This window comes from Pseudomonas sp. LS.1a, from assembly GCF_022533585.1.
Taxonomy (GTDB): domain Bacteria; phylum Pseudomonadota; class Gammaproteobacteria; order Pseudomonadales; family Pseudomonadaceae; genus Aquipseudomonas.
In genome coordinates this window covers 1-56,150 of the sequence record NZ_CP092827.1, presented here as the reverse complement: position 1 = coordinate 56,150, position 56,150 = coordinate 1, and the positions used below count along the sequence as shown (strand labels likewise).

Here is a 56,150-nt window from a genome sequence, read left to right as displayed (position 1 = left end):
CCTTGAAATCCACCAGCTTGACCCCGGTAAACACCAGCACACCCGCCAGGCTCGCCACCGGGATCTGCTGCAAAACGCTGCTCAGCGCAACCACGAATGCCAGCAACCAAAGGCCATGGAAGATTGCCGAAGCCCGGGTCTGTGCACCCGCCTGCACGTTGGCCGAGCTACGCACGATCACCCCGGTCATCGGCAACGCGCCCAACACCCCGCACAGCATGTTGCCGATGCCCTGGGCCGACAGCTCACGGTCGAAGTCCGAACGCTGGCCGCTGTGCATGCGGTCAACCGCTGCAGCCGACAACAAGGTTTCGGCACTGGCGATGAAGGCCAGGGCAAACGCGGCAACCAGCAGGGTAGGGTCGGCCAGTTGCATCAGGTCACCAGGGCGGATCCAGTCGATGGCCTCGGACAGGTCGGCCGGCACCTGTACGCGGTTCACCGGCAAGGCCAGCCACATACTGATTGCCGTCATGGCCGACACGCCCAGCAGGGCACCCGGGACGAAGCGCAGCCGCTGCGGCCGCAGGCGCTCCCAGCCCCACATGATGGCGATGGTGCCCAGGCCCAGCGCACCGGCCACCCAGCCGGAGCCGGCGTTTTCATGTGGCAGGGCTGCGGCCACCGTCGCCGGGAACTCCAGCAGGTTCTGCATGCCGGAAGGCTGCGGCGCGGTGTCGAACATCACATGCACCTGCGACAGCACGATCAGCACGCCAATCCCGGCCAGCATGCCGTACACAACCGCCGGCGCGGTAACCCGGAACCAGCAGCCCAGGCGCAAGCGCCCAGCCAGCAATTGCAGCAAGCCGGCCAGCAGCAGGATCGGCCCGAGCATGGCCATGCCATGCTGGCGCACCAGCTCGAACACCAGTACCGCCAGGCCCGCTGCAGGGCCACTGACCTGCAGCGGCGAACCGGCGAGGAAACCCACGACAATGCCGCCGATAATGCCGGTAATCAGGCCTTTGGCTGGCGGCATGCCCGAGGCGATCGCAATGCCCATGCACAACGGCAGGGCAACCAGGAAGACCACCACCGACGCCAGCAACTCACGCGGCAGGGCCGTTTTCAACTGTGTAATGTTCACCGTGTTTCTCCTTTCTCTGTCACACAGCCATTCCCCTGGCCGTGGGCACGTTTGCCCCTGACGAGCGCGCAGGCGCGGGCCGCCAGCGGGCGTGCCGGCAGGCAGTCAGGGAATTCAAGGCAGCCGAAGGCCGCGCCACACCCTACGGGGTGCAGCCGGCTATCAAGGTTTCAGCGGGCGGATGGGTCGCTTAGTAGCGGCCTCTCGGAGTAGCGCAGGGGACCGGCTCGCCGGCGGCCAGGGGCAGGAAGCTATCGCTGGCGGCGTCGTAGGCTTCGATCTTGCTGGTCTCGATGTCGTAGACCCAGCCATGGATGAACAGCTCACCGGCGGCCAGGCGCGAAGCCACCGAAGGGTGGGTGCGCAGGTGATGCAGCTGGGCGATGACGTTTTCCTTGGTCAGCACTTGCATCGTTTCGTGTTCGCTGCCGCACGAGCAGTTGTTCTCGACCACGGTACGGGCCACTTCGGCGTGGCGCAACCAGGCGGATACGGTCGGCATCTTGGTCAGCGATTGCGGGTTGAGTACCGCGCGCATGGCGCCGCAGTCGGAGTGGCCGCAGACGATGATGTGATGCACTTTCAACGCCAGTACGGCGTACTCGATGGCGCTGGAAACGCCGCCGTTCATCTGGCCATAAGGCGGTACCACGTTACCGACGTTACGGGTCACGAACAGGTCGCCAGGCGAACTCTGGGTGATCAGCTCGGGAACGATGCGCGAGTCGGCGCAGGTGATGAACATGGCACGCGGTGTTTGCGCGGTGGCGAGCTTCTTGAACAGCTCTTGCTGCTCGGGGAAAACGTCATGGTGAAAACGCAGGAAGCCGTCGACGATGTGCTTAAGGGCGGCATCGGCGCTCTCCGCGGGGACCTGCGGTACGACCTTGGATGGGTCCTTGATGGGCATGATTCATCCTCTTGACGGTGTATAGGTAAATCCATTTTACCGGTGAAAGATTCTGGCTATGCAGGGATTTAGATGACACGCACGGGCCATAGATCACAGTCGGTGTGGACTGATTTCCTACGCTAGCGAGGAAAACTTAACTGAAGCTTAATTCGAAGGCTCTAGAACGGGGGTTCCAGATGAAAGAGGCGGGAACTGGATAATAGCAAAAAAACATCAACTGCCAAGAGCCATTAGTCCAATTATCAACTTGGATTAGTTGTATTGATGGCTGGCAATGCGCCCCATGCAGGAACCCGGAACCTGGCCGTGCTCTGCTCAAGCATCAGAACAGCGCCATCTGCCCACCCGGCGGGCAAAACGCCGAACAATCCAGCGCCTGCGCTTCTCGCCCTTCGAAATCCAACCGCTTCATGGCTTTGGCAAAGCGCTGCGCCAGCAACTCGGCAAACACGCCTTCACCGCGCATGCGCACACCAAACCGGCTGTCATACAGCTCGCCACCGCGGCTCTGGCGGATCAGGCTCAACACATGCGCCGCCCGCTGCGGGTAATGGTCCTGCAGCCATTGCTCGAACAACGGCGCCACCTCCAGCGGCAGGCGCAACATCATGTAGGCCGCGCTCTGCGCGCCAGCCTCCCTGGCCGCCTCCAGCAGGCGCTCCAGTTCACTGTCGTTGATCATTGGAATCATCGGCGAACACAACACGCCCACTGGCACCCCCGCCTCGCGCAACACGCGGATCGCTCGCAAGCGCGCCTTGGGTGACGCCGCACGCGGTTCCAGCACCCGTTTCAGGTCATCGTCCAGCGTGGTCAGGCTGATCATCACCCGCGCCAGGCGCTGGCGGGCCATCTCGGCCAGCAGGTCAAGGTCGCGCAATACCAGCGAACCCTTGGTGACGATGGTCACCGGGTGGCGAAAACGCAGCAGCACTTCGAGCAGGCGCCGGGTCAGCAGTTGCTCCCGCTCGATCGGCTGGTACGGGTCGGTATTGGAGCCCAGGTTGATCGGTGCGCACACGTAACCCGGTTTGCTCAGTTGTTGCGCGAGCACCTCGGCGGCATTGGTCTTGGCTATCAGCTTGGTCTCGAAATCCAGGCCGGGGGAAAGGTCCCAGTAGGCGTGGGAAGGGCGGGCATAGCAGTAAATGCAACCATGCTCGCAGCCACGGTAAGGGTTGATGGAGCGGTCGAAGGGCAGGTCGGGCGAAGTGTTGCGGCTGATCACCGACTTGGCCGTCTCGACTCGCACCTCGGTGCCCTGGGTTTGCGGCACCTCCTGGCACCAGCCATCATCCTCCGCCACCGAATGGCTGGGGGCAAAGCGATTGTGCGGATTATGTGCCGTGCCACGGCCCTTTTGCGGTGCTGGAGGAATCATGGGCCCACCCCGTATACTGTATTCATATACAGTATCGTGCGCGCCATAATCTTTCCAGCACCTCCGGTCAGCGTCCCCTCACTTCAGGCCATGCCAACGCAGGTAGGGCAGCTGGCTCGGCTGCCGGCCAAGGAACAGCTCGATGCCTTCCCGCAACGGGCGCGATGCCCCCGGGGCAAGCAATGTCTCCTGCAGCGCCCGGCCTGTGGCCCGATCCAGCAGGCCTTGGGCCTCGAAGCGGGTGAACAGGTCAAAGGCGTGCACATCCGACCACAGATAGGCGTAATAGCCGGCATCATAGCCGTTCACCAGATGGTCGAAGGCGTGCGCCGGGTGCTCGAAATCGGCAAGGGGCCAGTAGCCAGAATGCTCACGGGCATCGCTCAGGCGCTGTTCGAGGGAACGGCCATCGTTCGGCGTACCATGCAGGTCCAGGTCGAACAGCGCCAGGCTCAGATCGCGCGCGGTTTCCTCCACGCCTTGCTGCCGCATGCGGCGCAGGCACTCATCGACCCGCGCCCGGTCAAGCTGGCTGCCATCGTGCTGGTGCGACGAGATCGCCACCAGGTAATCAGCGTCCCAGACCCAGCGCTCGAACAGCTTGCCGAACAGCTCCACGCCATCGGTCCCGAGTTCGGTGACGTTGGACATCACGTGGTTGGTCGTGCGCACCAGCAAGTGGTGCAAGGCATGGCCAAACTCGTGGAACAGCTTGCGCAGTGACAGATGGCCCAGCAACGGCTGGCTACCCGGCAGCGCTGCTGGCACGTCGCTGTAGACCACCACCGAGGCCGCCTGGTAGATCCCCTCGGCATCGACCCGGCGGTTGCGAATGTAGGTGGTGAACACCGAGTCAGGCTGCTTGCCGGCATGCTGTACGGCGTCCAGGTAGAAGAAGCCGATCAAGGCGTTGTCCTGCCACACCTCGAACGGTTGCACGCTGTCATCCCAGGTTGCCAGCGGCCTGGCCTGCAGCGTCACGTCAAACAGCTTTTCCGCCAGTTGCTGCAATGCGCTGACCACAGCATTCAGCGGGAAGTATTCGCGCAAGGCTTCGGTGGACAGCACCGTGCGCGACGAAGCCTGCAGGTAGGCAATGTCCCAGGGTTGAATATTCCCCAACCCCTTGGCTGCGGCCTGGCGCTGCATGTCTGCGCGCCACTGCAGCATGGCCGGCCGCACATGCTCGGCCAGGTCATGAAGAAAGCCGCGCACATGGGTAACCGAACCCGCGCTCTTCACATGCAGGCTCTGCTCCAGATGGCTGGCAAAGCCGAGCAGGTGAGCCTTTTCTTCCAGCAGCCTCGCCAGTTGCTCCAGGAGCGAGCGATTGTCCTGCTGCAGGCCAAGGCCGACGCCTCGGGTGTTGTAAGCCCGGTACACGCGCTCACGCAGCTGCCGGTTGTCAGCATGTTTGAGCACGGCATCGGTGGTCACGCTTTCGCACGCAATCAACCAGCCTGGCTCTCCCGCCTCCTGTGCCCTTGTAGCCAGCTCATCACGGATGCGTTGAGGTATACCGCTCAGTTCGGATTCATCCGTGACGCTCAGCCCTGGCCGGTTGATGTTGCTGCGAAACGCCTCCCGCGCAGCGCTAATCTGTTTCAGGAGTTCGGCCAGGCGTACCTTGCCTGCAGGGGCGAGCGATGCACCACTGGCGCTGAACTTGTCCAGATGCCAGCGCAACGTGGCGCGTTTCTGGGCATCCAGCTGCTTGCCGATGTCGCTGTTGGCCAAGCGCTCATACAGAGCCTGCAGTGCGGCGTTGGTGAATTTCTGGTCGAACCGCTCCGTGGTCTTGGCAAAGAAGTCGATAATGGCCGCGGCCCAGGCTTCATCCCGGTCAACCAATGGCGAGGCAGCATACAACACCGCCAGCAGCTGGCTATCCAGCCCGTCAACCGCCAGCACCATGTCATCCCAGGTTGGCATGGCCTGCTGATCGAGGAGGATGCGTTCGATGCCTTGCTCGTGCGCCAACAGCACGTGTTCAAAGGCGACTTGCATGTTTTCGATGGTGATCGCCGGATAATCGACGGGGATATGGCTATTTTGCAGAAGTGGGTTGTCCATGGCGCAACACCTTGCTCGTAGAAAAGAGCAGGCGAGCTTGCATGGCCAGCGTACAGCAGGTGGCCTGACTATCTACCACCTGGGCATACCGGCCCGGGCATGGCGCCCGGGCGGCACGAAGGCTTTATTCAGCCGGTTTCTTCAGCTTCGGGTTGGGGAAGAACTGCACCGTCTGTACCTTGGCCGGCGCGGCTTTCGGTTGCAGATGGTTGACCCGGGTGCCGAGTTCCTTCGGCACCGACAAGCCCTGCTCGTTGAGGGTGTCGGTAAAGCCGCAGGCCACGCACTCGCGGTGTGGTACGCCGTCTTCGTTCCACATCATCAACTTGTCGGTCTCGCTGCACGCCGGGCATACCGCCCCGGCAATGAAGCGTTTCTTGGTCTTGTTCACGGCTACCTCGCTCATGCTGCAGCGTCCTCGCTCAGGCCACTGTGGCGCAGCAAGGCATCGATGGAAGGCTCACGGCCACGGAAGTCGACGAACAGCTCCATCGGCTCGCGAGAGCCACCGCGTGCCAGTATCGCCTCGCGGAAGGCGCGACCGGTCTCGGCGTTCAGCACGCCTTCTTCCTCGAAGCGCGAGAAGGCGTCAGCCGACAGCACCTCGGCCCATTTGTAGCTGTAGTAGCCCGCCGCGTAACCACCCGCGAAGATGTGCGCAAAGCTGTTGGGGAAGCGGTTGTACGCCGGTGGGCGCATGACCGACACCTCGTCGCGTACGCCTTCGAGCACCTGCAGCACGCTGCGGCCGTCACCATGGGTGGCATGCAGCTCGAAGTCGAACAGCGAGAACTCCAGCTGACGCACCATCATCATGCCCGACTGGAAGTTCTTCGCCGCCAGCATCTTGTCCAGCAGGTCCTGGGGCAGGGGTGCACCGGTTTCGTAGTGGGCGGAGATCAGTGCCAGGCCTTCCGGCTCCCAGCACCAGTTTTCCATGAACTGGCTCGGCAGTTCGACCGCGTCCCAGGCCACGCCGTTGATGCCGGATACGCCGGCATGCTCGATGCGGGTCAGCATGTGGTGCAGGCCATGGCCGAACTCATGGAACAAGGTGGTGACTTCATCGTGGGTCAACAGCGCCGGCTTGCCGGGGGCGGCCGGGGTGAAGTTGCACACCAGGTTGGCCACCGGGCTCTGCAGCTGGCCAGCGGCGGTGCGGCGACGGTCACGCGCACCATCCATCCAGGCGCCGCCACGCTTGTTGGCGCGGGCATAGAGATCGAAGAAGAAGCGGCCGACGTGCTGGCCGTTTTCCTTGATCTCGAACAGGCGAACGTCCGGGTGCCAACTGTCGAAGCCCTTGAGTTCGGCGATTTCGATGCCGTACAGGCGCTGCACGATGCTGAACAGGCCGCCCAATACCTTGTCGATCGGGAAGTAGGCGCGCAGGGCTTCCTGCGAAACACTGTAACGCTGCTCGCGCAGCTTCTCGCCGAAGTAGCCGGCGTCCCAGCTGGCCAGCTCAGGGCAGCCCTGCTCAGCGGCGTAGGCCTTGAGCTGCTCCAGATCCTGGGCGGCGAACGGCTTGGAACGCTTGGCCAGGTCACGCAGGAAGCTCAGCACCTGGTCGCTGGACTCGGCCATCTTGGTGGCCAGGCTCAGCTCGGCGTAGTTCTTGTAGCCCAGCAGTTCGGCCAGCTCCTGGCGCAGGCCGAGGATTTCCTGCATCACCGGGCCGTTGTCGAACTGGCCAGCATTCGGGCCCTGGTCCGAAGCACGGGTGCAGTAGGCGGCGTACAACTCTTCGCGCAGGGCACGGTCGCTGGCGTAGGTCATTACCGCGTAGTAGCTGGGGAATTCCAGGGTGATCAGCCAGCCGTCGAGGCCCTTGGCCTGGGCGGCGGCGGCCATCTGCGCCTTGGCCGAATCGGTCAGGCCGGCCAGCGCGGCTTCGTCGGTAACGTGCTTGGTCCAGGCCTGGGTGGCGTCGAGCAGCTGGTTGGAGAAACGGCTGCCCAGCTCGCTGAGCTTGCTCTGCACTTCGGCGTAGCGCTGCTGTTTATCAGCAGGCAGGTCGATACCCGACAGGCGGAAGTCACGCAGGGCATGCTCGAGGATAGTCTTTTGCGCCACGTCGAAGCCGGCGGCCTCCGGGCTATCGATCAGCGCCTGGTAGGCTTCGAACAGCGCACGGTTCTGGCCCAGTTCGGTAGAGTAGGCGCTCAGCGCCGGCAGGCACGACTCGTAGGCTTCGCGCAGTTCCGCGCTGTTGCACACCGCATTGAGGTGGCTGACCGGGCTCCAGGCGGCGCCCAGGCGGTCGTTCAGTTCGTCCATGGCCAGCACCAGACCGGCCCAGGTCGGGTTCTTGCCCTGCTTTTCGAGGATCTCGGCAATGGCTTTACGGTTGTCGGCCAGGATCGCTTCGATCGCCGGCAACACGTGTTCGGCACGGATTTGCGAGAAGGGCGGCAGATCGTAGGACTGCAGAAGCGGGTTGTTCGCACTCACGGTTTGGATACCTTGGCAGAAGAAACACTGCCCCATCTTAATTACAATCGACGCCGACCGCAGCAGGCAGCCTGCCTATCGGCACAGATGAGAGACGCTATCATGGCCATCCGAAGCTTCCAGCAACACACTCCGAAAGTTGGGCCCAGGGCCTTCGTCGACCGGTCGGCGGTAGTGCTGGGCGACGTGGAAATCGGTGAAGACAGCTCGGTCTGGCCGTTGACCGTGGTACGCGGCGACATGCACCGCATCCGCATCGGCGCTCGCACCAGCGTGCAGGACGGCAGCGTGCTGCACATCACCCACGCAGGTCCCTTCAACCCGGACGGTTTCCCGCTGATCATCGGCGACGAAGTGACCATCGGCCACAAGGTCATGCTGCATGGCTGCACCCTGGGCAACCGCATCCTGGTCGGCATGGGCAGCACCATCATGGACGGCGCCATCGTCGAGGACGAAGTGATCATTGGCGCCGGTAGCCTGGTGCCGCCAGGCAAACGTCTGGTCAGTGGCTACCTGTACATGGGCAGCCCGGTGAAACAGGCCCGGCTGCTGAACGACCAGGAACACGCATTCTTCGCCTACAGCGCCAGCAACTACGTGAAGCTCAAGGACCAGCACCTGGCCGAAGGCTACGACCAACCTGAATGACCGCATTCGCGGGTAAACCCGCTCCCACAGGTACGGCGCCGGCCTCAGGCCCTGTGATATCCCTGTGGGAGCAGGTTTACCCGCGAAGAAGACCACGCAGCACTCAAGTGGAACTCAGTAAATGCACCAGCAAAACATCCTGTTCGACCTCGACGGCACCCTGACCGACCCTCGCCTGGGCATCACCCGCTCGATCCAGTACGCACTGGCCAAACTGGGCATCGACGAGCCGGACCTCACCCGCCTCGAGCACTTCATCGGCCCACCCCTGCTGCAGGCCTTCATGCAGTTCTACAGCTTCGACGAAGCCAAGGCCTGGGATGCGGTGAACTTCTATAGGGAACGCTTCAGCGTCACCGGCCTGTACGAAAACCTGGTGTTCGACGGTGTACCGGAGCTGCTCGAGGCCCTAAACGGCCAGGGCCGCACGCTGTACATCGCCACCTCCAAGCCGTGGGAGTTCGCCCGTGAAATCGCCCGGCACTTCGCCTTTGACCACCACTTCAAGGTGATCTACGGCAGTGAGCTGGACGGCACGCGCACCAACAAGGTCGAGCTGATTCGCCATCTGCTTGATGAAGAAGGGCTGGACCCGGCGCAGACCCTGATGATCGGCGACCGCAAGCATGACCTGATCGGTGCGCGCAGCAATGGGTTGCAGGCAGTGGCGGTGGGGTATGGGTTTGGTAGCCAGGAGGAGTTGATGGCGGAAGAACCGGCATTCCACTTTGCTACCTTGGCCGAGATGCATCAAGCATTTCTCAAGGCTTGATGGCCATTGGGGCTGCCTTGCCGGCGATGGGCCGCAACGCGGCCCCAGAATCTCACCGGCTAACCATCAACCGCCGCAACGCCGCCTTCCGCTCTTCAATCGGCAACCGCCCCAACTGCTCCACCCTCTGATAAAACCGCGCCCAATCCCCACCCACTTCGCGGAACACCGCCGCAAACGCCGGCACCCACTGGTCATACAGCCCGAACGGCAACAACTTGGCATTGCTCATCGGCCCATACATCCAGGCGTCATAACGCTTGTCGCCACCCCACTGGCCATCCCGCAGCTGCCGGTATTCACGCCGCAAGCGCTCAAACTCCGCCTGCTTGGCCGCCCGCTTCTGCACATCATCCAGAGGCCCGGCATATATCGCCTGCAGCCGCTCGCGGCTGGCCAGCACCAAGCGGATGAACTGCTCACGCTGCTGCCCCTGCTTCCCCCCAACCGCAGCAAGCCCACGCGCCACGCGCCATTGCCGCGTGCCTTCCTGCTCGACGAAGGAGGCAAACGACTCGTTGAACTCGGTATCGTCCTGCACATAGAAGCGCTGGTGGGCGAGCTCATGGAAGATCAGCGTGGCCAGGCGCTCTTCGCTCCAGCCCACCATCGACGACAGGATCGGGTCGTCGAACCAGCCCAGGGTCGAATAGGCCTCCACGCCGCCCACGTATGCATCCATGCCTTCCTGGCGCATCAACGCCGCCGCCCCACGCGCCGCGCCTTGCTGGTAATAGCCGCGATAGGCCACACACCCCGCGATCGGGAAACAGTGAGTCACCGGCTGCAACGACAGCTCGGGGGTGGCGAACACATTCCACACCACGTAGGGCCGGCCAATGTCGGCATATACCCGGTAGCTGCGGTTGTCCGGCAGCTTCAGCTGCTGGCTGGCAAATACCCGTGCCTGACTGGCATGTTCCAGGCGCGCGCGCAGTTGCGCGGAGGTGGCCGGGTCGGCCACTACCTGCTCCACCGGCTGTCGTGCGCGCAGCAACTGCCACTGGCCCTCGGCCAACTGCCCATAGTAGGCGGCGCTGCTGCAACCGTTCAGCAGGAGCACCGCCAGCAGCGGAACCAAACGGGTGAAAAGAAGGTCGAGTGGCCCAGGACCTGAGCGCTGCATAAGAATAAGTCGAAGCATCCGGGACTGTCTGACTCGCTCAAGGCCGATTCACTCCAAGACTATCTCGCCAAGGGGGCGTTTCGCCATGCGTGCACTATTGGTCATCGGCTCACTGCTGCTGATATCCGCCTGTTCGACCTTGCCAGACCCAGACCCGAACCAGGCCTGGATCGACCTCACGCCCTACGACAACACCTCGCTGCACGCCGTGCAGGTAGATGAACGCGACTGGGCCGACAGCCGCTATTTCGAAGTACAGCCCGGCAGCCACGAGCTGACGGTGCGCTACCAGTTTCCGGTTACCCCCAGCAATATCGGCCCGGTCAAGGAGCCGTTGTGGCGTGATTGCCAGGTCAAGCTGACCTTCAAGGATTTCAGTGCCGGCCAGCGCTACCAGATGCAGGCTGGCAGCATCGGTTTCCGCCCCTGGATCAAACTCTACGACCATCAGCAGAAACTGGTTGGCCAGGGCTTGCCTGCAGGCTGCCAGCGCACCTGAACCGTACAAACGGCGCTATGCTTGTAGCGTGTAAACCGCAAGTGGAGACTTGCCATGCGCCAGCCCATGATGCTGATCGCCCTCAGTGCACTGGGGGCCTGCGCTAGCCCCTTGCCCCCCGTCGACCCCAAACAGGCCTGGGTCGACCTGTACACCATGACTCCCGGCAGGACGATCATGGCCGACCGCCTCGATGGCCAGCGCCTGGAGGATGGCCGTTACTTCCAGGTGACACCGGGCAAGCACGAACTGGTAGTGCGCTTCGATTATGAGATCTACGGGGGCGGCCCCATGACCCAACCCAGGGACCGTACCTGCTACCTGACCGTACGCTTTGACAACTTCCGGGCCGGTGAACGCTACCGCCTGGAGGCTCGGGCGCCGGTGATGGAGCCGCAGGTGCTGCTGTATGACGGCAGCCGCAAGGTAGTGGTGAACGAGCCTAGCGAGGTGTTCTGCATTCCGTGACCTGGGGCTGCCTTGCAGCCCCGGGCTCTAGAACTTACTGATCATTCTTCTGATAAATGATCTTCTTGGTTCCACCATCGCAGGTCCCGACGACCATGTTCTGGTCCTTGACCTCGCTGTTGGGCACGATTTCCAGGGTATAGGACGAAACCCCTTGGGCCTGGATCTTGGCCTCGATCTCGGCTTTGAGCTCCTCGCACGGCTTGACCGCCGCCAGCGCAGATGTGGCGACCAGGGAAGCCAACACGGCGAATGCTACGCGAATCATGAAACGGCTCCTGAAAGGGCAGCGTGCTGCCGACGCTGTTTAGACTACAGCAAACCGCTCTCATTGCACCGTTTCCCCAATAAGAGCCCAGCCGCCAACGGCAAGCTCATAATCGCAAGGCAAGCATTGAATCCATCGAATGTGCCCATACAGAGTTGAAAAGGCCTGTGGCCAAACACCTTTGCGGAGGCTCCATGACGCAGCTGCGTGACCTGAAGATTTCCACCCTCGACCTGGTACCGGTACGCGCCGACGCCGGCCCGGCGCAGTCGCTGCGCAACTCGCTGGACCTGGCGCAGCACGTCGAGCGCTTTGGCTACAACCGCTTCTGGGTGGCCGAGCACCACAACATGGACGGCATCGCCAGTTCGGCGACTGCGGTGCTGATCGGCTACCTGGCCGGTGGTACCTCGAGCATTCGCGTGGGCTCTGGCGGGGTCATGCTGCCCAACCATGCGCCGCTGGTGATCGCCGAGCAGTTCGGCACCCTGGCCAGCCTGTACCCGGGGCGCATCGACCTGGGCCTGGGCCGCGCGCCGGGTTCCGACCAGATGACCGCCTACGCCCTGCGCCGCGACCGCGCCGGCGGCCCGGATGACTTCCCGGACGATGTCGAGGAACTGTCACGCTACCTCGGCCCGCGTACTGATGACCAAAAAGTGATCGCAGTGCCAGGGCACGACACCGAGGTGCCGATGTGGCTGCTCGGCTCCAGCCTGTTCAGCGCCCAGCTGGCCGGCATGCGCGGCATGCCTTACGCGTTCGCCTCGCACTTTGCGCCGCGCTACATGCACGAGGCGATCCGCGTATACCGCAACCACTTCAAGCCCTCGACCACGCTGGACAAGCCGTATGTAATGCTGGGCATCCCCATGGTGGTGGCGCAAACCGATGAAAAGGCCGAGTACCTGGCCACTTCGGTGTACCAGCGCATCCTCGCGCTGATTCGCGGGCAGAGCCTGATGCAGAAGCCGCCGGTGGAAAGCATGGATGGGCTGTGGCTACCCCATGAGCGGGATGCGGTGGGCAGCTTCCTCGGCCTGGCGATGATCGGCAGCCCGCAGAAGGTGCGGGCCAAGGTGGAAGTGCTGCTGGAGCAGACCGGCGCCGATGAGCTGATCTTTACCTGTGATCTGTATGAGCATGCGGACCGGATCCGGTCCTATGAACTGATGGCGCAGGCTCTCAAGACTGAGTGACCTTCTTCGCGGGTAAACCCGCTCCCACAGGGGTATCACAGGGCCTGAGACCGGCACCGTACCTGTGGGAGCGGGTTTACCCGCGAAGAATCCAACCCGTTAACCGCGACGGTACACAATTTCCTTGGTACCAGCCTCGCAACTACCAATCACCTTGCCAGCCGGGTCGCCCTTGTCGACGATCTCCAGCTTGTAGCCGGTGACCCCCTTGGCATCCAGCTTCGCCGCAATCTCCGCCTTGAGCTCCTCGCACGGCTTGCCCGCTGCCAGTGCACCACCCGCCAGGGTCATAAGGCCCAGCGCCAGAATCAGTTTGTTCATCACTCGCTTTCCTTGTGCAGATGAAATCAGAAAGGGCGCCCGCCAAGGCGCCCCCTTCCTGAATACCCCATCATGCCGGGCTCATCCAGCCCGACGGTGTTTCAGCTGTTGGCAATACGGAAGCCGACCTTCAGCGTGACCTGGAAGTGCGCCGCCTTGTTGTCACGGATATGACCGCGGGTATCTATCACCTCGAACCACTCCAGGTGCTTGATGCTCTTGCCGGCTTCGGCCAGGGCATTGTTGATCGCCTCTTCGATGCTGGTGGTCGACGACCCCACCAGTTCGATCTTCTTGTAAGTGTGATGATCGGTCATGAGCGCTCTCCTTGGATAACGGTGAGATTCAGCCTAGCAGCGCAGGCCGGGTTTACCTGCGAGCTGTCACCGCTGGTGAAAGTTCGATCGCACTTTCGCTTCGCCAGGCAGTCGCAACTTCTACAGCCCACAACGCGAAGGAGAGTCAACATGCACCGCAATTCGCTGCGTAAAACGTCCCTGGAAAGCATGGAAGCCGAAATCGAGAGCCTTCTGAAGACCCTGGAGAACCTCAAGCATGATGCTTCCGAGGAATCCCAGAAGTCGGTGAAGGCCATCCGCAGCAACGCCGAAAGCGCCCTCCGCCATTCCCGTAGCCTGCTGAGCGATGCCTACGAAGAAGTGAAACACCGTACCCGCCAGACTGGCATCGCCACACGCGATTACGCTCAGGAACACCCCTACACCACGGCGGGCGTTGCTATTGGTGCACTGGGCCTGCTGGCAGCCTACCTGCTGTGCAAGCGCAACTAGACTAGGCGCCCTGCCGCGCCAGCTCCGCCCGTAACCACTGCGCCAGCTGCTCGGCGCGCCCGTCCGCGGCGCGCCGGGGCACCCACAATGCCAGCGCTGCAGGGGTTGGTGAAAAGCCCCACGGCGCACTCAAACGGCCCGCCCGCAGGTCATCGGCGACCAGCGGCTGCGGTGCAATCGCCACACCCAGCCCGGCCACGGCCGCTTCCAGCAGGTAATACAGGTGCTCGAAAGCCTGACCATAGTGGAGGGCCGCCGGCTCCAGCCCCTGCTCCAGCGCCCAGGTCGGCCAGGCCTGCGGGCGCGAGGTGGTGTGTAGCAAGGCCTCGCCCAGCAAGGCCTTGGCCGGCGCACCCTGCAAGCGCTCGAAACCGGCGAAATGCGGGCTGAGCACCGGCCCGATGCGTTCCTCGGCCAGCACATGCACCTGCATGTCCGCCGGCCACGGTGGCTCGGCATATACCAGCAGCGCATCCAGCCCCGGCCGCCGCGGGTCGAGGTCGCCTTCGCCCGCCGACAGGTGCAGGCGCAGCTCTGGCAAGTCCGCCTGCAGCCGCCCCAACCGCGGGATGAACCAGCGCGCCAGCAGGCTGCCCGAGCAGCCCAGCACGAACGGCGCCTCGCTGACATCGTGGCTGAGCTCGGCACACACGCTGCGCAGCCGGTCGAAGGCTTCGCCACTGGCATCGCGCAGACGCACACCGGCATCTGTGAGTTTGATGCCGCGCCCGTCCTTGACGAACAGCGCTACGCCCAAGTGTTCCTCGAGCACCTTGATCTGCCGGCTGACGGCGCCATGGGTGACGTGCAGCGCTTCGGCCGCCTGGCTGACGCTATTGAGCCGTGCGGTGGCCTCAAAAGCCCGCAGGGCGTTGAGGGGAGGGAGGTCGTGGGCCATTTTACCTGTGAGTTTTTCTGACAAGTTTGCGCAATCTTATCGGTTTTCAGCCGGGCTTGCCGTGGTTAGAGTAAAGCCCATCACTCATTCATTACGCCCTGGAGCGCCCCATGACCCAGTCCCAATACCGCCCCGGCCCCGACGCCAACGGCCTGTTCGGCTCGTTCGGCGGCCGCTACGTGGCCGAAACCCTGATGCCACTGGTGCTGGACCTGGCCCGCGAATACGAAGCGGCCAAGGCGGACCCCAAGTTCCTCGAAGAGCTGGCCTACTTCCAGCGCGACTACATCGGCCGCCCCAACCCACTGTACTTCGCCGAGCGCCTGACCGAGCACTGCGGTGGCGCGAAGATCTTCTTCAAGCGTGAAGAGCTCAACCACACCGGCGCGCACAAGGTGAACAACTGCATCGGCCAGGTGCTGCTGGCCAAGCGCATGGGCAAGAAGCGCCTGATCGCCGAAACCGGCGCCGGCATGCACGGTGTGGCCACTGCCACCGTTGCCGCGCGCTTCGGCCTGCCTTGCGTGATCTACATGGGCGCCACCGACATCGAGCGCCAGCAGGCCAACGTGTTCCGCATGAAGCTCCTGGGCGCCGAGATCGTCCCGGTCACCGCCGGCACCGGCACCCTGAAGGACGCCATGAACGAAGCCCTGCGCGACTGGGTCACCAACGTCGAAGACACCTTCTACCTGATCGGCACCGTGGCCGGCCCGCACCCGTACCCGGCCATGGTCCGCGACTTCCAGTCGATCATCGGCAAGGAAACCCGCGCCCAGCTGCAGGAGAAGGAAGGCCGCCTGCCAGACAGCCTGGTTGCCTGCGTCGGTGGTGGCTCCAACGCCATGGGCCTGTTCCATGAGTTCCTCGAAGAGCCAAGCGTGCAGATCATCGGCGTCGAAGCCGGTGGCCACGGCGTGCACACCGACAAGCACGCCGCCAGCCTGAACGGCGGCGTGCCGGGCGTGCTGCACGGCAACCGCACCTACCTGCTGCAGGACGAAGACGGCCAGATCACCGACGCCCACTCGATTTCCGCCGGCCTGGACTACCCGGGCATCGGCCCGGAGCACGCCTACCTGCACGAAGTGAAGCGTGTCGAGTACGTCAGCATCACCGACGACGAAGCGCTGGATGCGTTCCACGCCACCTGCCGCCTGGAAGGCATCATCCCGGCCCTGGAAAGCTCCCACGCCCTGGCCGAGGCAATCAAGCGCGCACCGAAGCTGCCCAAGGACCACCTGATGGTCGTGTGCCTGTCGGGCCGCGGCGACAAAGACATGCAAACCGTCATGAACCACATGGCCGCCCAGGAGAAACAGGCATGAGCCGTCTTGAACAACGCTTCGCCGAGCTGAAGGCCGAAGGCCGCTCGGCACTGGTCACCTTCGTCACCGCGGGCGACCCGGGCTATGACGCCTCGCTGCAGATCCTCAAGGGCCTGCCGGCAGCCGGTGCCGACGTGATCGAACTGGGCATGCCGTTCACCGACCCGATGGCCGACGGCGTGGCCATCCAGCTGGCCACCCTGCGCGCCCTGGAGGCTGGCCAGACGCTGGCCAAGACCCTGCAGATGGTTCGCGAATTCCGTGTGGATAACCAGACCACACCGATCGTACTGATGGGCTACTACAACCCGATCCACCGCTTTGGCGTGGAAAAGTTCGTGGCCGAAGCCAAGCAAGCCGGCGTCGATGGCCTGATCATCGTCGACCTGCCGCCCGAGCATGATGCCGAGCTGGCGACCCCGGCCCAGGCCGCGGGTATCGACTTCATCCGCCTGACCACCCCGACCACCGACGACGCGCGCCTGCCGCGCGTGCTGGAGCGCAGCTCCGGGTTCGTCTACTACGTGTCGGTGGCCGGTGTGACCGGTGCTGGCTCGGCGACCACCGAGCACGTGACCGAAGCCATTGCCCGCCTGCGTCGGCACACCGACCTGCCTATCAGTGTTGGCTTTGGCATCCGTACGCCGGAACAGGCTGCGGCCATTGCCCGCCTGTCGGACGGCGTGGTGGTGGGCTCGGCGCTGGTGGACAAGATTGCCCAGGCCAAAGATGCCGATCAGGCCGTGAACGATGTATTGAGCCTGTGCTCGGCACTGGCTGAAGGGGTGCGCGGCGCCCGCCGTTGAACCGCGTCGCCATCTTCGCGGGCACGCCCGCTCCCACAGGTCCTCCACAGTTTTCAGCATCTGTGTGGTCCCTGTGGGAGCGGGCGTGCCCGCGAAGAGGCCGGCACAGGCTATAGCGGCCTATCCCCCAAAAATCGACAGGTCCAAAGGCCGCACAGCCCCCATCCAGATCGCATGGTCCCGGTGGTCTGCCAGTTCATCCCCGGTCAGCGGGTGCATGAACACCACCAACCCCTTCCGATACAACGCCAACCAAGGCAACACCACCCCCACCACCTCCGGCCCGAACGCCAGTTGGCAGCTCCAGTCCGGGTGCGGCCCGACCGGTTGCTGGTGCATGCGCCCCATGGTCACGGGGAATAACCGCGAGGCCTCCTCGCACAGTTCGCGGGCCTGCTCCATGGTCGCTGCGTCATAGTAGACGTGGGCGTGGTAACCCTTGATTCTCTGCACGATAACTCCTGATTGTGGTCCAATCATCACCACCAGCAAGGGGAATGATGCCGTGAAAAACGCCGAAACCCCAGTGTTCAAACTGGTCCTGTTCGGGCCTGAAAGCAGCCTGGGTAATGCCCTGATGGTAGAGCTGCTGTCACGCCAGCACGAAGTCACCGCCGTGGTAGACGACCTGAACCGCCATGCGCCGCGCCCCGGCCTGCACTTCAAGATAGGCGGGCTGGGCGATGCCGACCAGGCGGAGCAGGGCGCGGCAGGCGGTTCGGCGGTCATTGCCCTGTTATCGACGCTGGCGCCGGGCGATCTGCCCGGGCAAGCCCGCATGAGCGAAGCGCTGGTGGCAGGGCTGAAGCGTACGACTATACGCCGGCTGTTGCTGGTGGGCGATTTCGATGTGCTGGATGAGCCAGGCAAATACAGCGAGGTAGAGCGGGAATGTGTGGATCAGGTGGTCGACGGGTTACAGCGCAGTGCGTTGCGCTGGACCCTGATCAATGCACCACACGAGGTCCCTGGGTTGGGGATGGAGCATTTTCGCAGCACCGAAGGTACGCTGGAGCCGGGGTTGGCTGAGCCGTTGCGGCGCCTGGCCAGGGTCGTGGCGGGGATGGTGGATATGCTGGAGCTGGATTTGCACCGGGGCGAGCATCTGAACTTCGTGGTCTAGATTGCCGGCGATGGGCCGCAAAGCGGCCCCGGGGATGTCACAGGCTGCGCTCGCGCTCCAGCCAATCCACAAACCGCTGGATCAACGCCCCACGCCGCTTGCGTGGCGGCAACACCGCGTAATACCCGCGCGCCGAACGCAAACTTCCCTCCAACGGCCGGCACAACAACCCTTGCTCCACCAACCCATCCACCAGGTGCCCCCAGCCAATCGCCACCCCTTGCCCGGCAATCGCCGCCTGGATCAGCAACGTATAATTATCGAACCGCAACTGCCCCGCCGGCGGCGGGCTGGCCACGCCAAACCCGCGGAACACCCCCGCCCAGTCAAACCAGCGGCTAGCCTGCTCGCCCTTCAAATGCAGCAAGGGCAATCGTTGCAAAGCCACGGCTGACAAGGGTTTGCCATGAATCAGCCGGGGGCTGCATACCGGGAAAACTTCCTCATCGAACAGCCAGCGACTCTCGCCCTGGTGAAAGCGCCCGTCGCCAAACAGCACCGCCACGTCGATGTCCGGGCGCAACATGCCCTGGCTGCGCTCACCGGTCACCAGGCTCACGTCCACTTGTGGATAAGCCTCGTGAAAACGCTGTAGCCGTGGCATCAGCCAGAACGCCGCAAAGGCGAAGTCGGTAGCCACCTGCAGCACTTCGCGCTGGCCACGCCCACTGACCTGGGCAATGCCGTCCTCCATGGCCTGCAAGCCCTGATGCACCTGTTCGAACAGCACCTGGCCAGCCTCGGTCAGTTCGATACCCCGGTAGATGCGGTCGAACAGGCGCGTGCCCAGCTGTGACTCCAGCCGTTTGACCTGCTGGCTCACCGCCGGCTGCGTGGTACCCAGCTCCAACGCCGCAGCGGTAAAACCACGCAGGCGTGCGGCGGCCTCGAACACGCGCAAGGTATCCAGCGACAGCTCGGCAAGGTGCTCAAACATAAGCTTGGCTAATCCCAGTCATTGCCCGCCATGGGCTTTACCCATGTTATCCACAGTCGCATCTTGATAGGCAAGCGGTTCGCATAACCCTCAACGATGGAAGCTACCATGACGCGCCCGAATATCCTGTTCATCATGGCCGACCAGATGGCAGCACCCTTGCTGCCGATCTACGCCCCTTCGCCGATCCAGATGCCGTACCTGAGCCGCCTTGCCGAACAGGCGGTGGTGTTCGACTCGGCCTACTGCAACAGCCCGTTGTGCGCGCCGTCGCGCTTCACCCTGGTCAGCGGCCAGCTGCCCAGCCGCATCGGCGCCTACGACAACGCCGCCGACTTCCCCGCCGACGTACCGACCTACGCCCATTACCTGCGCCGCCTGGGCTACCGCACCGCGCTGTCGGGCAAGATGCACTTCTGCGGCCCGGACCAGCTGCATGGCTACGAAGAACGCCTGACCAGCGACATCTACCCGGCCGACTACGGCTGGGCGGTGAACTGGGATGAGCCAGACGTGCGCCCTAGCTGGTACCACAACATGTCCTCGGTGCTGCAGGCCGGCCCGTGCGTACGCACCAACCAGCTGGATTTCGACGAGGAAGTGGTGTTCAAGGCGCGCCAGTACCTGTACGACCATGTGCGCGAAAACGATGGCCGGCCGTTCTGCCTGACCGTGTCGATGACCCACCCGCACGACCCGTACACCATCCCCAGGCGCTATTGGGATCGCTACGAGGGTGTGGATATCCCCATGCCCCGCGCCGAACCCGGCCAGGCAGAACTCGACCCGCACTCGCTGCGTCTGCTGAAGGTTTACGACCTGTGGGACAAGCCGCTGCCTGTGGACAAGGTCCGTGACGCCCGCCGTGCCTACTTCGGCGCCTGCAGCTACATCGACGACAACATCGGCCTGCTGCTGCAGACCCTGGAGGAATGCAACCTGGCCGAAGACACCCTGATCGTGTTCTCCGGTGACCACGGTGACATGCTTGGCGAGCGCGGCCTCTGGTACAAGATGCACTGGTTCGAGATGTCGGCACGGGTGCCGCTGCTGGTGCACGCGCCGAAGCGCTTCGTGCCAGCCCGGGTCAGCGCCTCGGTGTCGACCTGCGACCTGCTGCCGACCCTGGTCGAGCTGGCTGGCGGCGCTGTGGATAACCACCTGCACCTGGATGGCCGCTCACTGGTCGGCCACCTGCAAGGGCAGGGCGGCCATGACGAAGTGATCGGCGAGTACATGGCCGAAGGCACCGTCGGCCCGCTGATGATGATCCGCCGCGGGCCTTACAAGTTCGTGTACAGCGAAGACGACCCGTGCCTACTCTACGACCTGAGCCGCGACCCGCACGAGCGGGAGAACCTCACCGACAGCCCGGAGCACCAGGCGCTGCTGCAGGCATTTGTCGATGAAGCACAGCAGCGCTGGGATATCCCCAGCTTGCGCCAGCAGGTACTGACCAGCCAGCGGCGGCGCCGCCTGGTGGCCGAGGCGCTGGCCATCGGCAAGCTGAAAAGCTGGGACCACCAACCGCTGGTGGACGCCAGCCAACAGTACATGCGCAACCATATCGATCTCGACGACCTCGAGCGCAAGGCACGTTATCCACAGCCCGCCCCCCTGGATTGAGAAGAGAGGCCGCCATGCACAAGTTCTCCGCCGCCGTGTTCGCCCTGGCCCTGAGCCTGGGTACCGCCACGGCCCACGCCGCCGACAGCGACGCGCAATGCAGTACCGTGAAGATGGCCGACCCCGGCTGGAGCGATATCGCTTCCACCAACGCCGTGGCCCGCCTGCTTCTGGAAAGCCTGGGTTACCAGGTAAAAATCGATAGCCTGGCCGTGCCGATCATCTACGGCGGCCTCAAGGATGGCCGGGTCGATGCCTTCCTCGGCAACTGGATGCCGGCGCAGCAGGGCTTTCATGACAAGTTCATCGCCAATGGCGATGTGCAGCAACTGGCGCGCAACCTGGAAGGAACCGAATTCACCCTGGCAGTGCCCGACTATGTGTGGAATGCCGGGGTGAAGGACTTCGCCGACCTGCAGAAACACGCCGATCAGTTCGACAAGAAGCTGTACGGGATTGGCTCCGGGGCACCCGCCAACCTGTCGTTGAAGGAAATCATCGACAAGAATGAGTTCAACCTTGGCCAGTGGAAGCTGGTGGAGTCCAGCGAGCAGGCGATGCTGGCGCAGGTCGACCGTGCGGTGAAGAAACAGCAGTTCATCACCTTCCTCGGCTGGACCCCGCACCCGATGAACGTAAAGCTGAAGATGCACTACCTGAGCGGCGGGGAGCAGTGGTTTGGCAGCAAGGGCGAGGTGTATACCCTGACCCGCAAGGGTTATCCACAAGCCTGCCCGAATGCGGCCAGGCTGCTAGGTAACCTGAAGTTCACGCTGGACATGGAAAACAGCATCATGGCCGAGGTTGTGGACAAGAAGATCAGCTTCGATGATGCGGCCAAGGCCTGGGTGAAGGCACATCCCGAGTTGCTGGAAGGGTGGCTGGCCGGGGTGACTACCAAGGCAGATGGCAATGCCCTGGAGGCTGTCAAAGCCAAACTGTAACCTGACAAGCAAACCTCTATCCCTGTGGGAGCGGGTTCACCCGCGAATGCGTCGGTAGATTCACTGCAGCATTCGCGGGTAAACCCGCTCCCACAGGGGACAGTGCAATTTCAGGATTGTGGATAACCCATGCATCGCCTCACTCACCTGCTGCCCTTCCTCACCTGGCTGCCCCGCCAATCGGGCCGTAGCCTGCGCCAGGACCTGCTGGTGGGCCTGAGCGGCGCAATCCTCGCCCTGCCGCAATCCATTGCCTACGCCCTGATCGCCGGCCTGCCCGCCGAATACGGCCTGTACGCCGCCATCGTGCCAGTGCTGATCGCCTGCCTGTGGGGCTCGTCCTGGCACCTGATCTGCGGCCCGACCGCTGCCATCTCCATCGTCCTCTATGCCAGCATCAGCCCGCTGGCCGTGGCCGGTAGCGCCGACTACGTCACCCTGGTGCTGCTGCTGACCTTCCTCGGCGGCATCTTCCAGTTGCTGCTGGGGCTTTTGCGCTTCGGTGCACTGGTCAATTTCGTCTCCCATTCCGTGGTGCTCGGCTTCACCTTGGGCGCCGCTGTCGTCATTGCCCTGGGCCAGCTGCCCAACCTGCTGGGCATGGACCTGCCCAGCCAGGCCACGGCGCTGAAGACCGTGCAGGACCTGGCCAGCCATGCCGGCGAGGTCGACCTGCCTTCCTTGATTCTGGGCCTGGCCACAGTAGCGATCGGCGTGGCCTTCAAAGTCTGGCGCCCACGCTGGCCCAGCCTGTTGATAAGTCTGATTTTGGTAAGCCTGCTGGCCTGGTTGCTGCCCGGGTTCTTTGGCCATGTGCCGCGTGTGCCGGCATTCACCGGGCAGCTGCCACCCTTCAACCCGCTGCCCTTGCTGGATGTGGAACTGATCCTGCGCCTGCTGCCCAGCGCCGTGGCGGTGGGCATGCTCGGGCTGGTCACCAGCCTGTCGATCGCCCGCTCGTTGTCGGCACGTTCGGAGCAGTTGATCGACGCAGACCAGGAAATACGCGCACAGGGCCTGTCGAACATCGTCGGTGCGTTTTTCTCCGGTTACCTGTCTTCCGGCTCCTTCACCCGCTCCGGGCTGAGCTACGACGCCGGCGCCCGCTCGCCCATGGCCGGGGTATTCTCGGCGCTGTGGGTGGCGGTGTTCGCCGTTGCCGGGGCCGGGCTGATCGCGCACCTGCCAATTCCGGCCATGGCCGGCAGCATCCTGTTGATCTGCTGGGGATTGGTGGACCACCGGGGGATTCGCGCGCTGTTCCGGGTGAGCCGCTCGGAGTTTCTGGTAATGGCACTGACGGCGGCGGCGACCTTGTTGCTGGAATTGCAGACGGCGATCTATGCCGGGGTGCTGGCGTCGCTGTTCTTCTATCTGAAGCGAACGTCACGGCCACGGGTACAGCAGAGCCGTGAAGGTGATGCGGATGTATTGCGGGTGGGCGGTTCGATCTTCTTTGGTGCGGCGCATTACCTGCAGGTGCGCTTGCAGCGCTGCCAGGGGCCGCATGTGGTGATCGATGCGCGGCAGGTGAACTTCATCGATTACTCGGGTGTGGATATGTTGCACCGCGAGGCGCGGCGGTTGCGGCGGGCGGGGGGAGTCTGACCCTGCATCGGGCCAGGCCGCAGGTGATCGAGGAATTGCAGAAGCTGGAAGGGGTGGAGATGTGTCCGATCCGGTTTGAGGAGTGATAGCTGAGATCCTGGGGCTGCTTTGCAGCCCATCGCGACACAAGGCCGCTCCCACAGATCCAATGTGGGAGCGGCCTTGTGTCGCGATGGGCTGCAAAGCAGCCCCAAAATCTCAGCCCCGAGCCAGCTGCCGGCGCAACTCTGCCAAAACCGGCGCCGTATCCGGCCGCACCCCACGCCAGATAAAGAAAGCCTCAGCCGCCTGCTCAGCCAGCATCCCCAGCCCATCCAGCACCTTGGCCGCCCCCAGCTTCTCTGCCCACTGGCAAAACGGCGTAGGCTCCTTGCCATACATCATGTCGTAGCAAACCGTGCGCCCGGCCTCGACCAGGCTGTCGGCAATCGGCGGCAACTCACCGGCCAGGCTCGCCGAAGTGGCATTGATGATCACATCCACCGGCTCTTGCAACCAGGCAAACCCGCTGGCCACCACCGGCCCCAGTTCATCGAACTCACGCGCCAGCTGCTCGGCCTTTTCCACGGTACGGTTGGCAATCACCAGCGACTGCGGCTTGTGCGACAGGATCGGCTCCAGCACGCCACGCACCGCACCACCAGCACCCAGGATCAGAATGCGTTTGCCCGCCAGCTCGACCCCGGCATTCACCGTCAGGTCGCGCACCAGGCCAGCGCCATCGGTATTGTCGCCCTGCAGGGTGCCGTCGGCCAGCTTGCTGAGTGTGTTCACCGCGCCAGCGCGCCGGGCACGCGGAGTCAGGCTGTCGCACAGGCGATAGGCCTCTTCCTTGAACGGCACGGTGACGTTGCCGCCGCGGCCTTGCTTGAAGAAGCCGCGTGCGCAGTCGCTGAACTCGTCCAGTGGCGCCAGCAGCGTGGCGTACTCCAGGTCCTGCCCGGTCTGTTCGGCGAACAGGCGATGGATCAGCGGCGACTTGCTGTGGCCGATGGGGTTACCAAAAACGACGTACTGGTCCATGACGGCTCCTAGGTTATCCACAGGCTTACTGACCGAGCCAGTCGCGGTCCTGCAGGAAGTATTCGGTCAGGCGCGCTTCTTCGCTGCCGGGCGCGGCCTTCCAGTCGTAGCCCCAGCGCACCTGCGGCGGCAGCGACATGAGGATGGACTCGGTGCGGCCACCGGACTGCAGGCCGAACAGGGTGCCACGGTCATAGACCAGATTGAACTCCACATAGCGGCCACGGCGGTATTCCTGGAACTCGCGCTGCTGCGGCGTGTAGGGCGTGTCCTTGCGGCGCTGGACAATTGGCAGGTAGGCGTTGATGTAGGCATCGCCGATGGCGCGGATGAAGGCGAAGCAGGTGTCGAAGTCCCACTCGTTCAGGTCATCGAAGAACAGGCCACCAATGCCGCGTGGCTCGCCACGGTGCTTGAGGTGGAAGTAGCGGTCGCACCAGGCCTTGTAGCGCGGGTACACGTCGGCGCCGAACGGCGCGCAGGCCTGCTCGGCCACGCGGTGCCAGTGGATGCAGTCTTCTTCATTGCCGTAGTACGGGGTCAGGTCGAAGCCGCCGCCGAACCACCAGACAGCCTCTTCACCTTCCTTTTCGGCGATGAAGAAACGCACGTTGGCGTGGGAGGTGGGCACATGCGGGTTGTGCGGATGGATCACCAGCGACACGCCCAGGGCCTCGAAGCCACGGCCCGCCAGCTCGGGGCGGTGGGCACTGGCCGACGGCGGCAGGCCGGCGCCGAACACATGGGAGAAGTTGACCCCGCCTTTCTCGATCACCTTGCCGTCGCCGATCACCCGCGTGCGGCCCCCGCCACCGGCTTCGCGCACCCAGGCGTCCTCGACGAAGCGGGCGCCGCCGTCTTCTGTTTCGAGGGCAGAGCAGATGCGATCTTGCAGGTCGAGCAGGTAGGCTTTCACGGCCTCGGTGCGGCTAGTCATCGGGTCACCAGGAACGGGCAGGGAAGAATTCGCCGCGTAGCATACCACCGCCAGCCCACGCGCCGCAGTTGACGGCGATCATGCAAAGGCGTCCGATAGAAGGCCTTTCCCGATCCCGACGACAGGAGTGCGAGATGGCCAAGCGTATCCAGTTCAGCCAGCATGGCGGCCCGGAAGTGCTGCAGTTTGTGGAATTCGAACCAGCCCCACCCGGGCCACAGCAGGTACGTGTGCGTAACCATGCGATCGGCCTGAACTTCATCGATACCTACTTCCGCAGCGGGCTATATGCGCCGCCGTCCCTGCCTTCGGGGCTGGGCACTGAAGCGGCTGGCGTGGTCGAGGCCGTGGGCGAGGGCGTGACCCGGTTGAAAGTGGGTGACCGCGTGGCCCATGCCGGCGGCCCGCTGGGCGCGTACAGCGAAGTGCATACGCTGCCGGAAGCCAACCTGGTCAAGTTGCCCGACAACATCAGCTTCGAGCAGGCGGCGGCGGTGATGCTCAAGGGTTTGACCGTGCAGTACCTGCTGAAGCAGACCTATGAGGTGAAGGCGGGTGACGTGATCCTGTTCCACGCAGCAGCTGGCGGCGTGGGTTCGTTGGCGTGCCAGTGGGCCAAGGCCTTGGGCGCCAAGCTGATCGGGACCGTGAGTTCTGCCGAGAAGGCCGAGCGGGCCATGGCGCTAGGGGCGTGGGCGACCATCGACTACAGCCATGAGGACGTGGTCAAGCGGGTGCTGGAGCTGACCGACGGCAAGAAATGCCCGGTGGTGTATGACGGTGTGGGTGCCGATACCTGGCTGACCTCGCTGGACTGCCTGCAGCCTCGTGGGTTGATGGTGAGCTTTGGCAATGCCTCAGGCGCGGTGAGCGGGGTGAACCTGGGAATTCTGGCGCAGAAGGGTTCGCTGTATGTGACCCGGCCGACCCTGGCGAGCTATGCCAACAATGCCGAGAATACCCAGGCCATGGCCGATGACCTGTTTGCGATGATTGGTAGTGGGAAACTGGTAGTGGATATCCAGCAGCGGTATCCGCTGAGTGAGGCGGCCAAGGCACAGGCTGAGCTGTCGGCACGCAGGACTGTGGGGTCGACTGTTTTGTTGCCTTGATTGGTAGAGGGCCGAATTGAGGCGACCAGGTGCTTGCCTTGGTTTTTGTGGTGTTGCGGATATCGAGCGCCGCCCGCGCGGCGCATCGCGAGCAAGCTCGCTCCTACATTTGTTTCGGGCCAGGTATTCCTGAGGTAGGCGCGCGCGGCCCCTTGGCGTTCACCTCAATATCGTGTGGAACAAACAAGGCGGTCGCGCGCGCTGGCGCAGGCGTTACTGGCCTGAAACAGATGTAGGAGCGAGCTTGCTCGCGATGCGCCGCGCGGGCGGCGCTCGATCTCACAGGCGCTAAAAAACCTAAAGGCGGACACTTGTCAGCCCTCACACCTTCTTCTGCGACGGCGAATTCGACTCGATGCCATCGAGTATCGCCTCCACCACACCCTCTGCCATTTCAATCGCATGCAGGTTCGACCAGAACATGCCACGGCCTTCTTCGCGCATGTAATCCAGGGCTTTGTAGCCGGTCTCGTAGGCGCTGCGCAGGTACAGGGCCACGTGGACCAGAGCGTCCTCGGCGGAAATGTTCGGGTTTACGGTGAACAGCGGTTCATGGCCGGCATCGCATCGACCAAACGGGCGGGTAGAAGTACAGGGTAGGGATGGATCGGGGACTATCTTCTTCATCTTGAGATCTCGCTTCATGGCCGCGCCCATTCGTTACCACGCGAATAGGTGGCAGCTGTACGCGGGGTGGTAAACCGGGTGGGAGATCTCAAAACCCAGCAGGCACGAAGCCTCCCGCGCACAGCCGCCATGGACTGCCAAGATCACCCTAATCCCGGGTTACCACACCCGATCGCCAAGGTATTCAGCGATGGATGAAGCCTAGAGACACTGGTTCCCACTGAGAAGGTGATGGCAGGGGACGCGGCTCGTAGGATATTTCTCAATCCTCAAACCGGACAGCCATTCGGGACAAAATCAGAAAAATCTGCGGGGACCTGGCCCTGACCTGTGGGAGCGGGCATGCCCGCGAACACGGGCGCAGCCCGTGCCAGGCACCGCGTTGGATTCTTCGCGGGCTCGCCCGCTCCCACAGGAGGTCGCGACCAGGCCAGTGGATATGTATCAGCCTGGCCGAACGACTTCGCCAGTGGCCAGGTTGCGAATCACACTCGGGTTCTTCCTTCCACCCAACGCCCCGCCCAGCACCAGATCCAGCTGCCCATGGAAGTACTGCTCCACCCGCAACCGGGTCTTCGCCGCCGGGCGCCCGCCCGGGTTGCACGAAGTGGAAATCAACGGCCCCACCAGCGCGCACAGCTCACGCACCACCGGATGGTCGCTGACCCGCAACGCCACGGTGTCATGCTCCCCGGTCACCCACTCGGGCAACAGGTCCTGGTGCGGCACCAGCCAGGTATTCGGCCCCGGCCAGGTGCTGCCCATGCGATCAATCCAGTCCTCGGGGAAATCCTCGAACAAAAAGTCGAACTGGCGGATGTTGTCGGCGACCAGGATCAGGCCTTTATCCACAGGCCGGGACTTCAGCGCCAGCAGGCGATACACCGCGTCCTCGTTCCACGGGTCGCAGCCCAGGCCCCAGACCGCTTCCGTCGGGTAGGCAATCACTGCACCCGCCCGGATCTCACGTGCGGCTTGTTGCACACGAAAACTGCTCACCATTTCTGTTACTCCGCCTAAATACCTTGCTGGTGAGCAGTGTACTTAGCCCGCGCGGGCAAACCAACGCCCGGCTTCATTGCTGACCCGGCCTTCCAGTTCAAGCTCGGTCAGCTGTGCCAGCACATCGGCCAACGGCTGCTCGCTGCAGTGGGCCAGGCTTTCGCTGGTCTGCGGCGCGGCATGCAGCAGGGCAAGCAGGGGATGGTCGAATTTGTCCACAACCGCAGGCGGCAGGTTCTGCCAGCCCTGCAGGCTTTCCAGGATCTGTTCCACGCTCTCCACCAGCAGCGCACCGTCACGAATCAACTGGTGGCAGCCCTTGGCCCCGGGGTGGTGAATGGAGCCCGGTATGGCATACACCTCACGGCCTTGCTCGGCGGCCAGGCGTGCGGTGATCAGCGAACCACTGGCCAGGCTGGCCTCGACCACCAGCACGCCCAGCGACAGGCCACTGATGATGCGATTGCGCCGCGGGAAGTTGCCGGGCAGTGGCCCGGCATCCAGCGGGTACTCGGAAACCAGCGCGCCGCCATTGTCGATCATCGCTTGCGCAAGCGACTTGTGGCGCTGTGGATAAAGTTTTTGCAACCCCGTGCCGAGCACGCCAATCGTGCCGCCACCCGCCTGCAGTGCGGCCCGATGAGCGGCACCGTCGATGCCCACGGCCAAGCCGCTGGTAATGGTGAAACCGGCCTGCGCCAGGTAACGGGAAAATGCCGCAGCGGTGTCGAGCGCCGGGGGTGAAGCACGTCTGCTGCCCACAATTGCCAGCTGTGGGCGCTCGAGCAAGGCCGGGTCGCCAGCGATGAAAAGCAGCGGTGGGGCATCGTCGATTTCCGCCAATAGTGGCGGGTAGCCAGGGTCGTCCCACATCAGTAAATGCTGGCCCGGGCGCTCTAGCCAGGCCATTGCGGCCAGTGCACCTTCACGTACTTCGGCACTGCGGCGGGCATCGATGGTGGCCTGTGGTATGCCCAATGCGCGCCAGGCGCCGGCCGGTGCGCACAGTGCCGACGAAGCACTGCCAAAGGCTTCCAGCAAGGTGTTAAAGCGACGCAATCCTGTTTCCGGCAGCCGGTGCAGGCGTAATCGCGCCTCCAGTTCGGCAGGCGGAAGAGGCGACAAATGGTAGCTCTGCATATGGATCATCCTTGATCGAAATAGGGCCATCGACGTGGCACAAGCTGTGGATAACTTTGTTGATAACGCTTTGACAACCTGTCCATCGAATGGGCTATAAGCAGCCCTTGGAAACCCTAGCCGAGCTTTGCCAGGTGCTGAAATCCCCGTTTCCCTTTATTATGTGTGCTCAGTTTTCAACCGAACGCACAGTGACTGCCTGACCTTATGGCCATCTTGAACATTCTCGAATTCCCGGACCCGCGCCTGCGCACCATCGCCAAACCGGTGACGGAGTTCGACGACGCCCTGCGTCAGCTGATCGACGACATGTTTGAAACCATGTACGAAGCCCCTGGCATCGGCCTGGCTGCCACCCAGGTCAACGTGCACAAGCAGGTCGTGGTCATGGACCTCAGTGAAGACCGCAGCGAGCCGCGCGTCTTCATCAACCCCACGGTCGAAGAGCTGACCCACGACATGGGCCAGTACCAGGAAGGCTGCCTGTCGGTACCTGGCTTCTACGAGAACGTCGACCGCCCGCTGCGTGTGCGGGTCAAGGCCCAGGACCGCGACGGCAAGCCGTACGAGCTGGAATGCGAAGGCCTGCTGGCGGTGTGCGTGCAGCACGAATTCGATCACCTCAACGGCAAGCTGTTCGTCGACTACCTGTCGCAGCTCAAGCGCGACCGGATCAAGAAGAAGCTGGAAAAGCAGCACCGCCAGCAAGCCTGATCCCCACCTTCCAGAAGGCTTGCTCCGGCAAGCCTTTTTCTTTTTTGAAGCGAGAACTCCATGCGCATCGTCTTTGCAGGCACTCCAGAGTTTGCCGCCGAACACCTCAAGGCCTTGCTCGACAGCCCCTACGAGATCGTGGCCGTCTACACCCAGCCCGACCGCCCAGCCGGCCGCGGCCAAAAGCTGATGCCGAGCCCGGTCAAGCAACTGGCTGTGGCCCATGACATCCCGGTGTTCCAGCCGCCGACCCTGCGCAACGCCGAAGCCCAGGCCGAACTGGCCGCGCTGCAGCCGGACCTGATGGTGGTGGTCGCCTATGGCCTGATCCTGCCGCAAGTGGTGCTGGATATCCCGCGCCTGGGCTGCATCAACAGCCACGCCTCGCTGCTGCCACGCTGGCGCGGTGCCGCACCGATCCAGCGCGCCGTGGAAGCCGGCGACGCCGAGAGCGGTGTGACCGTGATGCGCATGGAAGCAGGCCTGGACACCGGCCCGATGCTGCTCAAGGTAGCCACCCCGATCAGCGCCGAAGACACCGGCGGCAGCCTGCACGACCGCCTCGCACAAATGGGCCCGCCGGCTGTAGTCCAGGCCATCGCCGGCCTGGCCGACGGTTCGCTGCACGGTGAAGTGCAGGACGATACCCTGGCCACCTATGCGCACAAGCTGAACAAGGACGAGGCGCGTATCGACTGGAGCCGCCCGGCCGTCGAACTGGAGCGCTTGATCCGTGCCTTCAACCCGTGGCCGGTGTGCCACAGCACCCTCGATGGCGAAAGCGTGAAAGTGCTGGCCGCCAACTTGTCCACAGCGGCAGGGGCCCCTGGCGAGATCCTCTCCGCCAGCAAGGACGGCCTGGTGGTCGCCTGCGGTGACCAGGCGCTGAGCCTGACCCGCCTGCAACTGCCTGGCGGCAAGGCGCTGAACTTCAGTGACCTGTTCAACAGCCGCCGCGAGAAATTCGCCAGCGGCAAGGTGCTGGGCCAATGAACCCTCGCCTCGCCGCCGCCCGTGCCCTTGCCGCTGTGCTCAGCGGCAAGGCCTCGCTGAACAGCTCGCTGCCGGCGCAACTGGACAAGGTCGATGAACGCGACCGCGGCCTGACCCAGGACCTGGCGTTCGGCACCGCGCGCTGGCAACCACGCCTCGACCTGCTGGCCGCGCAACTGCTGCAGAAGCCGTTCAAGGCCGCCGATGCCGATGTGCAGGCGCTGCTGCTGGTCGGCCTGTACCAGCTGTTCTACAGCCGTATCCCGGCCCACGCCGCCATCGGCGAGACCGTTGGCTGCGCCGACAAGCTGAAGAAACCATGGGCCAAGGGCCTGCTCAATGCCGTGCTGCGTCGCGCCCAACGCGAGGGCGAAGAGTTGCTGGCCGGCATGGAGCGCGACCCGGTGGTACGCACTGCCCACCCGCGCTGGCTACAGAAGTCGCTCAAAGCCTTCTGGCCGGAGCAATGGGAGGCCATCTGCGCCGCCAACAATGCCCACCCGCCGATGATCCTGCGGGTCAACCGCCGCCACCACAGTCGCGACGCCTACCTGGCACTGCTGGCCGAAGCGGGCGTTGGCGCCAGCGCCTGCCAGTACAGCCGTGACGGCATCGTGCTGGCCGAAGCCTGCGACGTGCGCGGCCTGCCAGGCTTTGCCGAAGGCTGGGTGAGCGTGCAGGACGAAGCCGCGCAGCTGTCCGCCGACCTGCTGGAACTGGCCCCCGGCCAGCGCGTGCTCGACGCCTGCTGTGCACCGGGCGGCAAGACCTGCCACCTGCTGGAAGCCGAAGCCGGCCTGGCCCACGTGGTGGCCATCGACCTCGAAGCCAAGCGCCTGACCCGTGTGCGCGAGAACCTCGACCGCCTGCGGCTGGACGCCGAGCTGATTGCCTGCGATGCCCGCGATACCGCCAGCTGGTGGGACGGCAAGCCGTTCCAGCGCATCCTCCTCGACGCACCATGCTCGGCCACCGGCGTGATCCGCCGCCACCCGGACATCAAGCTGACCCGTCAGGCCGACGACATCCCGGCCCTGGCCACGCTGCAAGGCGAGCTGCTCGATGCCCTGTGGCCGACCCTGGAAGTGGGCGGCATGCTGCTGTATGCCACCTGCTCCAGCCTGCCGACCGAGAACACCGAAGTGATCGACGCTTTCCTCGCCCGCACCCCGGGCGCCCGTGAGCTGGACCTGGCCACCGAAGCCGGCCTGCGCCAGCCCCACGGCCGCCAGTTGCTGGCCCAGGAGGGCGGCCACGACGGTTTCTACTATGCCAAGCTGATCAAGATCGCCGCCTCGCGCGGATAAGAACAAAAGGTAGGGAGTAGCGGATGAAGATCATCATCCTCGGCGCAGGCCAGGTAGGCGGTACGCTGGCTGAGCACCTGGCCAGCGAAGCCAACGACATCACCGTGGTCGACACTGATGGCGACCGCCTGCGCGACCTGGGCGACCGCCTGGACATTCGCACCGTGCAAGGCCGCGGCTCGCTGCCTACGGTGCTGCGCCAGGCCGGTGCCGACGACGCCGACATGCTGGTGGCAGTAACCAACAGTGACGAGACCAACATGGTCGCCTGCCAGGTGGCCTATTCGCTGTTCCACACCCCGACCAAGATCGCCCGGGTGCGCGAGTCGGCCTACCTGACCCGCGAAGAGCTGTTCGACAACGACCATATCCCGGTCGATGTGCTGATCAGCCCCGAGCAGGTAGTGACCAACTACATCAAGCGCCTGATCGAGCACCCGGGCTCGCTGCAGGTGATCGACTTCGCCGAAGGCAAGGCCCAGCTGGTGGCAGTGAAGGCGTACTACGGTGGCCCGCTGGTGGGCCAGCAACTTCGCCAGATCCGCGCGCACATGCCCAACGTCGACACCCGCGTGGCGGCCATCTTCCGCCGCGACCGTCCCATCACCCCGCGGGGCGACACGGTGATCGAAGCCGACGACGAAGTGTTCTTCATCGCCGCGAAGAAGGACATCCGCGCGGTGATGGGCGAGCTGCGCCGTATCGACGAAACCAACAAGCGCGTGGTCATCGCCGGTGGCGGGCAGATCGGCGAACGCCTGGCCGAGGCCATCGAAAGCCGTTACCAGGTGAAGATCATCGAGATGAGCCCGGCCCGTTGCCGACACCTCTCCGACACCCTGGAAAGCACCGTGGTGCTGCAGGGCAGCGCCTCGGACAAGGACCTGATGCTCGAGGAGAACATCGCCGACGCCGACATCTTCCTGGCCCTGACCAACGACGACGAAGCCAACATCATGTCGTCGCTGCTGGCCAAGCGCCTGGGTGCGCGCAAGGTGATGACCATCATCAACAACCCGGCCTATGTCGACCTGGTGCAGGGTGGTGACATCGACATCGCCATCAGCCCGCAGCTGGCGACCATCGGCACCCTGCTGGCGCACGTACGCCGTGGCGACATCGTCAGCGTGCACTCGCTGCGCCGCGGCGCGGCCGAGGCTATCGAAGCGGTGGCGCACGGCGATTCGAAATCGAGCAAGGTGGTCGGCAAGGCGATCGAAGACATCGCCTTGCCGCCGGGTACTACCATCGGTGCGATCATTCGTGACGAAGAGGTGATGATTGCCCACGACGACACCATGATCGAATCGGGCGACCATGTGATCCTGTTCGTTGTGGATAAAAAGCATATTCGGGATGTGGAGAAGCTGTTCCACGTCGGCTTGAGTTTCTTCTAGGGGCACAGGGCATGCGCGAATCGCTGGAGAAAATGCTGGCCAAGGGTGTGGATAACCCGTTGCTGAGGTTCGGGCTGGGCAAGGCCTGGCTGGATGAAGGCAATGGCGCTGAAGCGGCGGTACACCTGGCGCGCTGCGTGGAACAGGACCCGAAGTACTCGGCGGCGTGGAAGCTGCTGGGCAAGGCGCATCAGCTGCAGGGTGACCTGGCGGCGGCGCGCAAGGCCTGGGAGGAGGGGATCGTCGCGGCGCAGGCCCATGGCGACAAGCAGGCCGAGAAAGAGATGACCGTGTTCCTGAAGAAACTCAACAAGACATCAGGTTGACGCGATCCCTGTGGGAGCGGGTTCACCCGCGAATGCGATGCTGGATTCACCGACGCATTCGCGGGTAAACCCGCTCCCACAGGGGGACAGTGAAACAATCAATACCAGCGCGGCTCGCCAGCCGGGCGCTTCTTGAAGCGCTTCATGCTCCACATGTACTGGCTGGGGTACTCGCGCACATAGCGCTCGACCACCTTGCTCATTGCCGCCGCCGACACCGTCACGTCGGTGCTGTACATCTCTTCCGGCGCCGCCTCCAGAAACACCTTGAAGCCCGAACCATCCGGCAGCCGCAGGGCATGCAGGAACACCCCCACCGCCTTGCCCCCGGCCAGCATGTTCGGCACGAACTTGCTGGTCAGCGCCTGGGTGCCCAGGAACGGTACGAACACCCCCGCCGACTCCGCCGGCTCCGGGTCGGCAGGAATACCCACCTGGCCACCACGGCGCACTTCCTTGATCACGCTGAGGATGCCTTCCTTGGTCGAAGGCGCCACGCGGTTGCCCATCTGCACGCGCTGCTCGCGCAGCAGGTCATCCACCGCCTTCAGCTTCGGCGGGCGGTAGAAAATGATCGGTTTGCACTGGTTGCAGTAGAAGTGGTTCAGCACCTCCCAGTTGCCCAGGTGGCTGGTGATACCGACCACACCCTTGCCCGAAGCCAGGGCCTGCTCCAGCACTTCCAGGCCGTGCACTTCCTTGACCAGCTCCAGCGAGCGCTGCGGCGGCCAGATCCAGGCACAGGCACTTTCGACGAAGGATTTACCGATATCCTTCAACGCGCGACCCACCAGTTGCTCGCGTTCGACCGGGTCCATCTCCGGGAAGCATTTGGCCAGGTTGATACGCACGACATTGCGCGAGCCGTTGGGGATCTTCCACATCAGCCAGCCGATACCGGCGCCGACGCGCTGCACAGCGCCCCAGGGCAGCTTGGCAAACAGACGCAGCACCCCGACCATCAGGGCGCCCTTGAACTTTTCCACAGGCGAATTCCTTATTTCAGCAAGGCGCGCATTGTAACCCCTCAACGCAACAAGGCGGCGTAGCGATCGCAATCGGTGGTGTGGTCCATGACCATGCCGGTGGCCTGCATGAAGGCATAGCAGATGGTCGGGCCAACGAAGGTGAAGCCGGCTTTCTGCAGGGCTTTGCTCATTGCCTTGGCTTCATCGGTAACTGCTGGCACCTCGCTGCGCCCCGTGAAGTGGTTGATCTTCGGCGCCCCACCAACAAACGACCACAGCCATTCGGCGGGGTTATCCACAGCCAGCCAGGCCTGCGCGTTACGCCTGGCAGCCTTGAGCTTGAGGCGGTTGCGGATGATACCGGCATCCTGCATCAGCTCCTCGATGCGTTCGTCGCTCATGACGGCGAGTTTCACCGGATCGAAGCCGTGCATCACCTCGCGATAACGCTCGCGTTTGCGCAATACGGTGATCCACGACAGCCCCGCCTGGAACCCTTCGAGCAAAAGCATCTCGAACAGCAACGCCGGGTCACGCTGTGGCGTTCCCCATTCCTGGTCATGGTAGGCCTGGTACAACGGATCGTCGGTACACCAAAAGCAGCGTGGCATAAGGCTCCAATGAGTAGAGGGCGAGGCGAATCAGGTTATACTCCCGCTCTTTACATCCGCATCCCCAGATACAGGTGAATTTCGTGAGCCAGCCTACGCCAGCCGTGCGTACCTTCCAAGACCTGATCCTCGCCCTGCAGAACTACTGGGCCGAGCAAGGTTGTGTGGTGCTTCAGCCCTACGATATGGAAGTAGGCGCCGGCACTTTCCACACCGCTACATTCCTGCGCGCCGTGGGTCCAGAAACCTGGAACGCCGCCTATGTGCAGCCTAGCCGTCGCCCTGCCGACGGGCGGTATGGCGAAAACCCCAACCGCCTGCAGCACTACTACCAGTTCCAGGTGGTACTCAAGCCCAACCCGGCCAACTTCCAGGAGCTGTACCTCGGCTCGCTGAAAGCCATCGGCCTGGACCCGCTGGTCCACGACATTCGCTTCGTCGAAGACAACTGGGAATCGCCGACCCTCGGCGCCTGGGGCCTGGGTTGGGAAATCTGGCTCAACGGCATGGAAGTCACCCAGTTCACCTACTTCCAGCAGGTAGGCGGCATCGAGTGCTACCCGGTCACCGGTGAAATCACCTACGGCCTCGAGCGCCTGGCCATGTACATCCAGGGCGTCGACTCGGTGTACGACCTGGTGTGGGCCGACGGCCCGTTCGGCAAGGTCACCTACGGTGACGTGTTCCACCAGAACGAAGTGGAGCAGTCGACCTACAACTTCGAACACGCCAACGTCGAGAAGCTGTTCGAACTGTTCGACTTCTACGAAAGCGAAGCCAACCGCCTGATCAAGCTTGAGCTGCCGCTGCCGACTTATGAAATGGTCCTGAAGGCCTCGCACACCTTCAACCTGCTGGACGCCCGCCGCGCCATCTCGGTAACCGAGCGCCAGCGCTACATCCTGCGTGTACGTACCCTGGCCCGGGACGTGGCGCAAAGCTATCTGCAAGCCCGTGCACGCCTGGGCTTCCCGATGGCTACCCCTGAACTGCGTGACGAAGTGTTGGCTAAGCTGGAGGCTGCACAATGAGTGCTCAAGATTTCCTGGTAGAACTGGGCACCGAAGAGCTGCCGCCGAAGGCCCTCGCCAGCCTCGGCGAAGCTTTCCTGGCCGGTATCGAGAAAGGCCTGCAGGCCGCTGGCCTGAACTACACCGGCAAGCAGGTATACGCCGCGCCGCGTCGCCTGGCCGTGCTGATCCGCCAGCTGGACGTGCAGCAGCCTGACCGCAGCATCAACATCGACGGCCCGCCCCTGCAGGCTGCTTTCAAAGACGGCGAGCCGACCCAGGCTGCCTTGGGCTTTGCCAAGAAATGCGGTGTGGAGCTGTCGGAAATCGACCAGAGCGGCCCCAAGCTGCGCTTCTCCCAGCACATCCCGGGCAAGGCCACCGCTGGCCTGCTGCCGACCATCGTCGAAGATTCGCTCAACGACCTGCCGATCCCCAAGCGCATGCGCTGGGCGGCCAGCCGTGAAGAGTTCGTGCGCCCGACCCAATGGCTGGTGATGCTGCTGGGCGACCAGGTGGTCGACTGCACCATCCTGTCGCAGAAGGCCGGCCGTGAATCCCGTGGCCATCGCTTCCACCACCCGGAAAACGTGGTCATCACCACCCCGGCCAACTACGTCGAAGACCTGCGCAAAGCGTACGTGCTGGCCGACTTCGCCGAGCGCCGCGAGCTGATCAGCAAGCGTACCGCCGAGCTGGCCATGCAGCAGGAAGGCACAGCCATCGTGCCACCGGCGCTGCTGGACGAAGTGACCGCTCTGGTGGAGTGGCCAGTGCCGCTGGTGTGCTCGTTCGAGGAGCGTTTCCTCGAAGTGCCGCAGGAAGCCCTGATCACCACCATGCAGGACAACCAGAAGTACTTCTGCCTGCTGGACAGCGAAGGCAAGCTGCTGCCGCGCTTCATCACCGTGGCCAACGTCGAAAGCCGTGACCCGAAGCAGATCGTGCAAGGCAACGAGAAGGTCGTGCGCCCACGCCTGACCGATGCCGAGTTCTTCTTCAAGCAGGACAAGAAGCAGCCGCTGGAAACCTTCAACGAGCGCCTGAAGAACGTGGTGTTCCAGGCTCAGCTGGGCACCGTGTACGACAAGGCCGAGCGCGTTTCCCGGCTGGCCGCCTTCATCGCCCCGCTGATTGGCGGCGACGCCCAGCGCGCCGGCCGTGCCGGCCTGCTGTCGAAGTGCGACCTGGCCACCGAGATGGTCGGCGAATTCCCTGAGATGCAGGGTGTTGCCGGTTACTACTACGCGCTCAACGACGGTGAGCCGGAAGACGTGGCCCTGGCCCTGAACGAGCAGTACATGCCGCGCGGTGCTGGCGCCGAGCTGCCGCAGACCCTCACCGGTGCTGCCGTGGCCATCGCCGACAAGCTCGACACCCTGGTCGGCATCTTCGGCATCGGCATGCTGCCGACCGGCAGCAAGGACCCGTACGCCCTGCGCCGTGCTGCCCTGGGCGTGCTGCGTATCCTGATCGAGAAGCAGCTGGACCTGGACCTGACCGGCGCGGTCGAGTTCGCAGTCAAGCAGTTCGGCGCCAAGGTCAAGGCCGCCGGCCTGGCCGAGCAGGTACTGGAGTTCATTTTCGACCGCCTGCGTGCACGCTACGAAGACGAAGGCATCGACGTGGCCACCTACCTGTCGGTACGTGCCCTGCAGCCAGGTTCTGCCCTGGACTTCGACCAGCGTGTGCAGGCTGTACAAGCCTTCCGCAAGCTGCCGGAAGCCGAGGCCCTGGCGGCGGTGAACAAGCGCGTGTCGAACCTGCTGAGCAAGGCCGAAGGCGCCATCGCCGATCACGTCGAGCCGAAGTACTTCGACAATGCCAACGAGTTCTCCCTGTACTCGGCCATCCAGCAGGCCGACCAGGCCGTGCAACCGATGGCAGCTGCACGCCAGTACAGCGAATCGCTGGCCCGCCTGGCGGCCCTGCGTGACCCGGTCGACGCCTTCTTCGAGGCAGTGATGGTCAACGCCGAGGACGCCAAGGTACGCGCCAACCGTTATGCCCTGCTCAGCCGCCTGCGCGGCCTGTTCCTGGGCGTGGCCGACATTTCGCTGCTGGGGTAAGCCTTGAAACTGCTGATTCTCGACCGTGACGGAGTCATCAACCACGACTCCGACGCCTACATCAAGACGCTGGACGAGTGGGTGCCGATCCCTGGCTCGGTCGAAGCGATCGCGCAGTTGAGCAAGGCGGGCTGGACGGTGGCCGTTGCCACCAACCAGTCCGGCATTGCCCGTGGCTACTATGCGCTGGCAACCCTCGAGGCCATGCACGCGCGCCTGCGCGCGCTGGTGGCCGAGCAGGGTGGCGAGGTGGGCCACATCGTGTATTGCCCGCACGGGCCGGACGAAGGCTGCGATTGCCGCAAGCCCAAGCCTGGCATGCTGCGGGCGATCGCCGAGCATTACCAGGTCGGCCTGGAAGGCGTCTGGTTCGTTGGCGACAGCAAAGGTGACCTGGAGGCCGCCCTGGCCGTCGGTGCACAACCCGTGCTGGTGAAAACCGGCAAGGGCGAGCGGACCCTGGAAAAAGGCGTCCCGGAAACTACACTGATTTTCGACGATCTGGCAGCTATCGCCAGAGAACTAATTTAAACAGTGCGCCTTCGGGCGCATTTTTCTCAGGCGGGCATGCCCCGCAATGGTACAAGCCACTATGTCGATCCTGCAGGCGATCAGAATCTTTCTTTTTTACCTGCTGCTGGGCACCAGTTCGCTGCTGTGGTGCTCGCTGAGCTTCTTCGTCGCGCCGTTCCTGTCGTTCCCCAAGCGCTACAAGTTCATCAACGTGTACTGGTGCCGTTGCGCGTTGTTCCTGGTGCGCACCATCCTGGGTATCGACTACAAGGTCACTGGCGCCGAGAACGTGCCTGATGAGCCTTGCGTGATCCTGTCCAACCACCAGAGCACCTGGGAAACCTTCTTCCTTTCCCAGTACTTTTCGCCGCTGAGCCAGGTGCTCAAGCGCGAGTTGCTGTACGTGCCGTTCTTCGGTTGGGCCATGGCCATGCTGCGGCCGATCGCGATCAACCGTGACAACCCCAAGGAAGCCCTGCGCCAGGTAGCCAGCAAGGGTGATGAGTTGCTCAAGCAGAAGATCTGGGTGCTGATCTTCCCGGAAGGGACCCGTGTGCCGTTCGGCACCATGGGCAAGTTCTCCCGTGGCGGTACCGCGCTGGCGGTGAATGCCGGGCTGCCAGTGCTGCCGATTGCCCACAACGCCGGCAAGTTCTGGCCGAAAACCGGTTGGGGCAAGCGCGCTGGCACCATCGAGGTGGTGATTGGCAAGCCGATGTACGCCAACGGCACCGGGCCACGGGCCATTGCCGAGCTCAACGACCGCGCCGCGGCGTGGAACGAAGCGACCCAGCGGGCCATGGGTTCGCTGCCGCCAGCAGAGGAAAAACCCCAGGAGCAGATGGCCTGACCATCTGTGGATAACTTGTGAACTGTTTTTGGATTAAATGCCTGAAGTGATAGCTAAGTGTTTGAATTAGCTGTTTATTTCTGTGTATGACATTTTTCTGAAAATCGTGCATAAGTTTTTTTGGGGCATAAGAAAACCGGCTTTTACAGCCGGTTTTTTTATGGGCTCGGTAGCAGGATTGCACCCTCTGTGGGAGAAGACTGTGGGAGCGGCCTTGCGTCGCGAAAGGGCCGCAAAGCGGCCCCGGCAATTCATGCATCACTGCTGAAATCCTGGGGCCGCTTTGCGGCCCTTTCGCGACGCAAGGCCGCTCCCACAACAAGCGCTTCAGCGCCTGAGCATTTGGTGCAGGCCTTGAGCTGCGTCAGATCTTGTCGATATCCACATCCTTGGTTTCTTTCAGGCAGAAGATTCCCACCACCAGGCTGACCCCGGTCACCAGCACCGGGTACCACAGCCCGTAGAAGATATCCCCCGTATACACCACCAGCGCGAATGACACCGTTGGCAGGAATCCACCGAACCAGCCGTTGCCAATGTGGTAGGGCAGCGACATCGAGGTGTAGCGGATACGGGTCGGGAACAGCTCGACCATTACCGCCGCCAGCGGCCCATAGGTCATCGTCGCGATCAGGATCATCGCCACGATCAGCACCACCACCATCACCTGGTTGACCTGAGCAGGGTCGGCCTTGGCCGGGTAGCCGGCCTGTTCCACCGCCGCACGCATGGCCGCTTCGTCGAAGCCGTTGATGGTCTTGTCACCGATGTTCACCACCACATCGCTACCGGCCACATCCACCGAGCTATAGGGCAGGCCCTGCTTGACCAGGAAAGTCTTGACCTTGTCGCACGGGCTGTCGAAACGCGCCTTGCCCACCGGGTCGAACTGGAAGGTACAGCCTTGTGGGTCGGCAGTGACCACGATCGGCGCCTGGCGGCTGGCTGCGTCGATCTGTGGGTTGGCGTAGTGGCTCAGCGCCTTGAACAGCGGGAAGTACAGCAACGTGGCCAGCAGCAGGCCGAGCATCAGGATCGGCTTGCGGCCAATACGGTCGGACAACCAGCCGAAGAACACGAAGAACGGCGCACCAATGACCACGCTGATGATCAGCAAGGTATTGGCCTGTGCCGGGTCCATCTTCAGCATCTGGGTCATGAAGAACAGCACGTAGAACTGCGCCGTGTAGAAGGTCACGGCTTGCCCGGCGTTAATGCTGAACAAGGCGGTAAGCACCACTTTCAGGTTCGGCCAGGAGGTGAACGACTCACGGATCGGCGACTTGCTGACCTTGCCTTGGGCCTTCATTTTCACGAAGGCCGGCGACTCGTGCATGCTCATGCGGATCCAGGTGGAAATCGCCAGCAGCACGATCGACAGCAGGAACGGCAGGCGCCAGCCCCAGGTTTCGAACTGGTCACCACTGATATAGCGGCTGCCCAGCACCACCACCAGCGACAGCAGCAGGCCGAGGGTGGCGGTGGACTGAATGAAGCCCGTGTGGAAGCCGCGCTTGCCGGGCGGCGCATGCTCTGCCACATAGGTGGCCGCACCGCCGTACTCACCGCCCAGCGCCAGCCCCTGCAGCATGCGCAGGACCACCAGGATGATCGGTGCTGCGATGCCAATGCTGGCGTAGGTGGGCAACAGCCCCACCGCGAAGGTGGACAGGCCCATCAGCACGATGGTGACCAGGAAGGTGTACTTGCGCCCGATCATGTCGCCCAGGCGGCCGAACACCAGCGCGCCGAACGGCCGCACCAGAAAGCCGGCGGCAAAGGCCATGAGGGCGAAGATGAAGGCGGTGGTATCGTTCACGCCAGCGAAGAACTGCTTGCTGATGACCGCTGCCAACGCACCATAGAGAAAAAAGTCATACCACTCGAAAACTGTCCCGAGGGATGACGCGAAAATGATCTTGCGTTCTTCACGGCCGCTGGCGCTGCTGGCCGCCGCACCCTGCTCTTGGATGTAATCCGACATCGTTGCTGTCCTCGGCCCGCAGGCCACAGTGATTATTCTTGTTGTTCCACTGTCGGCAGCTTCTGACCGCTAGCTGCCGGTACTGCACGCACCCCGGGGTCAGGGCGTCGGTATCGCGTCTTCGTTCAGATAGGTCTGGGTAGCAGCTCCTTTGAGAATCAGTTGCGCCGCCTTCTCGGCGATCATCAGGGTGGGTGAACAGGTATTGCCGGAGGTGATCTGCGGCATGATCGAGGCGTCAGCCACGCGCAGGCCGGGGATGCCGTGCACGCGCAACTGGTTATCCACAACGTCCAGTTCGCCATTGCCCATGCGACAGGTGCCGACCGGGTGAAAGATGGTGGTGCCGATCTTGCCGGCGGCTTCGAACAGCTCTTCCTCGGTTTGCAGGGCTGGGCCCGGCAGGTATTCCCTTGGGTCGAACGCAGCGAGGGCAGGGGCCTGGACGATGCGCCGGGTAAGGCGAATGGCATCGGCGGCGACGCGCAGGTCCTGGGGGTCGCTGAGGTAGTTGGGGTCGATCAGCGGCGTGCTGTTCATGTCGCTGCTGCGGATATCGATACGCCCGCGGCTGGCCGGGCGCAGGTTGCACACCGAAGCAGTAAAGGCCGGGAACCTGTGCAGTGGCTCGCCGAAGCGTTCAAGTGACAGCGGCTGCACGTGGTACTGCAGGTTGGCGGTGGCCTGCTCCGGGCTGGAACGCACGAACGCGCCCAGTTGGCTCGGCGCCATGGCCAGCGGGCCACTGCGGTCATAGAGGTAGCGCAGGCCCATGCCCATCTTGCCCCACAGGCTGTTGGCCATCTGGTTCAAGGTGCGGGTATTGCGGATCTGGTAGATCAGGCGCAGTTGCAGGTGATCCTGCAGGTTGCCGCCAACGCCTGGCATGTCGTGACGCACGCCGATACCCAGGCTTTCCAGCAACTGGCGCGGGCCGATGCCGGAGCGCTGCAGAATACCGGGTGAGCCCACCGCACCCGCACAGAGGATGATCTCGCGACGCGCCGCAAACTCGTGCCAGGCACCTTGCCAGAACGCCTTCACCGCCCGTGCTCGGGTGTTGTTGAGCAGCACCTGGTCAACCTGGACGCTGGTCAGCACAGTGAGGTTGGGGCGGTCCTTGATCGGCCTCAGGAAGGCCTTGGAGGCGTTCCAGCGCACACCACCGCGCTGGTTGACCTGGAAATATCCACAACCCTGGTTGTCGCCGGTATTGAAGTCATCGACCTTGCCGATACCACTTTGTTCGGCGGCATCGCGGAAGGCGTCGAGGATCGGCCAACTGTAACGCTGGCGCTCGACCCGCCATTCGCCGTCACCGCCGTGGTGCTCACTGGCGCCGGCAAAGTGGCTTTCGCTGGCCTTGAACAGTGGCAGGACATCCTTCCAGGCCCAGCCGCCGTTGCCTTGCTCGGCCCAGCGGTCATAGTCGGCGGCCTGGCCGCGCATGTAGATCATGCCGTTGATCGAGGAGCAGCCACCCAGCACCTTGCCCCGTGGATAGCCCAGCGCACGACCGCCCAGGCCAGGCTGCGCCTCGGTCTTGAAGCACCAGTCGGTGCGCGGGTTGCCGATGCAATAGAGATAACCGACGGGGATATGGATCCAGGGATAGTTGTCACGGCCACCCGCTTCCAGCAGCAGCACGCGGCAGGAAGGGTCGGCGGACAAACGATTGGCCAGCAGGCAACCGGCGGGACCGGCCCCTACGACCACGTAGTCGAAGACAGAATCGGCTGATGGCATGTGCAACCTCGGGCCTGATTATTATTCTTGTCCCGATCCATCTTAGTGAGTAATTTCGTGGAGGAAACACGAGATTTCGCGCAGCCGCTGTGCGTTTTAGCACAGGGGTAAGCCTGTACCGGCCTCTTCGCGGGCACGCCCGCTCCCACAGGGATCGCGTTACCTTGTGGGAGCGGGCGTGCCCGCGAAGAGGCCGGAACGAACTGCCAAAAAGGATCAGCATGTTCGACTGGAACGATCTGCGGTTTTTCCTCGAGTTGCAGCGCAGCGGCCGCTTGCTTACCGCCGCCAAGCGCCTCAACACCACCCACAGCACCGTGGCCCGGCACATCGAGAGCATCGAGCAAAGCCTGGGTACTGCGCTGTTCGTGCAGCATGCCCAGGGCTATGAACTGACCCCCTCGGGCCAGGCTCTGCTCAAGCACGCCGAGGCCATGGAAAACGTCGCCCTGCTGGCGCAGGAAGAAATCACCCAGGCCATCACGCCGCTGGGCAAGATTCGCCTGGGGGTGACCGAAGGCATCGGCATCATGTTCTTCACCCCGCGCATGAATGCGCTGTTCGACCGCTACCCCGGCCTGGAAGTGGAGCTGGTGGCGGTGCCGCGCTTCGTCAGCATCCTCAACCGCGAGGCAGAGATCAGCATCCACCTGGAACGGCCCAACGCCGACCTGCTGATCACCCGCAAGCTCACCGACTATCGCCTGGCCCTGTACGCCAGCCAGGCCTACCTGGACCGCGCGCCACCGCTGCGCAACCGCGAGGACCTGGCCCGGCACAGCTGGATCGGCTACGTCGACGACTTGCTGTTCAGCCAGGAACTGCTGTTTCTCAACAGCTTCTGCCGGGCCCCCAACGTGGTGTTTCGCAGTACCAGCGTAATCGCCCAGCAAACCGCCGCCCGCGCCGGGCTGGGCATTGCCGTACTGCCCAACTACATGGCCCGCCACGACCCGACGCTGGTGCGCGTGCTGCCTGGCGAAACCATCCAGCGTAGCTACTGGATCTGCACCCGCCGCGAACTGCACAAGTCGGTGCGCCTGCGGGTAGTGTGGGACTACCTGCTGGCGCTGTGTGCGGCAGAACAGGGCGAGCTGTTAGCCCAGTAGCGCCTTGCCGGCCAGCAGCAAGGCCGCAGCCCAACCGGCCACGGCAAACATCTGCTGCAAGCGCGGCCCGGCCAGCCTGGCCGCCAATGGCCGCGCCAGCAGCAGGCCGAGCACCGCGCCGCCGGCGAACGGGGCGCCAACCTGCCAGTGCATCACCCCTGCCAGGCTGGCGCTGACCACACTGCCGGTGGACACCAGGGCGATCACCGCCAGCGAGGTGGAGACGATGCTGGTCATGCGCAGGTTGGTGTAGCGGTTCAGGGCCGGGATGATGACAAAACCACCACCCACGCCCAGCAAGCCGGACAGCAGCCCGGACAATGCGCCGGTGAAGGCCAGGGCGCGCGCGCAGGGCAGGGTCCAGCGCAAACGGCCCTGCAGCGGGTTCAACACACAGGGTTCGATGTAGCGATGGGCGTCATTGCCTGCGCCGCGCAGTTCCTTGGCCGCCTTGCGCCAGATACGCACGCAGGCGTACACCAGCACCCCGGCGAACACCAATTGCAGTGGCGTGTTCGGCAGGCGGTGCGCCAGCATCAGCCCGAAGGGCGCCGCTGCCACACCGATCAATGCGATGAACAGCGCCGCCCGGTAGCGCACCAGCCCCTGACGCAAGCCCAGCACAGCCCCCACCGCCGCTGCCATGCCTACGGCCAGCAGGCCGACCGGTGCCGCCTCGACCATCGACAGGCCCAGGCCGAACACCAGCAAAGGGACAGCGAGAATGCCACCGCCGGCACCGGTCAACGCCAGCACGGCACCGATGATCGCGCCCAGGCCCGCGCCTAATAATTGATGTTCGATCACTGCCCACCCTCGGCGACCAACTGCGGGCGTGCCAGCCACTCGCGGCCCTTGAGCATGCCTTTCCAGTACAAGGGTGGCAGCGCCTGTGCCTTGAGCAACCAGGCCAGACGCGTCGGTTTACGGCCATCCAGCAACCAGTTGGGGAAGCTCGGTGCCAGCTTGCCGCCATAGGTGAATTCGGCCAGGACGATCTTGCCGCGCTCGACGGTGAGCGGGCACGAGCCATAGCCATCGTATCGGGCCAGGGTGGGTAGCCTGCCCAGGGCCACCAGCACATTGTTGGCCACGACCGGCGCCTGCTTGCGGGCAGCGGCGGCGGTCTTGGCATTGCTGGTGTTAGCCACGTCCCCCAAGGCATGGACATTGGTGAAGTGGCGATGGCGCAGGGTGTGCGGATCGACATCGACCCAGCCGGCGCTGTCGGCCAATGGGCTTTCACGAATGAAGTCCGGTGCCACCTGCGGCGGTACCACGTGCAGCATGTCGAACGCCTCGATACGGGTTTCGCTGCTGCCATCGGCCAAGGTACGCGCGAAGGTGGCGCGCTTGTTCGGGCCATCCACGGCTACCAGGCGGTGGGAAAAATTGAGGTCCACAGCGTACTTCTCGATGTACTTCATCAAGGCGGGCACGTAGTCCGCCACACCGAACAACACCGCGCCGGCATTGAAGAAGCTGGCTTTTACGGCCCCCAGGTGACCGTGCCGCAGCCAGTGGTCGCAAGACAGGTACAGCGCCTTCTGCGGCGCGCCCGCGCACTTGATCGGCATGGGTGGCTGGCAGAACAGGGCGCGACCTTGCTTGAGCTTCTGCACCAGCTCCCAGGTATAGGGCGCCAGGTCGTAGCGGTAGTTGGAGGTGACGCCGTTGCGGCCCAAGGTCTCGCTGAGGCCATCAATGGCCGCCCAATCCAGCTTGAGGCCAGGGCAGACCACCAGCTGTTCATAACTGGTGGCGCGGCCGCCTTCGAGGAGGACCAGTTGGCCCAGCGGGTCGAACCCCTGCACCCGTGCCTTTATCCAGCGCACACCCCGCGGGATGATCGAGGCCATGGTACGAGCAGTGCTGGGTGCCTTGAACACGCCGGCACCGACCATGGTCCAACCAGGCTGGTAGTAGTGCACCTCGGCGGGGTCGATCAAGGTCACATCCAGCGACGGGTCACGGCTGATCAGGCTGGAAGCAGTGGCGATGCCGGCGGCACCGGCACCGACGATGACCACTTTGTGGTGGTCGGTATTGGCAGGGGACAACAAGGCAGACATGGCGGTAAATCCTGGAAATCTGGTTATGGGGCAGGGCGGTCACAGCTTGTTCAGCGGAATCTTCAGGTAGCTCACACCGTTCTCTTCCGGCGCGGGGAACTGGCCGCTGCGCATGTTCACCTGCACCGAAGGCAGGATCAGCACGGGCATGTCGAGAGTCTTGTCGCGGGCTTCACGCATGGCGACGAAGCTGTCCTCATCGACACCCTGATGGATATGAATATTGCTGGCGCGCTGCTCGGCCACGGTGGTGACGTACTGCATGTCGCGGCCACCTGGCAGGTAGTCGTGGCACATGAACAGCCGGGTCTGGTCGGGGAAGGCCAGCAAGCGACGGATCGAGCGGTACAGGGTGCGAGCATCGGCCCCCGGGAAGTCACAGCGAGCAGTACCGTAATCGGGCATGAACAAGGTGTCGCCGACGAACACCGCGGTCTCGCCGGCGTCCTCGATCATGAAGCTCATGCACGCAGGCGTGTGCCCTGGGGTGTGCAGCGCGCGGGCATGCAGGTTGCCAATGCGGAAACCTTCCTCGTCTTCGAACAGCACATCGAACTGGCTGCCATCGCGGGCGAAGCCAGGCTCGGCATTGAACAAGGCGCCGAACACTTTCTGTACCTGGGTGATGTGGGCGCCGATGGCGGTATGGCCGCCGAGCTTTTCCTTCAAATAAGCCGCTGCCGAAAGGTGGTCGGCATGCACATGGGTTTCCAGCACCCACTGCACGCTGGCTTCAAGCTCGGCCACTCGCTGGATCAGGCGGTCGGCCGAGGCAGTGCAGGTGCGCCCGGACTTGGGGTCGTAATCCAGCACACTGTCAATCAATGCGCACTGGCGGGTTTCAAGGTCCATGACCAGGTAGCTGATGGTCGAGGTCGCCTGGTCGTAAAAGGCGTCCACGTGCAGGTTGTTGCCGATGATCATCACGTTCTCCAATTTATCCACCCGGCCTTGTACAGGCGCAGGCAGTGCCAGGAGGTTTATCAAGATGCATGCCAGGCATTTTCTCGCGAGCGGGCCAATGAAACCGGCCCGTTGCTGACAGTTGCCGATGACAGTGGCAGCGCGGCTGGCAGTCGACTGTCAGCCAATGGCAGTGTTTGGCAGTCCTTGTTACCCTGCGCCGGTCATCCAATCGGTGCCGTCATGCCTGAAGCCCATCCCCTCATCCTAGCCCTGGTTTCCTACCTTGAGCACGATGCCCTGCCAACCATCGTGCTGGATACCGACTACAACATCCTGGCCGCCAACGCTGCCTATCGCCGCCAGTTCGGTCGCCATGAGCAGGCGCCGCTGGGCGAAAAATGCCACAAGGTCTCGCACCACTATGCCGTACCTTGCGACCAGGCCGGCGAGCATTGCCCGATGCGCAAGGCATGGCACAGCAAGGTACCGGAGCGGGTGCTGCACATTCATCACACGCCACGCGGCCCCGAGCATGTGGATGTCGAGCTGCGGCCGATCCTGGATGAACAGGGCAGGGTGGTGGCCTTTGTCGAACGCCTGACCAGCATCACCCTCGCATCGGCGCAGCCCCAGGAGCAAGGGCTGGTCGGCCGGGCGCCAGCGTTCAAGGCGGCCCTGGCCAGCCTGCAGCGTGCGGCGCCGGCGCAGATCCCGGTGTTGCTGCAGGGTGAGTCGGGTACCGGCAAGGAACTGTTCGCCCGCGCGGTGCACATGGGCAGCCCAAGGGCCAACGGCCCGTTGGTGGTGGTCGACTGTACCGGCCTGACCGAGTCGTTGTTCGAGAGCGAGCTGTTCGGCTACGAGAAGGGCGCGTTCACTGGCGCCAACCAGCGCAAGATCGGCCTCGCCGAAGCGGCGCATGGCGGCACCCTGTTCCTCGATGAAATTGGCGAAGTACCGCTGGCGATGCAGGTGAAGCTGCTGCGCCTGATCGAGTCCGGCAGCTTCCGCCCGGTGGGTAGCCTGCGCACGGTGCATTCGGATTTTCGTCTTGTTTCAGCGACGCACAAACCCCTCCGGCAGATGGTGGCGGATGGTACCTTCCGCGAAGACCTGTATTACCGCATCAGCGGCTTCCCGATCCGCCTGCCGGCATTGCGCGAACGTGTGGAAGATTTACCCCTGCTAGCGCAGAGCCTGTTGCAACGCATGGCAGGCAAGCCGACGCCCAGGCTGAGCGACGATGCCTTGCAGCAGCTTGGCCTGCATCCATTCCCGGGCAACATTCGCGAGCTGCGCAACATTCTGGAAAGGGCACGCCTGTTTGCCGATGACGGGCTGATCCGGCCGGAGCATTTGCCGGAGGATATCGGACCGGCGGGGGCGATCAAGGCAGGTGGCCGGCGCAATCACCTGGGTGAACTGGCGCAGGCACTGGAACAGTTCAAGGGCTCGCGCAGTGAACTGGCCCGTCACCTTGGCCTGAGTGAGCGCACGCTGTATCGCCGGTTGAAGGAACTTGGCCTGAATTGACGCGTGGGCTGCGCCGGCCCTCTCGCCGGCAAGCCGGCTCCCACAGGTACGTCACAGGACCTGAATACAGCACCACACCCGCTCCCATAGGGATGGCGCTTCACGGACCTTTACCGGACCTTTACCTCTGCACTGACATTAAGCGGGAAGGATTGTGGTCTGATCAGTTAACCGAACCTGGCAACCTGTCAGCTCCCGCCAGGCGTTAACATGCAGAGGACCGCATCAAATGAAAAAGACCCTAACCGTGATCTGCGCCGCGCTCATGCTCAGCGCCCCCTTGGCCAGCTTCGCGCAGCCGGGCCCACCTGATCGGCATGATGGCGGCCCTGCACACCAAGGCAACCCGCCCCATGGTCAGCCACAGCACCAAGGCCGCCATGACAATGGCCGCGGTCCCGCCTACCGCGACCCGAACTTCCGCCCACAACCGGGCATGCCGGTTCCGCATCAACAGTGGCATCGCGGTCATGTGGTTGACCCGCATTACCGTGGCGACCGTTACTGGGTGACCGACTGGAAAGCACGCCACCTGTATGCTCCACCCCGTGATCACCGCTGGTTGTATGTGAACGGGGACTATGTGCTGGTGGCTATTGCCAGTGGTGTGATCGTCAACGTCCTAAGCGGTTACTGATTTCTACAGGCACTAAAAAGCCCGCTTTCGCGGGCTTTTTAGTGCCTGTAGATCTACGCGAATCAGAAGTCCAGGTTCGACACCGACAACGCGTTGCTTTCAATGAAGTCACGACGCGGCTCGACTGCATCACCCATCAGGGTGTTGAAGATCTGGTCGGCAGCGATCGCATCCTCGATGGTGACCTTGAGCATACGGCGAACGGTCGGGTCCATGGTGGTTTCCCACAGCTGGTCCGGGTTCATCTCACCCAGCCCTTTGTATCGCTGAATCGTGTGTCGCTTAGTGGTCTCGTTCATCAGCCAATCCAGGCCTTCCTTGAACTCGACGATTGCCTTGCGGCGCTCACCGCGCTGCACGTAAGCACCTTCGCCCAACAAGCTGGAAAGCTTGGCACCAATGTTGACTACGGTACGGTAGTCATTGCTGCCGAAGAAGTCCCGGTTGAAGGTGACATAGCTGGCCAGGCCGTGGGAGGTAATTTCCACTTCTGGCAACCATACGTTGCGCTCTTTGTCTTCGCGCAGGCTGGCTTTGTAAACCAGGCCGGACTTCTGGCTGTTGTTCAGACGCTCCTGGAACTGGGCCAACCAGGCTTGCATCACAGCGTGGTCACCCAACTGCTCCAGGCTCACCTCCGGCAGGTAGATGAAGTGCTCGGTCAGCTCTTCCGGGTACAAGCGCGACAGGCGCTTGAGGGTCTTCATGACGCTACGGAATTCATTCACCAGTGCTTCCAGCTGCACACCGGAAACCGCTGGCGCCGACTCGTCCAGGTGCAGGCTGGCATCTTCCAGGGCCGACTGGGTCATGTACTCTTCCATGGCCTCGTCGTCCTTGATGTACTGCTCCTGCTTGCCTTTCTTCACCTTGTACAGCGGTGGCTGGGCAATGTAGATGTAGCCACGCTCGACCAGCTCCGGCAGCTGACGGAAGAAGAAGGTCAGCAGCAGTGTACGGATGTGCGAACCGTCAACGTCAGCATCGGTCATGATGATGATGTTGTGATAACGCAGCTTGTCGATGTTGTACTCTTCGCGGCCGATACCACAGCCCAGCGCAGTGATCAGCGTGCCCACTTCCTGGGACGAGATCATCTTGTCGAAGCGCGCTTTCTCGACGTTGAGGATTTTACCCTTCAACGGCAGGATCGCCTGAGTACGACGGTTGCGGCCTTGCTTCGCCGAGCCACCCGCGGAGTCACCCTCCACCAGGTACAGTTCGGAAAGGGCAGGGTCCTTTTCCTGGCAGTCCGCCAGTTTGCCTGGCAAGCCGGCGATATCCAGCGCACCTTTGCGGCGAGTCATCTCACGAGCTTTACGTGCCGCTTCACGGGCACGTGCCGCGTCGATCATCTTGCCAACGACGGCCTTGGCCTCGTTCGGGTTTTCCAGCAGGAAGTCGGCGAAGTACTTGTTCATCTCCTGTTCCACGGCGGTTTTCACCTCCGAGGAGACCAGCTTGTCTTTGGTCTGCGAGCTGAACTTAGGGTCCGGTACCTTCACCGAGATGATCGCGGTCAGGCCTTCACGGGCGTCGTCGCCAGTAGTCGCGACCTTGTTTTTCTTGGCCAGGCCTTCCTGTTCGATGTAGCTGTTCAGGCTACGGGTCAGCGAGGAACGGAAGCCCACCAGGTGAGTACCGCCGTCGCGCTGCGGAATGTTGTTGGTAAAGCACAGCAGGTTTTCGTTGAAGCTGTCGTTCCACTGCAGGGCGACTTCAACACCCACGCCATCGTCACGCTGGACGTTGAAGTGGAATACCTGGGAGTTGACCGGGGTCTTGTTGGTGTTCAGGTATTCGACGAATGCACGCAGGCCGCCTTCGTACTTGAAGAATTCTTCTTTACCACTGCGCTCATCCTTCAGCAGGATGCCAACGCCCGAGTTGAGGAACGACAGCTCGCGTATACGCTTGGCCAGGATGTCCCAGCTGAAGTGGATGTTCTTGAAGGTTTCAGCCGATGGCTTGAAGTGGATGTGGGTACCAGTGCTTTCGCTGTCACCGACAACCGCCATCGGCGCCTGTGGAACACCGTGAACATAGGTCTGTTCCCAGATCTTGCCGCTACGGCGAACGGTCAGTACCAGTTTCTCGGACAGGGCGTTCACAACAGAAACACCTACGCCGTGCAGACCACCGGATACCTTGTAGGAGTTGTCGTCGAACTTACCGCCAGCGTGCAGCACGGTCATGATGACCTCGGCTGCGGAAACGCCTTCTTCTTTATGCACGTCGACCGGAATGCCGCGACCGTTGTCGCGCACACTGATGGATTCGTCCGGGTGGATGATGACGGTGATGTCATCGCAGTGACCGGCGAGGGCTTCGTCGATCGAGTTGTCGACCACCTCGAAGACCATGTGGTGCAGGCCGCTGCCATCATCGGTGTCGCCAATGTACATGCCGGGGCGCTTGCGCACGGCATCCAAACCTTTCAGCACCTTGATGCTGGAGGAGTCGTACGTTTGATTTTCGCTCATGCATTCACTCCCGATGGTCGTGGGTCTGGGTGATACGGCCTTGTTCCACGTGGAACAAAGCAACTGGCGTTTCCGTCTGCCAGCCTTCCCTCAGTAATTCGTGATCTACACAGGTGATGAACACCTGGCAGCGTAATTCTTCAAGCAAGCGACACAGCGCGCGGCGATGCTGGTCGTCCAGCTCGGACGGCAAGTCATCCACGAGATAAATACAGTGACCGCGGCGAGCCTGACTAACGAGGTGGCCTTGGGCAATGCGCAATGCACACACCACCAGCTTTTGCTGACCACGCGACAGGATGTCGGCTGCGTTGTTGGCAGCCAGACGAAGACGCAGATCAGCACGCTGCGGACCGGCCTGGGTATGGCCCATCTGCTGATCGCGAAGGAGAGAGGAGGCGAGTACTTCTTGCAGTTCCCGGTCCTTGTCCCAGCCTCGGTAGTAGCTCAGGGTCAACCCGTCCAGCTCGACCAGTTCGCTCAGGGTTCGCTCGAAGACGGGCTTCAAGGCCTTGATGTAGTTGCGACGGTATTCATCTATTTCCGCGCTGGCCAGGCACAATTCCCGGTCCCAGGCGGCTTGCGAAGCTGGGTCAAGTGTACCATGCCGCAACCATGAGTTCCGCTGCCGCAGTGCCTTCTGCAGCCGTTGCCAGGCAGGCAGGAAACGAGGTTCCACGTGGAACACTCCCCAATCCAGGAACTGGCGGCGTATTTTCGGAGCACCTTCCAACAGGCGGAAACTGTCTGGGTTGATGAGCTGGAGCGGTAGCAACTCAGCCAGCTGCGCCGCGCTGCGCGCGTTCTGCCCATCGATGCGAATAGTGAACTCCCCTTGCCGCTCCCGGGATACACCCAGGTTGCTGCTGCCACCCTCGGCTAATTGCACTTCGCCGAACACGGTACAGGCAGGCTGTTCGTACTGGATAACCGGGTTCAGGCGGGTGCTGCGGAATGAGCGCGCCAGCCCGAGCAAGTGCACGGCTTCAAGCACGCTGGTCTTGCCGCTGCCGTTGGCGCCGTAAAGGATGTTGATGCGGGGGGAGGGTGAGAGTGTCACCGGGTGCAAGTTGCGCACCGCGGTGACAATGATACGTCGAAGGGACATTTCGCCTGCTACGGTTACAGGCGCATCGGCATGACAACGTAGGAAGAATCGTCATTGCCGGCTTCCTGCAGCAGGGCACTGCTGTTGGAGTCGGACAGGATCAGACGAACTTGCTCGGTAGTCATCACGCCCAGCACGTCCAGCAGGTAGCTGACGTTGAAGCCGATTTCCAGCGAGCTACCTTCGTAGTCCACGCTGATTTCTTCTTCAGCTTCTTCCTGCTCGGGGTTGTTGGCCTGGATCTTCAGTTGGCCAGCAGCCAGTTGCAGGCGGATACCGCGGTACTTTTCGTTGGAAAGAATCGCAGTACGGCTGAAGGCTTCACGCAGCGCCTGGCGGTCGCCGACCACCAGCTTGTCACCACCCTTGGGCAGTACACGCTCGTAGTCCGGGAACTTGCCGTCCACCAGCTTGGAGGTGAAGGTGAACTCACCGGTGGTGGCGCGGATGTGGTGCTGGCCCAGGACGATGCTCACCATGCCTTCCGGGTCGGTCAGCAGGCGCGCCAGTTCGAGGATACCTTTGCGTGGCACGATGACCTGATGGCGATCATCCTGCTCGATGGGCGCGCTCATGGAGCACAGCGCCAGGCGGTGGCCGTCGGTGGACACAGCACGCAGGGTGTTGCGGGAAACCTCCAGCAGCATACCGTTGAGGTAGTAGCGCACATCCTGCTGGGCCATGGCGAAACTGGTGCGCTCGATCAGGCGGCGCAGCTTGCTCTGTTCCAGGTTGCAGGTCAGCGAGCCCGGGCCTTCTTCCACGGTCGGGAAGTCATTGGCTGGCAGGGTCGACAGGGTAAAGCGGCTGCGACCGGCCTTGACCAACAGTTTCTGCTCGTCAACCTTGATATCGATCAGGGCATCGTTCGGCAGGCTTTTGCAAATGTCCATCAGCTTGCGCGCCGGGACAGTGATTTCGCCAGGCTCGGCCGGCTCTTCCAGTTGCACACGGCCTACCAGCTCGACTTCCAGGTCGGTACCAGTCAACGACAGTTGCTGGCCTTGCACGACCAGCAATACGTTGGACAGGACCGGCAAGGTCTGACGGCGCTCGACGACACCGGCGACCAGTTGCAGGGGTTTCAACAGGGCTTCGCGTTGAATGGTGAAATGCATGGTCTAGTCCCTTGCCTTCAATTAGCTGCGCAGACGGCCATCAGGTCGTCAGCGTCCGCAGCAGGTTCTTGTAGTCCTCGCGGATGTCCGCGTCGGATTCCTTAAGTTCGTTGATCTTGCGGCAGGCATGCAGCACGGTCGTATGGTCGCGACCACCGAACATGTCGCCGATTTCCGGCAGACTGTGGTTGGTCAGCTCCTTGGACAGGGCCATGGCCACCTGACGTGGACGCGCCACGGAACGCGAACGACGCTTGGACAACAGATCGGAGATCTTGATCTTGTAGTACTCGGCGACGGTACGCTGAATGTTATCCACACTGACCAGCTTGTCTTGCAGCGCCAGCAGGTCCTTGAGCGACTCACGGATCAGCTCGATGGTGATGTCGCGGCCCATGAAGTGCGAGTGAGCGATCACCCGCTTCAATGCACCTTCCAGTTCGCGGACGTTGGAACGGATACGCTGGGCAATGAAGAAGGCTGCGTCATGCGGAAGTTCGACCTTGGCCTGGTCGGCCTTCTTCATCAGGATCGCCACGCGAGTTTCCAGCTCTGGTGGCTCGACGGCCACCGTCAGGCCCCAACCAAAGCGCGACTTCAGGCGCTCTTCCAGGCCTTCGATCTCCTTGGGGTAGCGGTCAGAGGTAAGGATTACCTGCTGGCCGCCCTCGAGCAAGGCGTTGAAGGTGTGGAAAAACTCTTCCTGCGAGCGCTCTTTACGGGCGAAGAACTGGATATCGTCGATCAGCAACGCATCCACAGAACGGTAGAAGCGCTTGAATTCGTTGATGGCGTTGAGCTGCAGCGCCTTGACCATGTCCGCGACGAAGCGCTCCGAATGCAGGTACACGACCTTGGCGTTCGGGTTCTTCTTCAGCAGGTGGTTACCCACAGCATGCATGAGGTGGGTTTTACCCAGGCCCACACCACCATAAAGGAAGAGCGGGTTGTAGCCATGCTTGGGGTTGTCGGCCACCTGCCAGGCAGCCGCGCGCGCCAGCTGGTTCGACTTACCTTCGACGAAGGTGTCGAAGGTGAAGGTGCGGTTCAGGTAGCTGGTGTGCTTGAGCGCGCCTTCAACTTGCACGGTGCGCTGTTCTGTCCGGGCACTGCCGGCCGTCGCCGGAGCCGGCTCGGCCATGGCATCGAAGCTGTCACGCGAAGATGGCTCGGCCAGTTCATCGACCAGCACAGGCTCGGCCGCTGCCACGGCTACCGGTTCGACCACTGCCGGCACTGCCTTCTGTGTCTGGCTCTGCGCCTGGGTGTGCGCCAGCGAAGCGGCCACGGCGGCACTCACAGGTGCGTTGGGCGCCGCACGTGGTGCCGAGCTGCGGCGGCTGCCGATCAACAAGGAAAGGGCAGGCGCAATACCGCTGCCGTTTTCGCCCAACAGCTCGAGCAAGCGACCCAGGTACTTTTCATTGACCCAATCGAGAACGAAACGGTTAGGCGCATAGACGCGCAACTCGTCGCCTTCGGCTTCGACCTGTAGCGGACGGATCCAGGTGTTGAATTGCTGGGCAGGCAGTTCATCGCGCAGAAGCTCCACGCACTGCTGCCAAAGTTCCACTGACAC

General features: G+C 63.1%; 53 protein-coding genes and 1 pseudogene (1 of these 54 running past the window's edge). 25 read left to right on the top strand and 29 right to left on the bottom strand.

What is annotated here, in order from left to right:
* The 6 genes from MKK04_RS00270 to prlC all read right to left on the bottom strand — a co-directional run.
* A protein-coding gene (locus MKK04_RS00270; protein ID WP_207831476.1) for a SulP family inorganic anion transporter crosses the window boundary here: on the bottom strand, positions 1-1,090 show its 5' portion. The gene continues 443 nt to the left of window position 1, outside the view; 1,090 of the gene's 1,533 nt are visible here — the first part of the coding sequence; its start codon is at positions 1,088-1,090; the stop codon falls past the left edge of the window.
* A gap of 190 nt (positions 1,091-1,280) precedes the next feature.
* Entirely contained in the window at positions 1,281-2,000 is a 720-nt protein-coding gene (locus MKK04_RS00265) for a carbonic anhydrase (RefSeq protein ID WP_063912352.1), read from the bottom strand.
* A 325-nt stretch (positions 2,001-2,325) separates the two neighbouring features.
* Complete coding sequence (locus MKK04_RS00260; RefSeq protein ID WP_207831474.1) at positions 2,326-3,384, bottom strand: PA0069 family radical SAM protein; 1,059 nt, start codon at positions 3,382-3,384, stop codon at positions 2,326-2,328.
* A gap of 78 nt (positions 3,385-3,462) precedes the next feature.
* Positions 3,463-5,457: a M3 family metallopeptidase gene (locus MKK04_RS00255; protein WP_241106132.1), complete on the bottom strand. Its 1,995-nt coding sequence runs from the start codon at positions 5,455-5,457 to the stop codon at positions 3,463-3,465.
* A 124-nt stretch (positions 5,458-5,581) separates the two neighbouring features.
* Positions 5,582-5,863 carry a YheV family putative zinc ribbon protein gene (locus tag MKK04_RS00250; RefSeq protein WP_233693992.1) on the bottom strand — a complete coding sequence of 94 codons (282 nt, stop codon included), beginning with the start codon at positions 5,861-5,863 and terminating at the stop codon, positions 5,582-5,584.
* Positions 5,860-7,947 carry an oligopeptidase A gene (gene prlC / locus MKK04_RS00245; protein WP_207831467.1) on the bottom strand — a complete coding sequence of 696 codons (2,088 nt, stop codon included), beginning with the start codon at positions 7,945-7,947 and terminating at the stop codon, positions 5,860-5,862. Before prlC ends, MKK04_RS00250 begins: the two co-directional genes overlap by 4 nt.
* Before the next feature lie 66 nt (positions 7,948-8,013).
* Between prlC and MKK04_RS00240 the strand changes: the two genes are divergently transcribed.
* Both MKK04_RS00240 and MKK04_RS00235 read left to right on the top strand, forming a co-directional pair.
* The gene (locus MKK04_RS00240; RefSeq protein WP_233688227.1) at positions 8,014-8,562 is read left to right on the top strand and encodes a gamma carbonic anhydrase family protein; all 549 of its coding nucleotides are present in this window, start codon (positions 8,014-8,016) and stop codon (positions 8,560-8,562) included.
* A gap of 121 nt (positions 8,563-8,683) precedes the next feature.
* Positions 8,684-9,334 carry an HAD family hydrolase gene (locus MKK04_RS00235; protein WP_063912326.1) on the top strand — a complete coding sequence of 217 codons (651 nt, stop codon included), beginning with the start codon at positions 8,684-8,686 and terminating at the stop codon, positions 9,332-9,334.
* A 52-nt stretch (positions 9,335-9,386) separates the two neighbouring features.
* Here MKK04_RS00235 and MKK04_RS00230 read toward each other — a convergent pair whose 3' ends face one another.
* A complete protein-coding gene (locus MKK04_RS00230) occupies positions 9,387-10,460 on the bottom strand; it encodes an aminopeptidase (protein ID WP_233693994.1) in 1,074 nt (357 codons plus the stop codon).
* An 85-nt stretch (positions 10,461-10,545) separates the two neighbouring features.
* On the opposite strand from MKK04_RS00230, the gene MKK04_RS00225 reads away from it, so the two are divergent.
* Positions 10,546-10,959 carry a PA0061/PA0062 family lipoprotein gene (locus MKK04_RS00225; protein ID WP_063912324.1) on the top strand — a complete coding sequence of 138 codons (414 nt, stop codon included), beginning with the start codon at positions 10,546-10,548 and terminating at the stop codon, positions 10,957-10,959.
* Between the two features lie 54 nt (positions 10,960-11,013).
* Entirely contained in the window at positions 11,014-11,427 is a 414-nt protein-coding gene (locus MKK04_RS00220) for a PA0061/PA0062 family lipoprotein (RefSeq protein WP_063912323.1), read from the top strand.
* A gap of 34 nt (positions 11,428-11,461) precedes the next feature.
* Here MKK04_RS00220 and MKK04_RS00215 read toward each other — a convergent pair whose 3' ends face one another.
* A complete protein-coding gene (locus MKK04_RS00215; protein ID WP_207831459.1) occupies positions 11,462-11,695 on the bottom strand; it encodes a DUF1161 domain-containing protein in 234 nt (77 codons plus the stop codon).
* Positions 11,696-11,889: 194 nt separating this feature from the next.
* Here MKK04_RS00215 and MKK04_RS00210 point away from each other — a divergent pair, with 194 nt between their 5' ends.
* Positions 11,890-12,894, top strand: a complete 1,005-nt coding sequence (locus MKK04_RS00210) for an LLM class flavin-dependent oxidoreductase (RefSeq protein WP_207831457.1) — start codon at positions 11,890-11,892, stop codon at positions 12,892-12,894.
* Positions 12,895-12,993: 99 nt separating this feature from the next.
* Here the strand turns inward: MKK04_RS00210 and MKK04_RS00205 are convergent, their stop codons facing one another.
* Positions 12,994-13,215 (bottom strand): DUF1161 domain-containing protein, encoded by a 222-nt coding sequence (locus MKK04_RS00205; RefSeq protein WP_003261041.1) that lies wholly within the window; start codon positions 13,213-13,215, stop codon positions 12,994-12,996.
* A 101-nt stretch (positions 13,216-13,316) separates the two neighbouring features.
* Positions 13,317-13,532, bottom strand: a complete 216-nt coding sequence (locus MKK04_RS00200; protein WP_013970282.1) for a dodecin — start codon at positions 13,530-13,532, stop codon at positions 13,317-13,319.
* 150 nt (positions 13,533-13,682) lie between these two features.
* Between MKK04_RS00200 and MKK04_RS00195 the strand changes: the two genes are divergently transcribed.
* Positions 13,683-14,006: a DUF883 family protein gene (locus tag MKK04_RS00195; RefSeq protein WP_063912320.1), complete on the top strand. Its 324-nt coding sequence runs from the start codon at positions 13,683-13,685 to the stop codon at positions 14,004-14,006.
* Position 14,007: 1 nt separating this feature from the next.
* Here the strand turns inward: MKK04_RS00195 and MKK04_RS00190 are convergent, their stop codons facing one another.
* Positions 14,008-14,904: a LysR family transcriptional regulator gene (locus MKK04_RS00190; protein WP_063912319.1), complete on the bottom strand. Its 897-nt coding sequence runs from the start codon at positions 14,902-14,904 to the stop codon at positions 14,008-14,010.
* A gap of 110 nt (positions 14,905-15,014) precedes the next feature.
* On the opposite strand from MKK04_RS00190, the gene trpB reads away from it, so the two are divergent.
* Together trpB and trpA are read left to right on the top strand one after the other, a co-directional pair.
* Entirely contained in the window at positions 15,015-16,232 is a 1,218-nt protein-coding gene (gene trpB, locus MKK04_RS00185) for a tryptophan synthase subunit beta (protein ID WP_015268451.1), read from the top strand.
* A complete protein-coding gene (gene trpA / locus MKK04_RS00180; RefSeq protein WP_233688225.1) occupies positions 16,229-17,038 on the top strand; it encodes a tryptophan synthase subunit alpha in 810 nt (269 codons plus the stop codon). Before trpB ends, trpA begins: the two co-directional genes overlap by 4 nt.
* A gap of 120 nt (positions 17,039-17,158) precedes the next feature.
* On the opposite strand, the gene MKK04_RS00175 is transcribed toward trpA, so the two are convergent.
* Positions 17,159-17,491 carry a DOPA 4,5-dioxygenase family protein gene (locus tag MKK04_RS00175; RefSeq protein WP_207831453.1) on the bottom strand — a complete coding sequence of 111 codons (333 nt, stop codon included), beginning with the start codon at positions 17,489-17,491 and terminating at the stop codon, positions 17,159-17,161.
* A 52-nt stretch (positions 17,492-17,543) separates the two neighbouring features.
* Here MKK04_RS00175 and MKK04_RS00170 point away from each other — a divergent pair, with 52 nt between their 5' ends.
* Positions 17,544-18,161, top strand: coding sequence for an NAD(P)-dependent oxidoreductase (locus MKK04_RS00170; RefSeq protein ID WP_241106131.1), 618 nt, complete (start codon positions 17,544-17,546; stop codon positions 18,159-18,161).
* Positions 18,162-18,198: 37 nt separating this feature from the next.
* Here the strand turns inward: MKK04_RS00170 and MKK04_RS00165 are convergent, their stop codons facing one another.
* Complete coding sequence (locus tag MKK04_RS00165; protein WP_207831449.1) at positions 18,199-19,098, bottom strand: choline sulfate utilization transcriptional regulator; 900 nt, start codon at positions 19,096-19,098, stop codon at positions 18,199-18,201.
* Positions 19,099-19,206: 108 nt separating this feature from the next.
* Here MKK04_RS00165 and betC point away from each other — a divergent pair, with 108 nt between their 5' ends.
* The 3 genes and pseudogenes from betC to MKK04_RS00150 all read left to right on the top strand — a co-directional run bounded on the left by betC (position 19,207) and on the right by MKK04_RS00150 (position 23,362).
* Positions 19,207-20,724 (top strand): choline-sulfatase, encoded by a 1,518-nt coding sequence (gene betC / locus MKK04_RS00160; RefSeq protein ID WP_233688222.1) that lies wholly within the window; start codon positions 19,207-19,209, stop codon positions 20,722-20,724.
* A 14-nt stretch (positions 20,725-20,738) separates the two neighbouring features.
* Positions 20,739-21,668, top strand: coding sequence for a choline ABC transporter substrate-binding protein (choX, locus tag MKK04_RS00155; protein ID WP_233693999.1), 930 nt, complete (start codon positions 20,739-20,741; stop codon positions 21,666-21,668).
* Positions 21,669-21,797: 129 nt separating this feature from the next.
* Positions 21,798-23,362: pseudogene (locus MKK04_RS00150) on the top strand (SulP family inorganic anion transporter).
* Positions 23,363-23,474: 112 nt separating this feature from the next.
* Here MKK04_RS00150 and aroE read toward each other — a convergent pair.
* Positions 23,475-24,299 (bottom strand): shikimate dehydrogenase, encoded by an 825-nt coding sequence (gene aroE, locus MKK04_RS00145; RefSeq protein WP_207831440.1) that lies wholly within the window; start codon positions 24,297-24,299, stop codon positions 23,475-23,477.
* Positions 24,300-24,324: 25 nt separating this feature from the next.
* A complete protein-coding gene (gene hemF / locus MKK04_RS00140; protein WP_014754944.1) occupies positions 24,325-25,236 on the bottom strand; it encodes an oxygen-dependent coproporphyrinogen oxidase in 912 nt (303 codons plus the stop codon).
* Positions 25,237-25,370: 134 nt separating this feature from the next.
* On the opposite strand from hemF, the gene MKK04_RS00135 reads away from it, so the two are divergent.
* On the top strand, positions 25,371-26,348 hold the full coding sequence (locus tag MKK04_RS00135; RefSeq protein ID WP_233687628.1) for an NADPH:quinone reductase: 978 nt from the start codon (positions 25,371-25,373) through the stop codon (positions 26,346-26,348).
* Positions 26,349-26,669: 321 nt separating this feature from the next.
* On the opposite strand, the gene MKK04_RS00130 is transcribed toward MKK04_RS00135, so the two are convergent.
* The 3 genes from MKK04_RS00130 to dprA form a co-directional block, all read right to left on the bottom strand.
* A complete protein-coding gene (locus tag MKK04_RS00130; RefSeq protein ID WP_233687627.1) occupies positions 26,670-26,975 on the bottom strand; it encodes a DUF3077 domain-containing protein in 306 nt (101 codons plus the stop codon).
* 444 nt (positions 26,976-27,419) lie between these two features.
* The gene (locus MKK04_RS00125) at positions 27,420-27,977 is read right to left on the bottom strand and encodes an L-threonylcarbamoyladenylate synthase (RefSeq protein ID WP_023660948.1); all 558 of its coding nucleotides are present in this window, start codon (positions 27,975-27,977) and stop codon (positions 27,420-27,422) included.
* Between the two features lie 42 nt (positions 27,978-28,019).
* Positions 28,020-29,117: a DNA-processing protein DprA gene (dprA, locus tag MKK04_RS00120; RefSeq protein ID WP_233694000.1), complete on the bottom strand. Its 1,098-nt coding sequence runs from the start codon at positions 29,115-29,117 to the stop codon at positions 28,020-28,022.
* A gap of 207 nt (positions 29,118-29,324) precedes the next feature.
* Between dprA and def the strand changes: the two genes are divergently transcribed.
* The 5 genes from def to MKK04_RS00095 are packed head-to-tail and all read left to right on the top strand — an operon-like array spanning position 29,325 to position 33,854.
* On the top strand, positions 29,325-29,831 hold the full coding sequence (def, locus tag MKK04_RS00115; RefSeq protein ID WP_051097836.1) for a peptide deformylase: 507 nt from the start codon (positions 29,325-29,327) through the stop codon (positions 29,829-29,831).
* A gap of 60 nt (positions 29,832-29,891) precedes the next feature.
* Entirely contained in the window at positions 29,892-30,824 is a 933-nt protein-coding gene (gene fmt / locus MKK04_RS00110) for a methionyl-tRNA formyltransferase (protein ID WP_063912308.1), read from the top strand.
* Complete coding sequence (gene rsmB / locus MKK04_RS00105; RefSeq protein WP_233694001.1) at positions 30,821-32,131, top strand: 16S rRNA (cytosine(967)-C(5))-methyltransferase RsmB; 1,311 nt, start codon at positions 30,821-30,823, stop codon at positions 32,129-32,131. Before fmt ends, rsmB begins: the two co-directional genes overlap by 4 nt.
* A gap of 23 nt (positions 32,132-32,154) precedes the next feature.
* Positions 32,155-33,528, top strand: a complete 1,374-nt coding sequence (gene trkA, locus MKK04_RS00100) for a Trk system potassium transporter TrkA (RefSeq protein ID WP_013970264.1) — start codon at positions 32,155-32,157, stop codon at positions 33,526-33,528.
* Between the two features lie 11 nt (positions 33,529-33,539).
* The gene (locus MKK04_RS00095; RefSeq protein WP_061550195.1) at positions 33,540-33,854 is read left to right on the top strand and encodes a tetratricopeptide repeat protein; all 315 of its coding nucleotides are present in this window, start codon (positions 33,540-33,542) and stop codon (positions 33,852-33,854) included.
* A gap of 98 nt (positions 33,855-33,952) precedes the next feature.
* Here MKK04_RS00095 and MKK04_RS00090 read toward each other — a convergent pair whose 3' ends face one another.
* A complete protein-coding gene (locus MKK04_RS00090) occupies positions 33,953-34,840 on the bottom strand; it encodes a lysophospholipid acyltransferase (RefSeq protein WP_063912307.1) in 888 nt (295 codons plus the stop codon).
* Between the two features lie 41 nt (positions 34,841-34,881).
* Complete coding sequence (locus MKK04_RS00085) at positions 34,882-35,433, bottom strand: DNA-3-methyladenine glycosylase I (protein ID WP_233687625.1); 552 nt, start codon at positions 35,431-35,433, stop codon at positions 34,882-34,884.
* 83 nt (positions 35,434-35,516) lie between these two features.
* On the opposite strand from MKK04_RS00085, the gene glyQ reads away from it, so the two are divergent.
* The 4 genes from glyQ to MKK04_RS00065 are packed head-to-tail and all read left to right on the top strand — an operon-like array spanning position 35,517 to position 39,875.
* Entirely contained in the window at positions 35,517-36,464 is a 948-nt protein-coding gene (glyQ, locus tag MKK04_RS00080) for a glycine--tRNA ligase subunit alpha (RefSeq protein ID WP_023377955.1), read from the top strand.
* A complete protein-coding gene (gene glyS, locus MKK04_RS00075; protein WP_063912305.1) occupies positions 36,461-38,512 on the top strand; it encodes a glycine--tRNA ligase subunit beta in 2,052 nt (683 codons plus the stop codon). Before glyQ ends, glyS begins: the two co-directional genes overlap by 4 nt.
* Before the next feature lie 3 nt (positions 38,513-38,515).
* On the top strand, positions 38,516-39,043 hold the full coding sequence (gene gmhB / locus MKK04_RS00070; protein WP_085601056.1) for a D-glycero-beta-D-manno-heptose 1,7-bisphosphate 7-phosphatase: 528 nt from the start codon (positions 38,516-38,518) through the stop codon (positions 39,041-39,043).
* A 46-nt stretch (positions 39,044-39,089) separates the two neighbouring features.
* A complete protein-coding gene (locus MKK04_RS00065; protein WP_207831427.1) occupies positions 39,090-39,875 on the top strand; it encodes a lysophospholipid acyltransferase family protein in 786 nt (261 codons plus the stop codon).
* A gap of 364 nt (positions 39,876-40,239) precedes the next feature.
* On the opposite strand, the gene MKK04_RS00060 is transcribed toward MKK04_RS00065, so the two are convergent.
* Positions 40,240-41,859, bottom strand: coding sequence for an MFS transporter (locus tag MKK04_RS00060; RefSeq protein ID WP_207831426.1), 1,620 nt, complete (start codon positions 41,857-41,859; stop codon positions 40,240-40,242).
* Between the two features lie 99 nt (positions 41,860-41,958).
* Complete coding sequence (locus MKK04_RS00055; RefSeq protein ID WP_241106130.1) at positions 41,959-43,605, bottom strand: GMC family oxidoreductase; 1,647 nt, start codon at positions 43,603-43,605, stop codon at positions 41,959-41,961.
* Positions 43,606-43,826: 221 nt separating this feature from the next.
* On the opposite strand from MKK04_RS00055, the gene MKK04_RS00050 reads away from it, so the two are divergent.
* The gene (locus MKK04_RS00050) at positions 43,827-44,714 is read left to right on the top strand and encodes a LysR family transcriptional regulator (protein ID WP_063912301.1); all 888 of its coding nucleotides are present in this window, start codon (positions 43,827-43,829) and stop codon (positions 44,712-44,714) included.
* Here MKK04_RS00050 and MKK04_RS00045 read toward each other — a convergent pair.
* From MKK04_RS00045 to MKK04_RS00035, 3 genes are read right to left on the bottom strand one after another with little or no spacing between them, the layout of a single operon-like run.
* On the bottom strand, positions 44,703-45,521 hold the full coding sequence (locus MKK04_RS00045; protein WP_207831422.1) for a sulfite exporter TauE/SafE family protein: 819 nt from the start codon (positions 45,519-45,521) through the stop codon (positions 44,703-44,705). The two genes, MKK04_RS00050 and MKK04_RS00045, sit on opposite strands and share 12 nt — an antisense overlap.
* Positions 45,518-46,786: an NAD(P)/FAD-dependent oxidoreductase gene (locus MKK04_RS00040; protein ID WP_233694004.1), complete on the bottom strand. Its 1,269-nt coding sequence runs from the start codon at positions 46,784-46,786 to the stop codon at positions 45,518-45,520. Before MKK04_RS00040 ends, MKK04_RS00045 begins: the two co-directional genes overlap by 4 nt.
* 39 nt (positions 46,787-46,825) lie before the next feature.
* A complete protein-coding gene (locus MKK04_RS00035) occupies positions 46,826-47,710 on the bottom strand; it encodes an MBL fold metallo-hydrolase (RefSeq protein ID WP_063912298.1) in 885 nt (294 codons plus the stop codon).
* Between the two features lie 222 nt (positions 47,711-47,932).
* Here MKK04_RS00035 and MKK04_RS00030 point away from each other — a divergent pair, with 222 nt between their 5' ends.
* On the top strand, positions 47,933-49,225 hold the full coding sequence (locus MKK04_RS00030) for a sigma-54 interaction domain-containing protein (RefSeq protein WP_233687621.1): 1,293 nt from the start codon (positions 47,933-47,935) through the stop codon (positions 49,223-49,225).
* Positions 49,226-49,454: 229 nt separating this feature from the next.
* Complete coding sequence (locus MKK04_RS00025) at positions 49,455-49,862, top strand: RcnB family protein (RefSeq protein WP_207831414.1); 408 nt, start codon at positions 49,455-49,457, stop codon at positions 49,860-49,862.
* Positions 49,863-49,924: 62 nt separating this feature from the next.
* Here the strand turns inward: MKK04_RS00025 and gyrB are convergent, their stop codons facing one another.
* The 4 genes from gyrB to dnaA are packed head-to-tail and all read right to left on the bottom strand — an operon-like array spanning position 49,925 to position 56,150.
* The gene (gene gyrB, locus MKK04_RS00020) at positions 49,925-52,345 is read right to left on the bottom strand and encodes a DNA topoisomerase (ATP-hydrolyzing) subunit B (RefSeq protein WP_063912295.1); all 2,421 of its coding nucleotides are present in this window, start codon (positions 52,343-52,345) and stop codon (positions 49,925-49,927) included.
* Between the two features lie 4 nt (positions 52,346-52,349).
* Entirely contained in the window at positions 52,350-53,453 is a 1,104-nt protein-coding gene (recF, locus tag MKK04_RS00015; protein WP_112251663.1) for a DNA replication/repair protein RecF, read from the bottom strand.
* A gap of 14 nt (positions 53,454-53,467) precedes the next feature.
* Positions 53,468-54,571, bottom strand: coding sequence for a DNA polymerase III subunit beta (gene dnaN, locus MKK04_RS00010; protein WP_003260019.1), 1,104 nt, complete (start codon positions 54,569-54,571; stop codon positions 53,468-53,470).
* 40 nt (positions 54,572-54,611) lie between these two features.
* Positions 54,612-56,150: a chromosomal replication initiator protein DnaA gene (gene dnaA / locus MKK04_RS00005; protein ID WP_207831412.1), complete on the bottom strand. Its 1,539-nt coding sequence runs from the start codon at positions 56,148-56,150 to the stop codon at positions 54,612-54,614.

Bases quoted from the DNA above. Each gene is read 5' to 3' on its own strand.
- MKK04_RS00255 (WP_241106132.1), bottom strand. From the start codon at position 5,457: ATGGACAACCCACTTCTGCAAAATAGCCATATCCCCGTCGATTATCCG.
- MKK04_RS00165 (WP_207831449.1), bottom strand. From the start codon at position 19,098: ATGTTTGAGCACCTTGCCGAGCTGTCGCTGGATACCTTGCGCGTGTTC.
- MKK04_RS00055 (WP_241106130.1), bottom strand. From the start codon at position 43,605: ATGCCATCAGCCGATTCTGTCTTCGACTACGTGGTCGTAGGGGCCGGT.
- choX (WP_233693999.1), top strand. From the start codon at position 20,739: ATGCACAAGTTCTCCGCCGCCGTGTTCGCCCTGGCCCTGAGCCTGGGT.
- aroE (WP_207831440.1), bottom strand. From the start codon at position 24,299: ATGGACCAGTACGTCGTTTTTGGTAACCCCATCGGCCACAGCAAGTCG.
- prlC (WP_207831467.1), bottom strand. From the start codon at position 7,947: ATGGGGCAGTGTTTCTTCTGCCAAGGTATCCAAACCGTGAGTGCGAAC.
- MKK04_RS00095 (WP_061550195.1), top strand. From the start codon at position 33,540: ATGCGCGAATCGCTGGAGAAAATGCTGGCCAAGGGTGTGGATAACCCG.
- betC (WP_233688222.1), top strand. From the start codon at position 19,207: ATGACGCGCCCGAATATCCTGTTCATCATGGCCGACCAGATGGCAGCA.
- MKK04_RS00195 (WP_063912320.1), top strand. From the start codon at position 13,683: ATGCACCGCAATTCGCTGCGTAAAACGTCCCTGGAAAGCATGGAAGCC.
- MKK04_RS00050 (WP_063912301.1), top strand. From the start codon at position 43,827: ATGTTCGACTGGAACGATCTGCGGTTTTTCCTCGAGTTGCAGCGCAGC.
- MKK04_RS00060 (WP_207831426.1), bottom strand. From the start codon at position 41,859: ATGTCGGATTACATCCAAGAGCAGGGTGCGGCGGCCAGCAGCGCCAGC.
- dprA (WP_233694000.1), bottom strand. From the start codon at position 29,117: ATGCAGAGCTACCATTTGTCGCCTCTTCCGCCTGCCGAACTGGAGGCG.
- gyrB (WP_063912295.1), bottom strand. From the start codon at position 52,345: ATGAGCGAAAATCAAACGTACGACTCCTCCAGCATCAAGGTGCTGAAA.
- fmt (WP_063912308.1), top strand. From the start codon at position 29,892: ATGCGCATCGTCTTTGCAGGCACTCCAGAGTTTGCCGCCGAACACCTC.
- MKK04_RS00065 (WP_207831427.1), top strand. From the start codon at position 39,090: ATGGTACAAGCCACTATGTCGATCCTGCAGGCGATCAGAATCTTTCTT.
- MKK04_RS00190 (WP_063912319.1), bottom strand. From the start codon at position 14,904: ATGGCCCACGACCTCCCTCCCCTCAACGCCCTGCGGGCTTTTGAGGCC.
- MKK04_RS00130 (WP_233687627.1), bottom strand. From the start codon at position 26,975: ATGAAGAAGATAGTCCCCGATCCATCCCTACCCTGTACTTCTACCCGC.
- MKK04_RS00135 (WP_233687628.1), top strand. From the start codon at position 25,371: ATGGCCAAGCGTATCCAGTTCAGCCAGCATGGCGGCCCGGAAGTGCTG.
- rsmB (WP_233694001.1), top strand. From the start codon at position 30,821: ATGAACCCTCGCCTCGCCGCCGCCCGTGCCCTTGCCGCTGTGCTCAGC.
- MKK04_RS00225 (WP_063912324.1), top strand. From the start codon at position 10,546: ATGCGTGCACTATTGGTCATCGGCTCACTGCTGCTGATATCCGCCTGT.
- MKK04_RS00200 (WP_013970282.1), bottom strand. From the start codon at position 13,532: ATGACCGATCATCACACTTACAAGAAGATCGAACTGGTGGGGTCGTCG.
- MKK04_RS00025 (WP_207831414.1), top strand. From the start codon at position 49,455: ATGAAAAAGACCCTAACCGTGATCTGCGCCGCGCTCATGCTCAGCGCC.
- MKK04_RS00215 (WP_207831459.1), bottom strand. From the start codon at position 11,695: ATGATTCGCGTAGCATTCGCCGTGTTGGCTTCCCTGGTCGCCACATCT.
- MKK04_RS00250 (WP_233693992.1), bottom strand. From the start codon at position 5,863: ATGAGCGAGGTAGCCGTGAACAAGACCAAGAAACGCTTCATTGCCGGG.
- trkA (WP_013970264.1), top strand. From the start codon at position 32,155: ATGAAGATCATCATCCTCGGCGCAGGCCAGGTAGGCGGTACGCTGGCT.
- MKK04_RS00030 (WP_233687621.1), top strand. From the start codon at position 47,933: ATGCCTGAAGCCCATCCCCTCATCCTAGCCCTGGTTTCCTACCTTGAG.
- hemF (WP_014754944.1), bottom strand. From the start codon at position 25,236: ATGACTAGCCGCACCGAGGCCGTGAAAGCCTACCTGCTCGACCTGCAA.
- glyS (WP_063912305.1), top strand. From the start codon at position 36,461: ATGAGTGCTCAAGATTTCCTGGTAGAACTGGGCACCGAAGAGCTGCCG.
- MKK04_RS00265 (WP_063912352.1), bottom strand. From the start codon at position 2,000: ATGCCCATCAAGGACCCATCCAAGGTCGTACCGCAGGTCCCCGCGGAG.
- dnaN (WP_003260019.1), bottom strand. From the start codon at position 54,571: ATGCATTTCACCATTCAACGCGAAGCCCTGTTGAAACCCCTGCAACTG.
- MKK04_RS00220 (WP_063912323.1), top strand. From the start codon at position 11,014: ATGCGCCAGCCCATGATGCTGATCGCCCTCAGTGCACTGGGGGCCTGC.
- MKK04_RS00210 (WP_207831457.1), top strand. From the start codon at position 11,890: ATGACGCAGCTGCGTGACCTGAAGATTTCCACCCTCGACCTGGTACCG.
- trpB (WP_015268451.1), top strand. From the start codon at position 15,015: ATGACCCAGTCCCAATACCGCCCCGGCCCCGACGCCAACGGCCTGTTC.
- MKK04_RS00040 (WP_233694004.1), bottom strand. From the start codon at position 46,786: ATGTCTGCCTTGTTGTCCCCTGCCAATACCGACCACCACAAAGTGGTC.
- MKK04_RS00125 (WP_023660948.1), bottom strand. From the start codon at position 27,977: ATGGTGAGCAGTTTTCGTGTGCAACAAGCCGCACGTGAGATCCGGGCG.
- MKK04_RS00240 (WP_233688227.1), top strand. From the start codon at position 8,014: ATGGCCATCCGAAGCTTCCAGCAACACACTCCGAAAGTTGGGCCCAGG.
- MKK04_RS00260 (WP_207831474.1), bottom strand. From the start codon at position 3,384: ATGATTCCTCCAGCACCGCAAAAGGGCCGTGGCACGGCACATAATCCG.
- MKK04_RS00035 (WP_063912298.1), bottom strand. From the start codon at position 47,710: ATGATCATCGGCAACAACCTGCACGTGGACGCCTTTTACGACCAGGCG.
- recF (WP_112251663.1), bottom strand. From the start codon at position 53,453: ATGTCCCTTCGACGTATCATTGTCACCGCGGTGCGCAACTTGCACCCG.
- MKK04_RS00085 (WP_233687625.1), bottom strand. From the start codon at position 35,433: ATGCCACGCTGCTTTTGGTGTACCGACGATCCGTTGTACCAGGCCTAC.
- MKK04_RS00230 (WP_233693994.1), bottom strand. From the start codon at position 10,460: ATGCAGCGCTCAGGTCCTGGGCCACTCGACCTTCTTTTCACCCGTTTG.
- trpA (WP_233688225.1), top strand. From the start codon at position 16,229: ATGAGCCGTCTTGAACAACGCTTCGCCGAGCTGAAGGCCGAAGGCCGC.
- def (WP_051097836.1), top strand. From the start codon at position 29,325: ATGGCCATCTTGAACATTCTCGAATTCCCGGACCCGCGCCTGCGCACC.
- MKK04_RS00205 (WP_003261041.1), bottom strand. From the start codon at position 13,215: ATGAACAAACTGATTCTGGCGCTGGGCCTTATGACCCTGGCGGGTGGT.
- MKK04_RS00235 (WP_063912326.1), top strand. From the start codon at position 8,684: ATGCACCAGCAAAACATCCTGTTCGACCTCGACGGCACCCTGACCGAC.